General features: G+C 72.4%; 53 protein-coding genes and 1 pseudogene (1 of these 54 only partly in view). 15 read left to right on the forward strand and 39 right to left on the reverse strand.

Annotated elements, in window-relative coordinates:
* Positions 1–448: 448 nt before the first annotated feature.
* Positions 449–718 (reverse strand): annotated as a pseudogene (locus ACGFI9_RS31620) (transposase); the annotation flags it as partial.
* 437 nt (positions 719–1,155) lie between these two features.
* On the opposite strand from ACGFI9_RS31620, the gene ACGFI9_RS31625 reads away from it, so the two are divergent.
* Complete coding sequence (locus ACGFI9_RS31625; RefSeq protein ID WP_393183812.1) at positions 1,156–2,820, forward strand: helicase-associated domain-containing protein; 1,665 nt, start codon at positions 1,156–1,158, stop codon at positions 2,818–2,820.
* Positions 2,821–2,990: 170 nt separating this feature from the next.
* Here ACGFI9_RS31625 and ACGFI9_RS31630 read toward each other — a convergent pair whose 3' ends face one another.
* The 11 genes from ACGFI9_RS31630 to ACGFI9_RS31680 form a co-directional block, all read right to left on the reverse strand.
* Positions 2,991–3,077, reverse strand: a complete 87-nt coding sequence (locus ACGFI9_RS31630) for a hypothetical protein (RefSeq protein WP_393184018.1) — start codon at positions 3,075–3,077, stop codon at positions 2,991–2,993.
* On the reverse strand, positions 3,077–4,048 hold the full coding sequence (locus ACGFI9_RS31635; protein ID WP_393183814.1) for a DUF2293 domain-containing protein: 972 nt from the start codon (positions 4,046–4,048) through the stop codon (positions 3,077–3,079). The genes ACGFI9_RS31630 and ACGFI9_RS31635 overlap by 1 nt, the downstream gene beginning before the upstream one ends.
* 114 nt (positions 4,049–4,162) lie before the next feature.
* The gene (locus tag ACGFI9_RS31640) at positions 4,163–9,796 is read right to left on the reverse strand and encodes an AAA domain-containing protein (protein WP_393183815.1); all 5,634 of its coding nucleotides are present in this window, start codon (positions 9,794–9,796) and stop codon (positions 4,163–4,165) included.
* A 381-nt stretch (positions 9,797–10,177) separates the two neighbouring features.
* Complete coding sequence (locus tag ACGFI9_RS31645) at positions 10,178–12,619, reverse strand: M14 family zinc carboxypeptidase (protein WP_393183817.1); 2,442 nt, start codon at positions 12,617–12,619, stop codon at positions 10,178–10,180.
* Positions 12,620–12,764: 145 nt separating this feature from the next.
* Entirely contained in the window at positions 12,765–14,132 is a 1,368-nt protein-coding gene (locus ACGFI9_RS31650; protein WP_393183818.1) for a hypothetical protein, read from the reverse strand.
* 86 nt (positions 14,133–14,218) lie between these two features.
* Positions 14,219–16,372, reverse strand: a complete 2,154-nt coding sequence (locus ACGFI9_RS31655) for an MMPL family transporter (RefSeq protein ID WP_393183820.1) — start codon at positions 16,370–16,372, stop codon at positions 14,219–14,221.
* A 175-nt stretch (positions 16,373–16,547) separates the two neighbouring features.
* Positions 16,548–17,984: an RNA-guided endonuclease InsQ/TnpB family protein gene (locus ACGFI9_RS31660; protein WP_393183821.1), complete on the reverse strand. Its 1,437-nt coding sequence runs from the start codon at positions 17,982–17,984 to the stop codon at positions 16,548–16,550.
* Positions 17,985–18,038: 54 nt separating this feature from the next.
* Positions 18,039–18,617 (reverse strand): hypothetical protein, encoded by a 579-nt coding sequence (locus ACGFI9_RS31665; protein ID WP_393183823.1) that lies wholly within the window; start codon positions 18,615–18,617, stop codon positions 18,039–18,041.
* A gap of 86 nt (positions 18,618–18,703) precedes the next feature.
* Positions 18,704–19,834 carry an L-histidine N(alpha)-methyltransferase gene (locus tag ACGFI9_RS31670; protein ID WP_393183825.1) on the reverse strand — a complete coding sequence of 377 codons (1,131 nt, stop codon included), beginning with the start codon at positions 19,832–19,834 and terminating at the stop codon, positions 18,704–18,706.
* Between the two features lie 216 nt (positions 19,835–20,050).
* The gene (locus tag ACGFI9_RS31675) at positions 20,051–20,182 is read right to left on the reverse strand and encodes a hypothetical protein (RefSeq protein ID WP_393183827.1); all 132 of its coding nucleotides are present in this window, start codon (positions 20,180–20,182) and stop codon (positions 20,051–20,053) included.
* The gene (locus ACGFI9_RS31680; RefSeq protein ID WP_393183829.1) at positions 20,182–20,979 is read right to left on the reverse strand and encodes a hypothetical protein; all 798 of its coding nucleotides are present in this window, start codon (positions 20,977–20,979) and stop codon (positions 20,182–20,184) included. The genes ACGFI9_RS31675 and ACGFI9_RS31680 overlap by 1 nt, the downstream gene beginning before the upstream one ends.
* Positions 20,980–21,227: 248 nt before the next feature.
* Between ACGFI9_RS31680 and ACGFI9_RS31685 the strand changes: the two genes are divergently transcribed.
* A complete protein-coding gene (locus tag ACGFI9_RS31685; RefSeq protein WP_393183831.1) occupies positions 21,228–21,581 on the forward strand; it encodes a nitroreductase/quinone reductase family protein in 354 nt (117 codons plus the stop codon).
* Between the two features lie 35 nt (positions 21,582–21,616).
* Here the strand turns inward: ACGFI9_RS31685 and ACGFI9_RS31690 are convergent, their stop codons facing one another.
* A complete protein-coding gene (locus ACGFI9_RS31690) occupies positions 21,617–22,513 on the reverse strand; it encodes a hypothetical protein (RefSeq protein WP_393183833.1) in 897 nt (298 codons plus the stop codon).
* 99 nt (positions 22,514–22,612) lie between these two features.
* Positions 22,613–23,437, reverse strand: coding sequence for a PPOX class F420-dependent oxidoreductase (locus tag ACGFI9_RS31695; RefSeq protein ID WP_393183835.1), 825 nt, complete (start codon positions 23,435–23,437; stop codon positions 22,613–22,615).
* A 120-nt stretch (positions 23,438–23,557) separates the two neighbouring features.
* Between ACGFI9_RS31695 and ACGFI9_RS31700 the strand changes: the two genes are divergently transcribed.
* Positions 23,558–24,523 (forward strand): hypothetical protein, encoded by a 966-nt coding sequence (locus tag ACGFI9_RS31700; RefSeq protein WP_393183837.1) that lies wholly within the window; start codon positions 23,558–23,560, stop codon positions 24,521–24,523.
* Positions 24,524–24,583: 60 nt separating this feature from the next.
* Here the strand turns inward: ACGFI9_RS31700 and ACGFI9_RS31705 are convergent, their stop codons facing one another.
* The 3 genes from ACGFI9_RS31705 to ACGFI9_RS31715 all read right to left on the reverse strand — a co-directional run bounded on the left by ACGFI9_RS31705 (position 24,584) and on the right by ACGFI9_RS31715 (position 26,934).
* On the reverse strand, positions 24,584–24,955 hold the full coding sequence (locus ACGFI9_RS31705; protein ID WP_393183839.1) for a YciI family protein: 372 nt from the start codon (positions 24,953–24,955) through the stop codon (positions 24,584–24,586).
* A 1-nt stretch (position 24,956) separates the two neighbouring features.
* Complete coding sequence (locus ACGFI9_RS31710; protein WP_393183841.1) at positions 24,957–25,607, reverse strand: DUF998 domain-containing protein; 651 nt, start codon at positions 25,605–25,607, stop codon at positions 24,957–24,959.
* A 79-nt stretch (positions 25,608–25,686) separates the two neighbouring features.
* The gene (locus ACGFI9_RS31715) at positions 25,687–26,934 is read right to left on the reverse strand and encodes an RNA polymerase sigma factor (RefSeq protein ID WP_393183843.1); all 1,248 of its coding nucleotides are present in this window, start codon (positions 26,932–26,934) and stop codon (positions 25,687–25,689) included.
* A 164-nt stretch (positions 26,935–27,098) separates the two neighbouring features.
* Here ACGFI9_RS31715 and ACGFI9_RS31720 point away from each other — a divergent pair, with 164 nt between their 5' ends.
* Positions 27,099–27,464, forward strand: a complete 366-nt coding sequence (locus ACGFI9_RS31720) for a VOC family protein (protein WP_393183845.1) — start codon at positions 27,099–27,101, stop codon at positions 27,462–27,464.
* Positions 27,465–27,489: 25 nt separating this feature from the next.
* Positions 27,490–28,224 (forward strand): YqjF family protein, encoded by a 735-nt coding sequence (locus ACGFI9_RS31725; protein ID WP_393183847.1) that lies wholly within the window; start codon positions 27,490–27,492, stop codon positions 28,222–28,224.
* On the opposite strand, the gene ACGFI9_RS31730 is transcribed toward ACGFI9_RS31725, so the two are convergent.
* From ACGFI9_RS31730 to ACGFI9_RS31745, 4 genes are all read right to left on the reverse strand, one after another.
* On the reverse strand, positions 28,173–29,498 hold the full coding sequence (locus tag ACGFI9_RS31730) for a hypothetical protein (protein ID WP_393183849.1): 1,326 nt from the start codon (positions 29,496–29,498) through the stop codon (positions 28,173–28,175). The two genes, ACGFI9_RS31725 and ACGFI9_RS31730, sit on opposite strands and share 52 nt — an antisense overlap.
* A gap of 111 nt (positions 29,499–29,609) precedes the next feature.
* Entirely contained in the window at positions 29,610–29,780 is a 171-nt protein-coding gene (locus ACGFI9_RS31735; protein WP_393183851.1) for a hypothetical protein, read from the reverse strand.
* Between the two features lie 125 nt (positions 29,781–29,905).
* Complete coding sequence (yidD, locus tag ACGFI9_RS31740) at positions 29,906–30,280, reverse strand: membrane protein insertion efficiency factor YidD (RefSeq protein ID WP_393183853.1); 375 nt, start codon at positions 30,278–30,280, stop codon at positions 29,906–29,908.
* Positions 30,281–30,328: 48 nt separating this feature from the next.
* On the reverse strand, positions 30,329–30,628 hold the full coding sequence (locus tag ACGFI9_RS31745) for a helix-turn-helix domain-containing protein (protein WP_393183855.1): 300 nt from the start codon (positions 30,626–30,628) through the stop codon (positions 30,329–30,331).
* Positions 30,629–30,952: 324 nt separating this feature from the next.
* Between ACGFI9_RS31745 and ACGFI9_RS31750 the strand changes: the two genes are divergently transcribed.
* Positions 30,953–31,813 carry a helix-turn-helix domain-containing protein gene (locus tag ACGFI9_RS31750; RefSeq protein ID WP_393183857.1) on the forward strand — a complete coding sequence of 287 codons (861 nt, stop codon included), beginning with the start codon at positions 30,953–30,955 and terminating at the stop codon, positions 31,811–31,813.
* A gap of 1 nt (position 31,814) precedes the next feature.
* On the opposite strand, the gene ACGFI9_RS31755 is transcribed toward ACGFI9_RS31750, so the two are convergent.
* From ACGFI9_RS31755 to ACGFI9_RS31765, 3 genes are all read right to left on the reverse strand, one after another.
* A complete protein-coding gene (locus ACGFI9_RS31755) occupies positions 31,815–32,984 on the reverse strand; it encodes a phosphotransferase family protein (RefSeq protein WP_393183859.1) in 1,170 nt (389 codons plus the stop codon).
* Positions 32,985–33,093: 109 nt separating this feature from the next.
* Positions 33,094–34,281 (reverse strand): low temperature requirement protein A, encoded by a 1,188-nt coding sequence (locus tag ACGFI9_RS31760; RefSeq protein WP_393183861.1) that lies wholly within the window; start codon positions 34,279–34,281, stop codon positions 33,094–33,096.
* 11 nt (positions 34,282–34,292) lie between these two features.
* Positions 34,293–34,637, reverse strand: a complete 345-nt coding sequence (locus ACGFI9_RS31765) for a phosphotransferase family protein (protein WP_393184019.1) — start codon at positions 34,635–34,637, stop codon at positions 34,293–34,295.
* 92 nt (positions 34,638–34,729) lie between these two features.
* Between ACGFI9_RS31765 and ACGFI9_RS31770 the strand changes: the two genes are divergently transcribed.
* Complete coding sequence (locus ACGFI9_RS31770; RefSeq protein WP_393183863.1) at positions 34,730–35,305, forward strand: hypothetical protein; 576 nt, start codon at positions 34,730–34,732, stop codon at positions 35,303–35,305.
* On the opposite strand, the gene ACGFI9_RS31775 is transcribed toward ACGFI9_RS31770, so the two are convergent.
* The gene (locus ACGFI9_RS31775) at positions 35,293–36,576 is read right to left on the reverse strand and encodes a hypothetical protein (RefSeq protein WP_393183865.1); all 1,284 of its coding nucleotides are present in this window, start codon (positions 36,574–36,576) and stop codon (positions 35,293–35,295) included. The two genes, ACGFI9_RS31770 and ACGFI9_RS31775, sit on opposite strands and share 13 nt — an antisense overlap.
* Positions 36,577–36,735: 159 nt before the next feature.
* Here ACGFI9_RS31775 and ACGFI9_RS31780 point away from each other — a divergent pair, with 159 nt between their 5' ends.
* Complete coding sequence (locus ACGFI9_RS31780; protein WP_393183867.1) at positions 36,736–37,161, forward strand: VOC family protein; 426 nt, start codon at positions 36,736–36,738, stop codon at positions 37,159–37,161.
* A gap of 3 nt (positions 37,162–37,164) precedes the next feature.
* Here the strand turns inward: ACGFI9_RS31780 and ACGFI9_RS31785 are convergent, their stop codons facing one another.
* Complete coding sequence (locus ACGFI9_RS31785; RefSeq protein WP_393183869.1) at positions 37,165–38,331, reverse strand: hypothetical protein; 1,167 nt, start codon at positions 38,329–38,331, stop codon at positions 37,165–37,167.
* 244 nt (positions 38,332–38,575) lie between these two features.
* Between ACGFI9_RS31785 and ACGFI9_RS31790 the strand changes: the two genes are divergently transcribed.
* Positions 38,576–40,117 (forward strand): gluconokinase, encoded by a 1,542-nt coding sequence (locus ACGFI9_RS31790; RefSeq protein WP_393183870.1) that lies wholly within the window; start codon positions 38,576–38,578, stop codon positions 40,115–40,117.
* 50 nt (positions 40,118–40,167) lie between these two features.
* Complete coding sequence (locus ACGFI9_RS31795) at positions 40,168–41,679, forward strand: SLC13 family permease (protein WP_393183872.1); 1,512 nt, start codon at positions 40,168–40,170, stop codon at positions 41,677–41,679.
* A gap of 84 nt (positions 41,680–41,763) precedes the next feature.
* On the opposite strand, the gene ACGFI9_RS31800 is transcribed toward ACGFI9_RS31795, so the two are convergent.
* The gene (locus ACGFI9_RS31800) at positions 41,764–42,318 is read right to left on the reverse strand and encodes a TetR/AcrR family transcriptional regulator (RefSeq protein ID WP_393183874.1); all 555 of its coding nucleotides are present in this window, start codon (positions 42,316–42,318) and stop codon (positions 41,764–41,766) included.
* A gap of 90 nt (positions 42,319–42,408) precedes the next feature.
* Between ACGFI9_RS31800 and ACGFI9_RS31805 the strand changes: the two genes are divergently transcribed.
* Entirely contained in the window at positions 42,409–43,278 is an 870-nt protein-coding gene (locus ACGFI9_RS31805) for an alpha/beta fold hydrolase (RefSeq protein WP_393183876.1), read from the forward strand.
* 3 nt (positions 43,279–43,281) lie between these two features.
* Complete coding sequence (locus ACGFI9_RS31810; RefSeq protein ID WP_393183878.1) at positions 43,282–43,782, forward strand: HPP family protein; 501 nt, start codon at positions 43,282–43,284, stop codon at positions 43,780–43,782.
* Between the two features lie 81 nt (positions 43,783–43,863).
* On the opposite strand, the gene ACGFI9_RS31815 is transcribed toward ACGFI9_RS31810, so the two are convergent.
* The 8 genes from ACGFI9_RS31815 to ACGFI9_RS31850 form a co-directional block, all read right to left on the reverse strand.
* A complete protein-coding gene (locus ACGFI9_RS31815; protein ID WP_393183880.1) occupies positions 43,864–44,148 on the reverse strand; it encodes a putative quinol monooxygenase in 285 nt (94 codons plus the stop codon).
* Positions 44,149–44,198: 50 nt separating this feature from the next.
* Positions 44,199–44,957, reverse strand: a complete 759-nt coding sequence (locus ACGFI9_RS31820; protein WP_393183881.1) for a MerR family transcriptional regulator — start codon at positions 44,955–44,957, stop codon at positions 44,199–44,201.
* Between the two features lie 159 nt (positions 44,958–45,116).
* Positions 45,117–45,755, reverse strand: coding sequence for a hypothetical protein (locus tag ACGFI9_RS31825; protein ID WP_393183883.1), 639 nt, complete (start codon positions 45,753–45,755; stop codon positions 45,117–45,119).
* 128 nt (positions 45,756–45,883) lie between these two features.
* Entirely contained in the window at positions 45,884–48,178 is a 2,295-nt protein-coding gene (locus ACGFI9_RS31830) for a putative bifunctional diguanylate cyclase/phosphodiesterase (RefSeq protein WP_393183885.1), read from the reverse strand.
* Positions 48,179–48,339: 161 nt separating this feature from the next.
* A complete protein-coding gene (locus ACGFI9_RS31835; protein ID WP_393183887.1) occupies positions 48,340–49,854 on the reverse strand; it encodes a hypothetical protein in 1,515 nt (504 codons plus the stop codon).
* A complete protein-coding gene (locus ACGFI9_RS31840; RefSeq protein WP_393183888.1) occupies positions 49,851–50,930 on the reverse strand; it encodes a hypothetical protein in 1,080 nt (359 codons plus the stop codon). Before ACGFI9_RS31840 ends, ACGFI9_RS31835 begins: the two co-directional genes overlap by 4 nt.
* Before the next feature lie 311 nt (positions 50,931–51,241).
* Positions 51,242–51,418, reverse strand: coding sequence for a hypothetical protein (locus tag ACGFI9_RS31845; RefSeq protein ID WP_393183890.1), 177 nt, complete (start codon positions 51,416–51,418; stop codon positions 51,242–51,244).
* A 2-nt stretch (positions 51,419–51,420) separates the two neighbouring features.
* Positions 51,421–51,693, reverse strand: coding sequence for a zinc-ribbon domain-containing protein (locus tag ACGFI9_RS31850; protein ID WP_393183892.1), 273 nt, complete (start codon positions 51,691–51,693; stop codon positions 51,421–51,423).
* Positions 51,694–51,774: 81 nt separating this feature from the next.
* On the opposite strand from ACGFI9_RS31850, the gene ACGFI9_RS31855 reads away from it, so the two are divergent.
* The gene (locus ACGFI9_RS31855) at positions 51,775–52,101 is read left to right on the forward strand and encodes a YciI family protein (RefSeq protein WP_393183894.1); all 327 of its coding nucleotides are present in this window, start codon (positions 51,775–51,777) and stop codon (positions 52,099–52,101) included.
* A 4-nt stretch (positions 52,102–52,105) separates the two neighbouring features.
* On the forward strand, positions 52,106–52,228 hold the full coding sequence (locus tag ACGFI9_RS31860; protein ID WP_393183896.1) for a hypothetical protein: 123 nt from the start codon (positions 52,106–52,108) through the stop codon (positions 52,226–52,228).
* A gap of 47 nt (positions 52,229–52,275) precedes the next feature.
* On the opposite strand, the gene ACGFI9_RS31865 is transcribed toward ACGFI9_RS31860, so the two are convergent.
* From ACGFI9_RS31865 to ACGFI9_RS31875, 3 genes are read right to left on the reverse strand one after another with little or no spacing between them, the layout of a single operon-like run.
* Positions 52,276–52,467: a hypothetical protein gene (locus ACGFI9_RS31865; RefSeq protein WP_393183898.1), complete on the reverse strand. Its 192-nt coding sequence runs from the start codon at positions 52,465–52,467 to the stop codon at positions 52,276–52,278.
* A 14-nt stretch (positions 52,468–52,481) separates the two neighbouring features.
* Positions 52,482–52,820, reverse strand: a complete 339-nt coding sequence (locus ACGFI9_RS31870; RefSeq protein WP_393183900.1) for a hypothetical protein — start codon at positions 52,818–52,820, stop codon at positions 52,482–52,484.
* A complete protein-coding gene (locus ACGFI9_RS31875; protein WP_393183902.1) occupies positions 52,817–53,356 on the reverse strand; it encodes a hypothetical protein in 540 nt (179 codons plus the stop codon). Before ACGFI9_RS31875 ends, ACGFI9_RS31870 begins: the two co-directional genes overlap by 4 nt.
* Positions 53,357–53,534: 178 nt before the next feature.
* On the opposite strand from ACGFI9_RS31875, the gene ACGFI9_RS31880 reads away from it, so the two are divergent.
* Positions 53,535–53,792, forward strand: a complete 258-nt coding sequence (locus ACGFI9_RS31880) for a hypothetical protein (protein ID WP_393183903.1) — start codon at positions 53,535–53,537, stop codon at positions 53,790–53,792.
* On the opposite strand, the gene ACGFI9_RS31885 is transcribed toward ACGFI9_RS31880, so the two are convergent.
* Positions 53,789–56,157: the 3' portion of a hypothetical protein gene (locus ACGFI9_RS31885; protein ID WP_393183905.1), read on the reverse strand. Its footprint extends 31 nt past the window's final position; 2,369 of the gene's 2,400 nt are visible here — the last part of the coding sequence; the start codon falls outside the window, past its right edge; its stop codon occupies positions 53,789–53,791. The two genes, ACGFI9_RS31880 and ACGFI9_RS31885, sit on opposite strands and share 4 nt — an antisense overlap.

The following is a 56,157-nucleotide window of genomic DNA, read 5'->3' on the forward strand; positions in this document are numbered from 1 at the left end:
CCGTCAACTCATCCAACGAGCCCGCACGCTTTACCGCTGGGACACCCGGCCGACAACCCGCCGACTCAGGTGACGCCTATTGCCGGTCGCTCTAAGTCCCTCCCGAGATGGATAGCACCCCGTCGGCGAGCTGCTCAACCATGCCGGTGGACGAGCCTCGGGACAACCTGTGGACGCCTGGGGACAGGCATGTGCGTAACGTCTGCACGGGGTGTGGATAACTGGTAAGGATCTCTGACCACAACCACTCTGAACTGGGGCTATGCAGTCCATGCCTTGTGGACAGAAGGATTCCGGCTCGACCGGGGTGGACGACCGGTCAGTTTCGCTACCCGGGAAGAGCGACAGCCGGAGAAACTTGTCGGAGGTCCGTGGTAAGGCCCGCCGCGTCAGCGGAATGTCAGCTAAGAGGGCGTCTGATTCAGGTATTTTGCGAGTGATGTGATCTTCAGATGTCTCGCCAGGTTGGGGTGGTTTCGTCGGTCACCCGTTTGGTGAGGTTGTCGATCATCGCGATGCGGATCATGCTGGCGGAGTTGTCGGGTAGGGCTTCGTAGTCACGGGCGAGGCGCCGGTGCTGCATCATCCAGCCCAGGGTGCGTTCGATGACCCATCGGCGTTTGACCACCGAGAATCCTTTGATGTGTGGGTCTTTGGCGACTACCTCGACGTCGATGCCGAGGGTGGCACCGTGTTCGATCACCTTGTTCTTGAAGCCGGCGGGGCGTCGTAGGTTGGCACGGTGCAGTCCCTCGCCGCTCACCTTCGCACCCTGACCCAGGAGCAGCTCACCAGTCTGGTCGCGAATCGTCGCGATGCGACCCTCGAGCCTGCGCCGAAGACCGCCGATCAGCTCGCCGTGCGGCTACTTCACCCGTCGTCGATGGGGGCTGCCTGTGCGTTGCTTACCCTGCCGCAGCTTCAGGTGGGCGAGGCGCCGCGGCGCTGGGCGACGGGTGCACCGCCGCGCGGCTGGCGACGCTGTTGGGCGTACCGGAGGGCGACGCGGACCTGGCCGCGGCGCTGCGCCGTCTCACCGAGCTCGCCCTGATCTGGCCGTACGCTGACGGCTTCGCGGCGGCACATCTGAGCGCGATCTGGCCGCACCCGCTGAATCTCGGACCCGGCGCCGCCGAGCTGCTCGTCACCCGGAACATGAACGAGCTGCGCAGGCTGGCGAAGGTGTACGGCATCCCCGTGACGGGCCGTGGCAAGGACGAGTTGATCGTTGCGCTGGTCGGCTGGCTGGCGCAGCCGGAGAACGTGCGCCGGCTCGTGGCGCAGGCCCCCGCCGACGTTCGCGACCGGCTCGCCGCGCTCGCCTTGCGGCCGGCACAGCCCTTCGATCTGCGAGGGATCATGTTCGGGTCGGCCGGGGTGGCGCTGCCGTGGGCCGCCGAGCGTGGTCTCGTCGTCGGCTCCGCATGGGGCGTCGAGGAGATGCCCCGCGAGGTCGCCCTGGCGCTGCGGGAGGGCTACGTCGCTGCGTTCGACCCGCAGCCGCCGGCCGTGCCTACCAGCCCGGTCGAGCTAGAGGACGCCGAACGGGAGGCCGCAGCCGCCGCCTCGGAGACCCTTGCCGCAATCACGGCGATCGTCGGAACCATGAGCGGCGGCCCGGTGCCCCTGCTCAAGACGGGCGGTCTCGGCGTACGCGAGCTCCGCCGGATCGCCAAGTCGTCCGGCCAGGACGAGGATCGTGCCCGCCTGACCATCGAACTGCTCGCCGCGGGCGGCCTCACCGAGGCCTCGGACATCGGTCTGGCCCCCTCGGTGGCCTATGACGAGTTCGCCGCCGCCGAACCTGCGGACCATCTGCTGGACATCGTCGACACCTGGCTGACGATGCCCGCGTGCCCGCTCGCCCCGGCCGACTCCACCGCGGTCTCCTCCCGTGTCCTCTACTGGGACGAGGGCGAGGAGATGACGTTGACAGCTCTGCGCGCCCTGACCTTGCGCACTCTCGCCGACGTCCTACCCGAAGGTCACGCCACCGACCCCGGCACGCTCGCCGACCGGCTGGCCTGGCAGAGCCCTGTCCTGACCGACCAGGCAGACGAGGATCTGGAACGATACGTCACCGGCATCTGGCGGGAAGCCCACCGGATCGGTCTGCTCGCTCACGGAACAGCGACCAGGCTCTGCCGTAGCCTGCTGACCGATGACGCCGACGCGACTCATCGGCACGCTCAGGCCATGCTGCCCCCGTCCCGCGGCACGGTCCTGTTGCAGAACGACCTCACCGCGGTGGTAACCGGCACCCCGTCGGCCAACCTGCTGGCTCTGTTGGACAGCTCGGCCACGCCAGAGTCCCGCAGCGGCGCCTGGACCTGGCGCTTCTCGCCGGTCAGCATCCGCCGCACACTCGACGCCGGAATTACCGCAGCGGATCTGCTGGCGCGGATCACCGAGGTGGCCGAAGGCGGCCGCGTGCCGCAGACACTCACCTACCTGATCAACGACGTAGCCCGCCGATACGGCCGCGTTCAGGTACGCCCAGCCGGCTGCTGCCTATGCAGCGACGACGAAACCCTGCTCACCGAGATCCTCAACACCCGCTCGCTGCAGGCCCTGCACCTGGTCCGGCTCGCCCCGACCGTGCTCGCCAGCGCAAAATCGCAGGCCGAAACCCTGGCCGCACTGCGCGCCGCCGGCCACGCCCCGGCCTGCCTCCGCCTCGACGGCAGCACAGCGATCGAGGTCCCGCAACGACGCCGCGCCGATCCATCACCCACCGAGTCGGACAGCGGTGACATGTTCCCGCTGCCACGCCTGAGCGATCCGGCCGACGTCGCACGGACTCCCCTCGGCAACCGCTGATTCCCTGCCGCCGGACGGCCTTGAGCAGTCCGAGCCGTTTCCCGACCCTGGGCCTAGCTGTAGCTAGGGCGCCGCCTCCGGTTCACAACGGTGCCTGACCTGCTGTTTCTCAAGTAGGGCGCAGCGCTGTGAGCCGACCAGCGAGGCTCGGGACGGGACGGGTCCGGCGCTCAGGCCGGGCGCCGCCACCGATCGAGGACCCTTTCGATGTCGTCCCAGACCCGTTCCCGGGCCTGCTCCCGTGGCACACCGGCCATCAGCAGCTCGTCGTACGCGGTGTCCTCGTGCCGCACGGAGGCGACCACGGCCCGGTCACGGCGTCCGGGTCAAGCGCCCGACCGGCTGCGCTGCGCCCCACCCGGCCGCTGCCGCGGGTGCCGGTGTGTCGGCTGATCACCGCCGCCCGCATCGGCGGGCAGTTGGGGAACAGCCGGCCGATCTGTTCGGCCAGATCCTGCTGGAACCGCTCGTCCGCGGCCTCTCGCCGGCGTCGGTCCCGCTCGCGGCGGCGGGCACGGGCCTCCTCGTCAGAGAGGCACTGCTGCTCGGCCTGCTCGACCGCGGCCTCCTCGACCAGCAGTCCCTGCCGCTCGTGGCGCTTGCGGGAGCGGTTGAACCGCACCACCACCGCCGAGAGCCGGCTGGCCTGTTTGGCCCGACGGGTCAGCGCCGCGTCGCCGGCTGGCAGGAACACCAGGTGATCGAGGTCCGCGCAGGTGAGGCACGCCGGCCCGGCGTCCTCCATCATCAGCATGTCGGCGTCGATGCGCCCGCAACCGACGCAGGTGAACGCCTTCAGTGGCTGCACCACCACCAGGTCCGGCGGCTTGCTCTGCCGGGCAGTCAGCCGCTCCCGCTGCCGCTCCGGCAGGTCCGCCGGCGTCCAGTGAGTGCGGTACGTCAACTCCAGCGTGAGATCGCCGGCGGCGGTGAAGCGCAGCGGCCGCCGGTCGCGGGTGGCGGCGAGATACTCGACCTGGCTGGGGCGCAGGCCACGACTGGCCACCCAGCGGCGGAACACCTCCAGCGCGTCGGCGAGCCGGTCGGCCGACACCGCCGCGACCGCTTCCAGGTGCGGCGCCCGGCCCTGCCGCCAGTCCGTCACCAGCCCGAGCGGCACCCAGCCCATCCCGGTCAGCACGTCGAGCGGGCTCACGTAACGCTGCCGCCTCAACGCCTGCTCGGCAGCGGTCACCACCCGGCGCTCCAGCTTCGAGGCTGGCTGCATACGCGGCAGCCTACCCGGTGCGACGCTCCGCCGGTCGGCAGCGTCACCCGTGGGCAGTCACTCAGCCGGTCCGCTGCTCATCGTTGCGGACTGAATTGCGGTGCTTCCGTCACCTCAGGACGGGTGTGCGGAGGCCTCCACTACTCGGCTGCTGGCGGTCGCCAACTCCTCGTGGGTGAACAGCGCCCGGAACTTCGGCCAGATGACGACCGCCTCAACGGTCAGATCCACCCGCCCCCGCTCCCACAGCGCCGTAAAGCCTTCGGAGACGCCAGGGTTGTGGAGCAACTGCCGGGCGGTCGCCAACCCACCCTTCTCGGTGAGCATGCGGAGGAACAGCGCGGCGTGATAGTTCGCCTCGTCGCGCGCCCGCTCGTAGCTTCGGACCATGGCCTCGTGGAAGGCCGCTTCCAGCGCCCGCCGGTCGGTCGTCTCGCCGTCCGGCTCGTCCGGCACGTCCTCGGTGCCCCCGTAAGCCCGCCCCATCGCCTGGTTGAGGGTGTCCTCCAGAGCCGCCCGGTCCGTCGTCCGAAGGTTGGCTGAAGGCGGCGAGGTGGGCGCGACTTCCCGGCCCTCACCACTGCCGGAGAGCCGCAGCAGCCGGGTGGCGCTGCGGAACCGAACCGCGGCCGGGCTGGCCGGCGGGAAGTACTGCACCAGCCCGGCGTGACGGCCCCGACTGTCTTCCACCGGCATGTCCCGCTTCATCGAGGCGGCGCTGATGACGGCCTTCGCCTCGTGGGGGCGTACCCAGCAGACCAGTCGCGCTCCGGTCGGGTGGGCTCGCTCGACCCGGACGTTGGCCCGGTACTTGCGAGCCTCGGAGGACGCGCTGTCGTAGTACCGCGCCCAGCCCAGCACCTTGCCTTCGTGCCGGATCGGCACGTCCCGGCAGTGCTGGTAGCAGTCGACCGCGGCCACCGCCTCGTACGGCCGTAGCCATGCGACGTTGCGGTAGCCGACCGGCACGGGCACCACGACGTCGTCCGTCGCAGGCCCGTCGGTCGACTGCGAGACCATCTCCGGCCCAGGCTGCCGCGGGGGTACGGCGACCGCCGGCTCCCGGACGGCCTGCCGAGGCGGCACGACGACCGGCGGTGGCGTCGGCTCCTCGACGGCGGGCCCGGCCGCAGGTGTCGTACCAGGGTCTTGACTAGCCGACACGGCGGCCGGCGGTGGTGCCGGCTCGTCGGCGGCGGGTTCGACAGCGGATGGCGAACCAGAGTCAAACCGGACCGGCGACGGTCGGACGGCCTCGCGGGCGGCGGGCTGCGGCGGCAGAGTTTCGGGCGCCGTCGGCGCAACGGACACCTCACCCGCGGGCTCGGCCGCGACGCGCGCAGTGATCGGAGGCGACGCCTGTTCCCATGGCGGTGTCACGGCCTCGGTCAGCGCGGGCTCGGCAGGCCGGGCCGAGGGGACCTCCGGCGCGACGAACGGCGCAGACGTAGGCACCTCAACGACGGGCGGCGCGACGCTGATGCCCAGCTCGTCGATCCGCTGCCACAGGGGCTCCAGCGCCGCCTCCGGATCCCGGCTGAACACACTCCCCCGGATGCGCACGAAGACGCAGTTGCCGACCCGCTCCAGCACCGCCTGCCGGCGCATGTCGCTCTCCCACTGGTCCGGCCCGTGGTACGCGTCGCCGTCGCACTCGATGGCCAGCCGCCGGCCGTCGGGCGCGGGCAGGACGAAGTCGATCCGGTACCCGCCGATGCGGAACTGCGGCAGCGGCCGGTATCCGCGGCGCAGGATGCGGCGCAGCACCTCGCGTTCGAAGTCGCTGTCGCAGCGCTTCTCAAGGTTGTCGTACGCCTCGTCAACAGCGGTGACGTTCTGGCAGTAGGTGAGCAGCAGCCCGCGGGCGTCGTCCTCGCGCAGGTCGGCGGGCTGCACCGAGTGGAACACCCACAGCTGGTCGCGGGCACGTGAGGCGGCGACGTTGACCCGCCGATGGTGGTCACGCTTGGTGAAGGGGGACACCGGGCGGTGATGCGGCTCGACGACCATCGACACCAGGACGATGTCCCGCTCGTCGCCCTGGAAGGTGTACGAGTCGCCGACACGCAGCCGGCGCCGTCCCATCTCCTCCTCGCCGATTTCCTCGAGGAGACGGGTGAGCAGGTAGAGGGCCTGTCCGCTGGTGCTGAGCAGGCTGACGACCCCGATGCTGCGTCCCTCGTATGCGGGGTCGGCAACGATAGCCGCGACCCGCGCGACGAGGGCTTCGGCTTCGGCAACGTTGACGTTGCCATAGGCGGGCAGGTCCTGGCGGATGCCCTCCCGCACGTGCACGGCGTTGACGGGGTCGCCGATGCCGGCGGGCCGGTCCGTGCGCAGCGGCTCGATCTCCCCGCCGTAGTACGTCTCGCTGGAGAAGCGGATGATCGCCGGCACCGAGCGGAAGTGCTCAGTGAGCAGGATGCGTTCCGGGGAGCGCCGGACGGCGTGGTCGTAGAGGCTGCTCTCCTGATCGAAGTGCTCGGCGGAGGGCACGTCGACCAGGTGCGAGTTGATCAGGCCGCTGATGGTGCCCACGCCCACCAGCTGTGGACCGATCTGCTGGTCGTCGCCGACGACGACGGCGCGTTCAGCCAGGCTGAGGATGGGCAGCGAGAACATGTCGGCCTGGGAGGCCTCGTCGACGATCACGACGTCGAAGTGCGCCCCGCCGGCGAACTGCTCGATGGCCCGGTCGACGGACATGACCCAGACCGGTACGGCGTCGACGGCGGCGCTCATGGCCCGCTGGGCGTGCGCCTGCCATTGGGCGGCGTTCTTGCCCGTTCCCTTTCCGATTTTGCGCAGCGCGGTGGTCCAGTCTGCGAGCGCGGCCCGCCGACGGTCGTCGAGCGCCTTGGAGACCTCCAGCCAGGAGGAGGCGACGACGAGTTCCTGGGTGAGCCGTCGGATGCGGTCCCGGGTTTGCTCGACCCGCCGCCCGAGCGCGAGCGGGTCGATGCTGCCCACGACGGTGTCGAACCAGGTCTGGGTGCGGCGCCACTGCCACCGGTGCAGGCAGTCGCCGCCGGTGCCGGCGATGGCGGTGGCGGTGCCCTCGTCGATCTGGGCGGTCCAGGCGGGGGCCGCCGGGCGGAGCCGTTCGATGAGCTGGGTGAACCGTTGCGCGTCGGGGCGCAGGCCGGCCAGCCGGCGTACCTCGTCGAGGATGCCGTCCCAGCCGGGCAGGTCGGCCTGCTGCCGGCTCTGGTCGAGCAGCCGCCAGAGCTCGCTGGCGTCGCTGGTGGACATCCCGACCTGGAGCACGACACCCAGCTCGCGCTCCTCGGCGGCGAGCCGGTCGTGGGTGAAGACGGCCGCGCACCGGGCGACCAGGTCGGTGAGCGCGGTCAGCCGACGTACGTCGACCGCGTGCTCGGCCCGGGGCACCAGCCGGCGGACGGTCGCGTGCAGGGTGGGCCAGCGCCGGCGGTCCCAGTCCAGGGCGGTCGCCGCGTCGGTGAGCAGTCGGCCGGTCCAGAGTTCGGGCTGGTCGCCGGGTTCCTGCGGCAGGTTGAGCAGGTTCCGCCACTCGGTCCACCGGGTGGCGAGTTCCTGCCGCAGGCGGAGGCGGTTGACGTACGCGACGACGATGTCGACGTCCTCGGTGGTGCGCAGGATCTCGCCGTCGATGTGGCAGTCCGCGGCGAGCTTGGCGAGAGTGCCCTGGAAGAGCTTGCTGACGCCCTTGCCTGTGGCGAAGCGCTGGCGAAGTTCGCCGAGCTGCGCCAGCAGTCGGCGCGGCTCGGCCAGGTGCCCGTCGGGGACGGTCACCCGGTGGCCGGCGACGGCCCGGGTCGCGGTGGCGAGTTCGGCGAGCGCCCGCTGGCAGGCGGCGACGTGGTCCTCCCATATCGCCTGCCAGTTTGGGTCGGCCTGCAGCAGCTTGGCGAGCGCGTCGGTCCACGCACCCTCCCTGGCGGTGAGCAGGGTGAGCGCCTCCCGCAGGTGTCCGGCGAGCTCGTCGAGGGCGGGCCGGCCGAACGCCCGTACCTCCGGCAGCACCACACCGTCGGCGACGAGCCGGTCCAGCTCGGCGCGGGTCGCGGCGAGTTCCCGCCGCGCGGCGAGCACGGCCGAGGCGGTCGGCAGCGCGGCCGCCGTCGGCAGGTGCCGCAGCGCCTGCGTGCGGTCCTGGCGCACGGTACGGCGGGCAATGTCGAGCAGGTCGGTGAACTCCTCGACGGTGAGCGGGGCGTCGAGGTCCGGGGGAATCTCGTCGGGGATGTCGCCGTACCGTTCGGCGCGATCTCGCAGCCAGCCGCCGACGTCGCTTGGCGACAGCCGGATGCCGTCGATCTCGTACTGGGCGGACTCGTTCTCCGCCAGGGTGCGCAGCGCCCCGAGCGCCTGGCCGAGGTCCCGCTCGGCCTCCTCGAGCTGGTGTCGCAGCCGGTCGACCCGCTGCTGCTCGCTCCGCTTGTCGAGGGTGGCGCCGCGGTCGGAGAGTTCCCGGGCGGCGAGCTGGAGCTGGACGAGCTGGTCGGTGGAGCGGCCGAGCACCGCCAGGCACAGCGACTGGATCTCCTGCGGCAGGCCGTCCCGCAGAACACGCAGCGGGTCCTCCTTCTGCGCGACCACGAGGACCCGCTTCCCGTGCGCCATCAGGTGGCAGATCAGGTTGCGGATGGTGTGGGTCTTGCCGGTGCCGGGCGGGCCTTGGACGGCCACGTTGCGGTGCTGGGCGAGCCGCCGGGCGATGGACTCCTGCGCCTCGTTGGTGGGCAGCGGCATGAGCAGCCGCTCCCCCAGCGGCGCCCACCGTGCCGGCTGGTCCTGCGGCATCTCCAAGCGGCTCGGCTCGTGGGCGAGGATGGCGGCCAGAGCCCCGATGCTCGCGGTGTCGCCGCTGAGCAGGCGGGCTCGCAGTTCCTCGAGGAACCGGCGCAGCATCCGCTGCCTGGGCCGGACGAAGAGCACGCCGGTGTCGTGGACGTACGGTCCGGCCGGGGCGGGCGCGTCGGCGGCCCGGACGGTCGGATCGAGTCCGAGGCGGCGCAGGGCCCGTTCGAGGAACTCCAGGCGGGTGAAGTCGTCCCAGACGTCGAGGTCGAGCTGCCCGCCGGAGCCGGCGAGGGCGAGCAGTTGGCTGAGGTATCGCTCGTCGAGACCGGTCAGCGGGTCGGTCTGGAGGCGGCCGGCGCCCTGCGGCACCACCCGGATCATCGACCGGTCGGCGTCGAACTCGATGGCGACCGGGGTCACCACGAGCGGGTACTGCACCCGATTCGCGCCGACGTCCGTGCTCAGGACGCCGTGCCCCCACACCAACTCCTGGCTGGCGGCGTTCATGTCGACGCGGTGCATAAGGTCGAACAGGCTGCGGTGCAGTTTCCGGACCGCTTCGGTACGTCGGGCCTGCTCGGCCCACGGCCGCCAGTCTCGCTCCCGCCACTGCTCGAACCGGGTACGGAGGTGCTCGACCGTCTCCTCATCGCCGGCCAGCCGCGGTTCGCTCTCGTACGACAGCGGCCCGGCGAGATAGGGGCTGAACTCGGCGGGTGCCCGCAGCTGCTTCGGCGCGGGCGGAAGGCCGATCCGCAGCCAGCTGCCGTCGTCAGCAGACACGCCTACCTGGCAGTCCACGTGGACGGGTAGTTGGTGCTGCCAGAACGCGTCGGCCTGCGGCACCGTCCGAGCCGGCTTCTCCATCTGGGCGCGCACGGCCATCAGATAGTCGACCAGGGAGGTGGCACGGTCCAGGATCAGCACCGGCGATTCCGTGGCGGACGGGGAGCGGGAGAGCATGCGGCACCTTTTGGTTCTGGCAGGTGGGACTGGCCCCGGTGACGAGGTCTGGTCCGATGTCAGCACACGTGATGCGGCGCTCCCACCTCCCCACCGGCGGTGTCCAGGACACTACCTGCGGCACGCCAGCCAGGGGGACCCGCGGCGTTCCCCCGATCGGACGGCCCCGTCGGCCCGCTTAACCCTGTCAAGAACCTGCACAGGCATTAGTGCCCGCAGCAACAATTGTCATCGGGAGCGTGTGCCACGCCACCCGGCATCCGACAGCGAGCGGCGCGGCACTCCGGTACGCCCGAGCCACTCAGTACGGGGCCGGCCGTCCACAGGCTGGTGGCCGCCGACCCGTGGTCGGCGGCCACCAGTGTTCAAGCGGTCGATTCGCTAGTGGACGCCTACCACCTGCTTGTTGTAGTTGCTGCCTTCACCGTCCGGCTTGTAGTTGCTCTCCACGTTGCCGGCGATGTCGATCGAGAACCAGTTGACGGTGGTGTCGCTGTTCACCGTGATGCTCTGCACCCCCTCGCGCATCCCCGCCAGCGCCAGCTTCGGCGAGCTGTACGTAGGCCGGCTGCCATCGAGCGTGTAGTACACGTTCGCCGGCTCACTGGTGCTGAATGTGAACGCCGTCGCCCCCGCCTCCTGCTTGACCACCTTCAGCGACGTCTGCGGCTGGATCTTGTCCGTCGCGTACGCCCGGGCCACCTCGAGGATGGCGATGTTGCCGTTGGCGAACTCCATCGCCTCCTCGTGCCCCTCGGCGAACGGTGGCTGGAAGCCGACCGCGCTGAACCGCCCGGTCGTCGGGTTGTAGATGTCGGCGCCGACCTCGAAGTCCCAGCCGATGATGCCCCGGTTGTACCAGTGCTCGTCGGCGCTGTTGCCGGCCGCCGAGTACAGCACGTCGGTCACCGGTCCGGTGCGGCCCGGCCAGATCGCCGTGCCTCGGTATTCCTGCACGCGGGAGAGGATGTAGTCCGAGGAGGTCCAGAAGTACGCCTCGGTGCCCTGGTCCACCCGCGGCAGCACCTCCCGCCCCTCGGCCTTGTACGCCCCGGGCGGCCACATGAAGTACCCGCCGTAGGAGTGGGTGTTCATGGAGAGCTTGATGTTCGGGAAGGTGTCGACCAGCCAGACCTCGTTGCGCGCCTCCGGCTCGGACAGCTCGCTCGGCCCGGCGAACGTGTCGCTGGTGCAGTTGGTCGCCGACGCGCCGACGAAGCCGTCGAAGACGGAGCCAACCGAGAAGTTCCGGTTGACGTCCACGCCCCAGGAGTTGCGGCGGCCCGGGTCCGCGTTGGACGCCGGGCAGTAGTTGGTCATGTTCCGCCGCTGCATGTTGAAGTCGTACATGCTGTAGTGCGCGCCGTCCGGGTTGACGACCGGCAGGATGAAGATGTCCAGGTCGTCGACGATCTTGCGGGTGTTCGGGTCCTGCGCGTAGTTGCGCAGCAGCCGCTCGGCGGACTCCACGCAGACCAGTGGGGTCACCCACTCGCGGGCGTGCTCCTGGCAGTAGAGGAAGACGCCGACCTTCGAGCCGTCGCGGTGCTTGCCGATCCGCAGCACCTTCATCTGGAACGGCTCGCGGGACACGCTCGCCGGCGCCTTCAGGTTGTCGGTCAGCGTGGTCACCGGGGCGGCGGCCACCACGCCGGCGCCGGCGTTGCCCCGGTAGGTGCTGGCCGTGAGCAGCTTGGCCGCGTCGGCGTTGCCGTTGACCGCGGCGACGACCTGCGCCGCCGTGCTGGTGATCGCGCCGGTGCCGTCGGTGGCCAGGCTCACGGTGACGGCCTTGCCGGCCACGCTCACCGTCAGCGGTGCGTTCGCCGCGCCCGGGTTGACCAGCGTCATGGTGACGTCGTTGCCGCCCTCGGAGCCGTACGCCGTGGAGGTGACGTAGACGGTGCTGGCGGCGGCGGTGCCGAACTGGGCCTGCGCCTTGCGCCGGTAGCCGTTCGTCTTGTACGGCAGGTCGATCAGCTCGGTCAGCTTGGGGAACTCCGCGGCCAGCCGGGTGAACCGCGCGGTGACCTCCGTCGGGTCCATGTAGTGGTCGATGAAGTCCGACACGTACGGGTGCTCGCCGGTGACCTTGCGCGGGCTGCCCAGCCACTTCGCGACGTCGACGGTGACCGAGCCGCCCTTGTTGCTGGTGATGGTGGCCCTGGCCGGTGCGGCGTTGATGGCGACCGGGTTGCTGAACCGGTGGTACATGTACTGGCCGGCGTCGGTGAACCGGGACATGGTCGCGGTGCCGCCGGAGCCGATCTCGGTGCCGGTGCCGCTGTCCCAGCTCGCCGTCAGCACCGTCGTCGCGTCGGTGCCGGCGCTGGACTTCACCTCGATGTTGAGGAAGAGCTGGTTGTTGAGGCTGGAGAACCATTCGGCCCGCAGCACGGTCAGGGTGTCGGTGCTGGCCGTCGCCGCGGTCGCGGCGCGGATCGCGGCGGACCGTTCGGCCATGTTGTCCGCGTAGTCGCTCTGGTCGGAGATGGCGTCCTGCACGTCGAAGCCCTGGTCCCGCAGGGCCTGGCTCTCCTCGGGGCTGAGGATCGCGTGTACCTCGATGCCGTTGTCGACCGGCTTGACGTACTCGGCGAGGTCGACGCCGAGTTGGTTGAGGCGGTCGATGCCCGACTTGTCGGCGACGACGATGCGCATCAGGCCGACGCCGTGCTGTTCGCCGGTCGACGACCGGTCAGGGGCGGCTGCGGTGTCCGTGGTCGGGTTGGCGAAGCCGGGGGCGCTGATGGCGAGCGCGAGGGGTAGGGCGAGCAGGGCGAGGAATCGGCGCGGTCGGTTGGATCTTGTTGTACTCCACATGAGAGTCCTTCCGGCGAGGCGATCCAGAAGGCCGCGCAGTCGAGGTGGCTGGTTGGGCAACCTCGGCCGCCGCAGCTACGCAAAGCGTGATCGCCTTCTCACCATCAGTCAAGATCGATGGGGATAGGACGGACGCGGACACGCCCTAGTCAAGGGCTGCGTACACCGGGTCTTTGCGGCCGGCGCGCTCGGGGCACCGGCCGGTGCTGCCGCCGACCATGCCGATCCGGCCGTCATCGCACACGATCAGGTAGCCCTTGCCCGCCCAGAAGCCGTCCACACAGGTGAAGAAGCCGCAGACACCGGTGGCCGGCTCGTGGACGAGGTCGCCGCCGCAGTAGGTGTAGCCGTACGGGTTCTCCGGCGCCCCGCACCGGTCCGCCGGCGTCGGCTGGTCCCCCGGCACGGTCGGCGGGGCGGGGGTCGGGCGGCCCGGGCCGGCGTTGGGTGGTGGCGTGGGCCGCGGGGCGGGGCGGGGAGTCGGCGTCGACCGGCGGGGCGCGCCAGGTCCGGCCGACCGGCGGGTCGGCGCACCGGCCCTGCCGGGAGTGGTCGTGGCGGGTGCCGGCGAAGCGGTGGTGGGGGCGGGTGCCGACGGCGGGGTCGTGGCGGCGCTGCCGGGCCAGGTCCCGGTCGGGAGTTCCGGCAGCGCGGTGGGCAGCGGCGCGTCGGCGACACCGCCGTCGAAGGCGCCGCGCGGTCCGCGCGGGTCCACCATCATGGCGTACGCCGGCACGGCGACGAGCGCGACGGCGGCCGCGACGAGCGCGGGGCGGGCGAGGCGGGCGCTGGCCGGCGCCTGCTCCGCGGTCGCCGCCACCGGCGCGGGCGGCAGCGACCGCCGGTTCGCGGCCACCATCTGGTCGAGCCGGGCGAGGACGATCGGGCGCTGGCCGAGGAAATCCGCGTACGCCATGGTGAGTCTCAGCCGGAAGTGGGCCGCGTCAGCCAGGGGAACCCGGAGGCCGGCCAGCGGCCGACCGTCGGCGGTGTGCACCAGCGTGATGGGTGCCGTCGGGTAGTGCGCGAGGCCGCTCAGCAGCGGGAACGCCCACTCGCGACGGATTTTGCGACCGAGGAGGATGATGCGGCGATCGGTGACCAGGGCCGTGCCGACGCCGGCCACCCGGAGGCCGTGGGGCAAGCGGCGGCCCCGTTTCCTCGGGTGGACCGGGACGACGGCGAGTTCGGGCGTGGGCAGGTCGGCGTGGCGGCCGGCCTGGACCTCCACCAGTTCCGCCTTGGGCTGCACGGCGACGACGACCTCGCCGTCGGCCAGGTCCACCGGCAGGCCGTCCGCAGACTCGGCCGGCGACTGCTCGGCCGCGGCGCGCAGGCGTTGCAGCCGGATCCCGCGCAGGGACCAGGTCTCGACGGCGTCCGCGTAGGCGCGCTGCCGCCGCTTGTTCTCGCGTTTCGCCCACCGGGCTCGCCAGCCCGAGCCGGTCCCGTCCAGCTCCGTCGAACGTGCGGCATGACGTGGCGTGGAACTCCTCAGGCCCGCCCGGGGCATGCCGGCACCTCCTCAGTGGACCGGATCGGCCACTGTTCGCGTACCCGCGGAGGCGGTCCGTCATGCCCCGGTGGCTGCGCCGCCCGCTACGCGTTCGCCACGCTCGCCGGCTCCGGCGGGACGTCCCGCTCGCTGACCCGCCGCTCGTCCCCGTGGCCCGGCCACCACGCGGTGTGCCCGATCAGCGCGGTGAGCGCCGGCACGAAGAACATCGACATGACGAACGCCGACAGCACGATCCCGATCGCCACGGCGAAGCCCATCTGCTGCAGGAACGAGATCGGCGCGAGCATCAGCACCCCGAACGTGCCGGCGAGGATCAGACCCGCCGCCGCGACCGTCGGCCCGGCGTGTTCCACGCCGATGGCGGCGGCCTGGTGCGGCTCGTTGCCTTCCCGCGCCTCCTCCCGTAGTCGGGCGATCATCAGGATGTTGTAGTCGGTGCCGATCGCCACGACGAAGAGGTAGAGGATGATCGGCAGTTGGAAGGTGACGCCGGGCTTGCCTTGCAGCCCTTGGAAGAGGTAGACGGTGGCGCCCAGGGTAGCGGCGAAGTTGAGCAGCACCGCGATCACCAGGTAGATCGGCGCGACCAGGCTGCGCAGCAGCAGCGCGAGGATGAGCGCGATCAGGCCGGCCGCCACCGGCAGGATGACCGACAGGTCGCGGTTGTTGGCCGAGTTGATGTCCGCGAAGATCGCGGTGGGTCCGCCGACCAGTGCCCGGGTGCCGGGTGGGGCCGCTTCGTGCAGGGCGTCGCGCAGGTCCTCGCGGACGAGCGTGATGGCCTCGTTGGAGACCGGGTTCTCGTCGAGCAGCAGGTTGACCCGGGCCACGCTCGGGTCGCTGCCGCGCTCCGGGGGCTGCGCCTGGCCCACGCCCGGGGCCTTCGCCGCGGCGGCCGCGAAGTCGGTGATCTGCTGCTCGGTCAGCGGCGACCCGTTGCCGGTGGTCAGGTAGACCTCGGTGGGGGCGAGCGCCCCGGCGGCGAAGCCGCGCTGCAGGTCCTTGGCGGCCCTCGCCGACTCGGTGTCCTGCGGGAAGCCGGCGCTGAAGTCGTAGTCGGCCTTGTAGCCGAGCACCCCGGCGGCGAGCGCGACCAGCAGGGCGCCGGACGCGGCGGCGACGAGCGCAGGGCGGCGGCCGATGGCGGTGCCGAGCCGGTGCGACATGGTGGCCTTGGGGGCGCGCTGCCACGCCTTGGACGGCCAGAAGACGTACCGGCCGAGCAGCGAGACGACCGCCGGGACGAGGGTGAGCGAGGTGACCAGCATGACCCCGACGGCGATGGCGAGCGCCGGGCCGAGGGAGCCGAAGAAGCCGAGGGAGGCCAGCAGCAGCACGAGGAACGCGACGATGACCGCTCCGGCGGCGGAAGTGATGACCTCGCCGACCCGCTGGACGGAGACGATCATCGCGGTCCGCTTGTCGTCGCCGGCCCGCAGCCGCTCGCGGTAGCGGAAGAGCAGGAACAGGATGTAGTCGGTGCCGATGCCGAACAGCACGATCAGCAGGATCGTCTGCAGGTCCTGACTGACGTTGAGGTCGAACGCCTTGCCCGCGGCGGCGACGAGCCCCGTCGTGATGGTCAGCACGACGCCGACGACCACCACGGGCAGCAGCGCGGCGATGGGGCTGCGGAAGATGATCAGGATCAGTCCGATGATCAGGATGATCGTGGCGACGCCGACCACGGAGAATGCCTTGTTGAAGGTGTCCTCGTTGTCGACGAAGCTTGCCACGTCGCCGGCCACGCCCGCGCTCAGCCCGCTGCCCGCCAGCTCCGGGCCGATGGCCGCCCGCAGATCGCGTACGGCGTCGAGCAGCGCCGGGTCGTCCGGGGTGGGGGCATCGAGCCCGACGTTGACCACCTGCACCGACTTGTCCGGCGCCACCGCCGGCGGCCCGGTCAGATAGCCGGACGTGTGCGCGATGTTCTTCGCCTTGAGCGACTGGGCGAGCTGGCCCACCTTGGCCTCGTCCGCCGGCGTGAGCTTCTGCCCGTCGGCGCGCTTGACCACGACGATCGCCGTTGCGGTGGCCTGCTGCGGGAACGCCTCCTTCGCGAGCTCGGTGGCCTGCACCGACTCGTAGGAGCGGGGCAGGAAGCTCTCCTGGTCGGCGGAGGTGATGTCGCTCAGCGACGGTGTGGTGAAGATGATGGCGGCTGCCGCGACCAGCCAGCCCGCGATCACCCACCAGGCCCTGCGTACGACGAATGTGCCCAGCCGCTCGAACATGGTTTCCCCCGTGTGTTCGGCTCTCCTGACGTGTGGGCCGAAGCATCCGTCGCGCGTCCGCCCGTCACTCCTGCGGCAGCCTTCGCTACCCCGGGTGAATGCTACCGTCCGTCAGCAATCCTTTTCGGACGCCTCGCGGCGCGGAGCGGCGGGCAGGCAGCTAGTGCGGTGTCCACTAACGTTCACTGGGTTTCCGGTGCAGCGTTGTGGATCCTCGCCGTGTGGCGAGCGACTCCCCACCGGTTGGTGGGGCGGGCCTCCGCGGGCCAACTGATCCTCGCGCCGTCTGGGATGGGCGGCGGGGGTCACGTCGGGACTGGCCGGCACCGGGGAGGTGCCGTCCGGCTCGACGGTGCGTGACCACCTCGGGCACCACGACAGGTGTGGGGGTGGTGGGTCCGCCGCCCGGGATACGGGTGGCGATGGTGGCGGCCGCGACCAGGTCACGGTGCCCAGAAAACTGGCAATGCGGGCAGGACATGGTCCTGCCGCGCGGTTTCGGCACCCGCCGCCCGCAGGCGGGGCAGGTGGACGAGGTGCCGCGCTCGTCAACGAGGTGGACGGTGATGCCCGCCAGGACGGCTTTGTCGGTGAGGACCTGCAGGAGCCGGCCGATCTGCCACTGGCGCAGCCGCAGGTTGTGCCGCCGCCCCGCACCACTGTCCAACACCCCGCGCGGGTCACCGACGCATAGGACTCCGACCCGCTGCGCCACCGCCCAGGACACCACCGTGCGGGCGGCTTCGTGCTGGGCCTGGCGGACCCGGCGCCGGTGCCGGCCCTCCACCAGCCGGGCGCGTCGGCGGTGTTTGCGCCACCGCCGCGACCCCCGCTGCCCCGGCTTCGGCGCACACCGTGCCGTCGCCCGGCGGCGGCCCTTCATGTCCTTCAGGTGCATCCGGTGCTCGGCGCGGATCGCCCGCCCCGACACCAACAACCCGCCACCGTCCGGGCCGGCAACCGCGTACGGGTGGATGATCCCCAGATCGACGCCGGCCACCCTCGTCGGGTCCGGCTCCTCACCGGGCGGGTAGGTCGTAACCGGGACCTCGGCGGTCACGTCCAAAAACAGGCGGCCACCCTCGCACAGCATGGTGACCGACCGGACCTGCTCGACCGGATACGGCACCTCCCGCGCCAGGCGCAGCCACAACGGCGGTCTGCCCTTGGCCACCGGGATCCGCACCCGACACCCGTCGAGGGTGAACGTGCCGTGATACCAGCGCACCGGCATCAACCCGCGCCGCCGACGCGGGAACCGGGCCGACACGTCGCCGTCCTTACGGCGTTTCGCCGCCGCGAACCACGCGTCAGAGAACCGCCGCAACACCGACCGGGCACCCACCGAGTCCAACTCGCCGAACGTGCCCGACCCCGAAGCCGCCAACTCCCGACACAACTCCTGATAGCCACTCAGCGGGACGTCGCGGCGGTGGCGGCGCCATGTGTTGATCTCCAACACGCACGCCCACACGTCACCAGCCGAACGCAGCAACCCGAAACACCGCCGCCGCTGCCCCGCCGTCACCCGCAACGCCACCCGCGCCGTGCGATAAACCACCCGAGGCGCAGACGGATCCCGACGACGAACCACAACCCCACCCAACACCACCGGTACGACAAAACCGCACGGCCACCAACCCGGCGAACCTTAGTGGACACCGCTCTAGCTGGCGTTGCGCCGTCTGAGGCCGGCCGTGGCCAGCGGGGGCGTGCTCATCAGGGCGTCGAGTTGTTCCTGCATCCGTTCCAGTGGGCCGTCGGCGCTGTGCAGCCCTTGGTGCAGGTCGCGGAGCACTTCGTCGGACCCGTTGGTGAAGGCGAGGATCTCGGCGAGGGAGAGCTGGTGGTTGAATATCTCCGCTTCGTTGCGCCAATCATGGAGCAAGCCGGCGAGCGTTTCGTCGCGGCGTGGGGACAGCACGGCCGAGGACAGCGCGGCATTCACCGCGGACAGGTTCATCCGCGGGTAGACCTGCCGGCGGGCCGGGCGTGTGGTGCCCACGGCAAAGGGCGGAGAGGTCAGGATCTTCCGGTTGTCCTGCAACTCCTCGCCGATGGCCTGGAGGGCCTCGGCGCGCCGTTCGCGATTCGCCGCCCAGCGCTCGGCGACGATGCCGGTGATGCCGCCGAGCAGGCCCAGGATCTGCACCGCCGGCTCGAAGCGCGACGGTCCGGCTGACCGGCGCCACCAGACGGCGCTGATCACGAACGCCACCGCCAGGCTGCCGGCGGTGACGACCATGATCCAGGTACGGGGTGCCGTCACCCATGACGGCAGGGGTGCGCGGCGCACCGGCGCTCCGGCTGGCGGCCGCACCGGCCCGTTCATCATTTCCCTACGCGGCGGAACACGTCCCGGGCGGCGGTGTCGGAACCGCTGCCGGCCTCGCTGTTCGACAGGAGCATCAGGTCCAGGCCGAACCGGCGGACCCGCTCGTGGCCCTGGAACTGCGTGTATGCCTCGCTCTCCACGAAGAGGCCCGCCTTGGTCAACGCCGCCGCCAGCGCCTTCAGTTGGTATTTCCGGGTGATGAGGAGGCGGATGGTGTCCCCGCTCGGGAAGTGGACCTCGCTGCGGTTCGGCAGCACGATCTTCAGATCCTCGGCCGACTTGTTGCAGTAGATCACCTTGACGACCAGGGACCGGTCCTCCTCGACGACCCCTTCGAACCGGACGTAGTTCATGTTCACCGAGAGGTCGGTGTTCTGGCGCAACGCGCTGATGACGAACTCGCGGAACACCCAGCTGGTCTCGTATTCCCGGGCTGCCTGCTGCGCCATCCGGTCGTCGAGATGGGACGCGGTGGCGACCTCCACCAGCAGCCGGTCCTGGGGGCGCAGCAGTTGCTTGCTCAGCCGTTCGACCAGGTCGACGTCCTCGTCGAAATTGGCCATCGTGTTGCCGAGCAGCGAGAACAGCACCGGCTCGTCGCCCATGAGCCGGTCCCGCAATTCGTTCAGCTCGGCCACGTTCTCCTCGACCGAGAAGTCCAGTTGCACCGGCAGCAGCTGGTTGCGGAACTGCCGGAAGAAGGGCAGCGACTTTATCGGCTTCAGGCCGAGGCGGAGCATTTCCGCGCTCATGTCGACGGGCACGTAGTACATCTCGGGGTTCAACCGCTGGAGGTCCGCCAGGACGACGGCGTCCTTCTCCCCCGTGCCCGGGCCCAGGCTGATGTAGTGGTAGGCCTGCCCGTTGTGCCGGGAATGCAGATTCCGCCAGCGTCGGCTGAACGTCTCGATGCCGTCCCGCATGACCGGGTAGTTGGGATCCGTGCAGGCCCGCTGCCAGTTGACCGCCGGCTCGATCCCCCAGTACGAGTAGCCGGACACGATCCGCTTCTCGTCACCGGTCGCCGAGAAGGGACGTTGGAGTTCGGCGGCCAGTTCGTTGAGCTTGCGGGACTGGTCCTCACCCACCAGGCAGAGTGACCAGGAGAACTCGGTTTCTGAAATCACTTTCTCGAGTCTGCGCAGAAGCTTTATCTGCTCCCTGGCCTGCTGATCCACGATGAGCCATCCCCCGCGCGAGGTCGGACCGGTCCCCATGTTCCGCCCGCCAACCTTAACAGCGGGGAAGTCTTTCGAGGTAGCCGCTGTGACGGCCCACTGTAGCAGGACGTCGGACCCATTTGCCGGCAATTGCGCCTGCCCAGCCGCACCTAAGGGCATCGATCAGGCTTGCTCCACCGGCGGGCGAAACAGTGGACGGTAGAGGGCGACGGTCAGCGCCACGAACACCAGCGCGAAGAGCCCGAACCCGACCGCCAGGCCCGCGGACGCGTCCGGGTCACTGTGGACGGTCATCACCACCGCCATGGCCGCCACGGAGACGCCGAGGCAGGTGTAGCCGGTGAGCAGCGCGTACGCCATCCGGCGCGCCCACGGGGCGCGCGCAGCAGACCGACGCCGGCGGCGACCGCGGCCGGGACGACGATGCCGAGGTCCATCAGCTTGACCATCCAGAACGGGGTGGGGCTGGAGGCGTACTCGGTCAGCCGCGCCGGGTCCTGCCAGGCGAGCAGCATCGGCCGCAGGTGCTGCCCGAAGACGAGGAAGACCGCCACCGCCAGCAGAGCCAGGCTGGCAGCGCGTTCCAGCCGGGCCGACGGCGCCGGCAGGCGCGCGGGAATCGACCGCCAGCCGAGGACGACCAGGGCCTCGGCGAGCAGGAAGATCGTGAGTAGCAGCGGGAAGAACCGTTCGACGTTCCCAGGCAGGCGCAGGTACTCCTGGCCGATGACGACCTGGGCGTACGTGTAGAGGGCGTACCCGCCGATGCCGGTGGCCAGCAGCGGCGCCGCCGGGTGCCGGCGCAGCGCGAGCACGGCGGCGGCCAGGGCCAGCGGCGCGACGGCGAGCAGCGCCGCGGCGTCGCTGCCGAGCAGCTGGTTGAGGGTGGTGGCCGAGGTGCGGTACCGCATCAGGTCGAGCCCGAGCGGGCCGAGCAGCGAGGCGGCGGCGATCGCGCCGGCGGTGGCGGTCAGGGCGGCGGCGAGCAGCCGTGGATGATCGGGTACGGGCCGCACCGGGCGGGGCGGTTCGCCGGGTCCCGGGTGGCGGGCGGCGGCGTGCCGGGGTCGGGTGGCGGGCGGCGCGGTCATGAGACCTCCCCGAGTTTCGGCCGGCGTGCCGCTGTCCGGCGCCGGGCCGGTTCGCTCGCCTCCAGGCTGCGCCCGCCCGGGCCGCCACCGGCAGGGGCGCAGCTCACCGACGGCCGGGACCTTCGGCCTGGCGCATCCGTTGCCGCCGGTCGCACCAACCGGTGGCAGGTGTGGGAAGCCCGGCGAACCGGCGCGAGGGTCCTTAGCCTGGCAGGTGGAAGTACGTCGGGAAGCTGTCGGAGGACATCGTGGCCAACGCGATCTGGGACGCTCTGGATGGCGTCAGGGAGGTCGAGATCACCGTGACCGGCCGGAAGACCGGACGGCAGATCTCCCATCCGGTGTGGTTCGTGCTGGATCAGGACAGCGTGTTCCTGGTCCCGGTCACCGGCTCGGACAGCCAGTGGTACAAGAACGTCCGGCAGGCCCCGATGATCGAGTTGAGCGCGAACGGCACGGCGTTGAGTTCGAGCGCCACCCCGATCACCGACGCCGACCGGGTCAACCACGTCGTGGAGATGTTCCGGCAGAAGTACGGCGCGGATCAGATCGAGGCGCTTTACCCCAAGCACGACGTCGCCGTCCAGGTCCCCCTCGGCTGACCACTGCATCGGAGCCGGCGCAGGGTTCGGGAAGATCAGCGGATCGTGAGCGCCACGGGCAGGCCCTGCTGCACCTCGAGGACCGCCCGCTCCCCCACCTGTCGCGCCAGCTCGACGGTGGCGCTGCGCCATGCCCCGACGTCCCCGCACGACTCGTTGTCGGCGTGCCGGTGCTCGACGACAATCACGACGACAGCCAGGTCCGACTCGACCGCCTCCGCGCTGTAGTCGGCTCCGCACGGCCGGCTGCCCGGGTCGGGCACACCGGTGAAGGTGACGGTGAGCTCGCGGCTGGCGGCCGTCGTGGTCGCCGATTCGATCGACAGGCCACCGTGCGGGTGGTCGTCGTCCCACGGAGGCGGCGTCACCCGGACCACGGACGAGGGGTCCACCGCCGGTCGGACCAGCCGCACCGCCGTCCCTTCGAGGGTGTATTCCCAGGCCGGCACGGTCGCGGGGCCGCGAGTAGTGGAAACCGTCATGATGGTCAGGTGAGCGGCCGTCACCCTCAGCGGCGCGCAGTCAACACATCCGCCGGCGCTGGCCGCCCGCAGCTGCGCCAGCGCCTCGTCCGCCGAGATCAACGGTACGGTCTGCTTCCCGCCGTTGGCCCAGACGAGTTCCCCGGCCGAAGTCGGCGTCGTGGGCAGCGCCCCGACGGCTTCGACGCGGCCGGCCGCCAGGCTCTCCTTGGCGGACCCGTTCGCCGGTTCCCAGTCACCGAGCTGCCGGGTCAGCTCGCCCACCGGCACGAACCGCGCGGTGTCGCCCGCGTCGCGTACCGCCTGGTCATATCGGGCCAGGGCGGCGCGCGCCTGCTCGCGTAGCCCGCCCAGGTCGTCGCCGGCCGGGCTGCCTCCTGCCGATCCGCAACCGCCGAGCAGAGCTGCGGCGGCGATCCAGGGCAGCAGACCCGCCCTCGTTGTCTCCACGCCTTCGACATTCGTCCCCGCCGGTCACGGTTGCACCTCGGCCGCCTACCGAATCCGGCTCGATGCGCACTGTGCACGGACGCCTGGAATGGCGATTGATCAGACGTGGGTCGCCATCGGGCGATCAACCTCTGGCGCCTCCCCTCGGCGCCGCGCCGGGGTCAGCTCGAAATGCACGGTACGGCCGGTCCTGGCCCGCCCGAGCCGGTGCGTCAGCGGCACGAGCACCCCGTGCAGCACCGGATGCTTCCGGATGAGTGCCCGGCTCGCCGCCCGGTACTCCGCGCCGGTCAACCGCCGGGCCACCGCCTCCACGGCCGCTCCGGTCGGCTTTCCCAGCGCGGTCGACGGGGCCACGGTCACCCGCGGGTTGTTGCCGATCCGCCGGGTCTTCCAGGCTTTCTCGAAGCTGCGCACGTACGCCCGCTCCCCCGCCACCGCGACGCTCACGGCCGTCGGCACGGCCGTCCCGTCCCGCTTGTACGTGGTCAGCACCACGGTCTTCTGCCGCACCAGCAGCGCCCATGCGGGAGCCGGCGCGGGGTCGACGTAGCCGACCACCCAGCCGAGCTGGCGCAGCCGGGCCACCAGCGCGGCCAGGGCGAGGACCGCCGACAGCCCGACCGCCCAGGTCTGCGCCGCGCTGCCGCCCAGGTCGGCGTCGATCACGTGCGACACCGTGTGCGCCGCTGCGCCGACGAGGTATCCGGCCAGGGCGACCGCCAGGGCGTCGGCCCAGATCAGCGCCAGCAGCAGGGTCGCCCCGATGCCGAGCTGGAACGCGCCGACGTCGTGCACGAAGTGCTCGTGCGGTGGGAAGTTCACCGCCTCGCTGAAGGAGTGCGGCCGCGTCAGCGCCCACACCCCGACCACCACCGACGCCGCGCCGAGCAGCGCCGCCACGACCCGCACCATGCTTCTCATGTGGGGGTGACGGCCCAGCGGTCCGGCGTGTGACGGCAGGAGCTCCAGGTCACGCTCGGTCAACCGGTAAACACTCTTCGGCTATCGTGATCCCTCCCGTAGCCGACCGAGGGACAGCCCGTGATCTTCGCGTTGACTCCTGCCCCCGACAGCCTGACCGAGAAGGTCGCCCTGACCGTGATGGGCGCGATCATCGGCCTGCTCGGCGCGTACGTGCTCGACCGGCTCAAGGCGCGGCGCGAACCGCTGCGGCGGCTCTCCTTCGAGGTCGAGGTGGCGCGGGCGCTGATCGAGGTGCAGCCGGACATCCGGTCGCGGGTGAAGATCCTCTACAGCGGACGGGAGGTCGGTGACCTGGCGCACGTCCGGTGCCGGATCACCAACACCGGCAACCGGGTGGTGAAGAACCACCACCTGCGTTTCACGTTTCCCGAGGGCGCGACCCTGCTGGAGGCGTACCTGGCCCCGGAACCCGAGCCGGAGCTCGGCGTCACCCTGGTCGGCGAGTCGCACCAGCCGCGAGCCGAACGCCGGTACCGCATCGCCCACCTGGAGCACGGCGAGTCGGTGACGTACAACTTCGTCACCGCCGGCGGAGACTTCCACGGCTGGCGGCCCCGGTCGCACAACGACGAGGGGGACGTGACGTTCCAACGCCGGGGCGTCGAGGTGGCCAAGGCGGACGCGGAACACGTCACCCGGTTCCTGCTGATCCTGGTGATCTACTACCTGGTCACCGCCGTTCTCGGCGCGGTGTCGTTCGGGTACCTCACGGACCTGTTGCTGCTCACCGTGCACGTGGCGGCGATCGTGGCCATCGCCCCGCACGTACTCCCGATGGTGCGGGTCGTGCAGCGGCTCCTCACCTCGCGGGCGGCCGGCGCGCACGGCCCGGTCACGAACGTCGTCGCGGGCGACGAGGGAAGCGTGGTGGTGCTCCACGGCTCCACCGTCACCGGCCTGCGGATCAAGACGCCGAAGAGCGGCGCGCAGCAGCGGAACGTCCAGCTGATCATCCCGGTGCAGCAGACGGTGATCGATCCACCGCCGGAGCACTGGGGGCCGGAACTGCCCCGGACGCCCTAGCGGTCGGGGCCAGGATGCCGACGCGCCCGCACGGCGCGCCGGCATCCTCGCCCGTCGGCGTCAACCCTCGTGCGGCCCTTCGCTGACCCGCCGCACGTCGACCTCGACGTCGATGCCGCTCTCGGTGAAGACGTCGACGAAGCGCTTGCCCCACTCGACCGCCTCCTCCTTGGACCGCACCTCGATCAGCCCGAACCCGGCGATGAGTTCCTTGGTCTCGGTGAACGGCCCGTCGGTGATGGTGGTCTTGCCCTTGCTGGCGGTGATCCGGGCCGACTCCTCGCTGCTCTTGCAGAGCCCCTCGGCGGCGAGCAGGATGCCGGCCTTGGCGACCTCCTCGAAGTAGGCGCCCATCCGCTTCATGAACTCCGGGCTCGGCTCGAAGTTGCCGGGAACGGCCTCGTCCAGCTTGTGCATCAGCATGTACCGCATCTCAGTGGGTCCTCTCGGTGATGGTGTGCAGGGAAACGGCGGTGAGCCAGGCGAAGACGACGAACGAACCGACGGCCATCCGGACGCTGATGCTGTCCTGGTCCGGCCAGGCCATGACGACCACCGTCGCCAGTGCGGCGGCCACCGACGACAGCGCCCCCACCCGGCCGAACCGGCGGGCGAAGACCAGGCAGGCGACGGTGAGCGCCCCGAAGGACAGCATCGCCCCGACCCCGTGGCCGACCGAGTGCCAGCTCATCGTCTCGGGTGCCCCTTCCGGGGCGCCAGCGGGCCAGCCCATGCTGGGGTCCGCCCGGAGCACCCCGGCGACGATCAGGCCGACGCCGAGGACCGCCACCAGCGCCGGCCCCCACGTCCCGGCCGGCCCGCCGCGCAGCGCCCGCCGGAACCCGGCGGCGCCGGCGAGGGCGAGCAGCCCGGAGAGTACGAAGTTGCCGATCTGGATCCAGCCGTGGTCGCCGAGGGCGAGCAGGCTGAGCGGTTGCCGGCTCAGGTCGAAGCCGTCGCGGGTGAGCACCTGGGCGAACGACAGTCCCAGGAACACCGGACCGACGGCGGCGCCCGCGGTGAGCAGGGTGGCGGTCGGGACACCCCGTGTCGTCCCGGCCTGGGTGAGCGTCGTACTGGTCATCTCGATCTCCTCGTCATCGTTGTTCTCGCTGACGCGTCGATCGGGTCGACCCGGATCCGACATGACCTTTCAAGATTTTTTAGGCGCCGCATTCGGCGGCCCGGTTCAGCAGCAGCGCGCGTTCCCGGGCGTTGCCGGTGAGGGACGCCGCCCGCTCGAACTCGGCGCGGGCCTCCTCGTGCCGGCCGAGCTTGAACAGCAGGTCACCGAGCACGCTGGGCAGCAGGTGGTAGTGCTCCAGCGCCGGTTCGTACTCCAGTTCGCGGGCGAGTTCCAGGCCGGCGGCGGGGCCGTGGGCCTGGGCGACGGCGACGGCCCGGTTCAGCTCGATCACCGGTGAGGGAACCAGCCGCACCAGGTCCGCGTAGAGGGCGGCGATCCGCGCCCAGTCGGTCTCCTCGGGGGTACGCGCCCGCGCGTGACAGGCGGCGATCTCGGCTTGGAGGGCGTACGGGCCGGGGTGGTCGGTGCGGGCCCGGTCGAGGGCGGCGAGGCCGCGCCGGATGAGCAGCTGGTCCCAGCGGCTGCGGTCCTGGTCGTTGAGGAGGATGGGTTCGCCGTCGGGGCCGGTGCGGGCGCGGGTGCGGGACGCCTGGATCTCCAGCAGGGCGGCCAGGCCGTGCACCTCGGGTTCGTCGGGCATCAGCCCCTGTAGCAGCCGGGCCAGGCGCAGCGCCTCCTGGGCGAGGGCGGGGCGCATCCAGTCGTCGCCGGCGGTGGCGGAGTAGCCCTCATTGAAGATCAGGTAGACGACCTCCAGCACCGAATCGAGGCGTTCGGCGCGCTCGGCCGGACCGGGCACCTCGAAGGGGATCTTCGCGGTGGCGAGGGTCTGCTTGGCGCGGGTGATCCGCTGCCCGACCGTGGGTTCGGCGGTGAGGAAGGCGCGGGCGATCTCGCCGGTCGTGAGGCCGCCGAGCAGCCGCAGGGTGAGCGCGGCCCGGGCGATCGGGGACAGGATCGGGTGGCAGGCGGTGAAGATCAGCCGCAGCAGGTCGTCCTCGATGTGGTCCTCGACGGCGGCGTCGAAGTCGGGGGTGACCTGCTCGTCGAGGTCCCGGCCGAGTTCGGCGAGCGTACGCTGCTGGGTCTGCCGGCGGCGGAGCGCGTCGACGGCGCGGCGCTTGCCGACGGTGACCAGCCACGCCCCGGGGTTGGCCGGTACGCCGTCGCGGGGCCATTGTTCGAGGGCGGCGACGAGGGCGTCCTGGGCGAGTTCCTCGGCCTGGCCGACGTCGCGGACGATGCCCGCGATGCCGGCGACGACGCGTCCGGCCTCCATCCGCCACACCGTTTCGACGGTGCGCCGCACCTCGGTCTCTCCCATGGCCTCATGACAGCAGGCGAGTCCGACGTTCGCCAGGATCCGGTTGCTGCCGCGTTGCTCTCAACGGTGACGGTGCTCGACAGGTGAGGTCGAGCGCACGGCCGAGGAAGTGTCGTAGGCGGCTCATAACCTGGCCCGGTCATCGACGACCACAGGGAGACCACGTGCTCGACCACTTCTCCGTCATGGTGCGGGACCTGCCGGCCAGCGCCGCCTTCTACGACGCCGTGCTGGCCCCACTGGGCGGCCGCCGGATCATGGAACCCGGCCCGATCGGCTACGGCGTGGACCGTCCCGACTTCTGGCTGGTGCCCGGCCCGGCCGACAGCGCGCCCCTGGAGGCGCACATCGCCTTCACCGCCCCCGACCGGGCCGCGGTACAGGCGTTCCGCGACGCCGCGGTCGCCGCCGGCGCGGAGGTGCTGCACGAGCCGCGGGTCTGGCCGGAATACCACCCGACCTACTACGGCGCGTTCGTCCGGGACCCGGACGGCAACAACGTCGAAGCGGTCTGCCACCGCCCGGAGTGACCGCCACACCGGGCACCATGGACGCGTGGACATCGAGCCGGTCGACCCGGCACCCGCGCAGCCGTTCTCCCGGGCGTCGCTGCGGCAACGCTGGCAGGACCTGACCTTCCTGCACTGGGCGGTCGCGCCGGACCTCGTGGCGCCGCTGCTGCCCGCCGCCACCCGCCCGGACACCCTCGACGGCGTCACCTACGTCGGCCTGATCGGATTCCGGCTGGTCGGGCTTGGCCTCGGGCGGGGACCGGCAGTGCCGTACTTCGGCACCTTCTGGGAGACCAACGTCCGGCTCTACTCGGTCGACGACTCCGGCCGATGCGCGGTGGTGTTCCGCTCGATGGACGCGTCCCGGCTGGCGCTGGTGCTGGCGGCGCGGCTGAGCCTGCGGCTGCCGTACAAGTGGTCGGCGATGCGGCTGGACCGGGACGGCGACCGCCTCACCTACCGCTGCCGGCGCCGCTGGCCCGGCCCGAAGGGCGCGACGAGCCGGATGGTGGTCCGGGTCGGCGAGCCGATCGCCGACCCGACCCCCCTCGATCACTTCCTCACCGCCCGCTGGGGCCTGCACACCCGGGCGTACGGGCGCACCCTGCACCTGCCGAACTGGCATCCGCGCTGGCCGCTGCACCAGGCCGAACTGCTGCACCTGGACGACGAACTGGTTGCCGCCGCCGGGCTGCCGGCGGTCACCGGGCCGCCGGTGAGCGTGCTCTACTCCCCCGGCGTCCCGGTCGTGTTCGGCACCCCGGTCCCACTGCGGTGATCGGGCGTTGCGCGCCCTCCCGCTCCGTCCCCGCACCGCATCAGGTAGCCGCGTCCCACCCAGAAACCGTCCACGCAGGTGAACCAGTGGCACACCTCGGCGACCGGCTCATGGACCAACGCGCCCCCGCAGTAGGTGTAGCCGAGCGGATTCTCCGGGGCCCCGCAGCGGTCCACCGATTTCGAGGTCGGGACCGGCCGGACCGGGGCGGAGGGGGACGGGCGGGGCGTGCGGCTCGGCGCGGCCGGGCTCCGGCTGGGGGCCGGCCGGGACGGCGAGCCGGCCTGAGGCCGCCGGCTGGGATGCTCGTGCACCGGATGCTGCACCCGCCGCCGGGCCGGCTGCGTCCGGCCGCCGCCGATCCCGCCGGAAGCGTCCAGGATCGGCGCGGAGCCGCCCGGCAGCACGGGCCCGCCCGTCGGGGTGCCGGTGACCGCCGATCCGATCCCGGCGCCGTCGGTCGGCACGACCCTGATGCCACCGCCGGAGGGCAGGCCGGCCGGTGAGCGGCGGGCCGCGTCGGGTCCGGCCGTCGCGGCGAGCGCAGCCACGGCGACGAAAGCCGCGGCCGCGGCGGCGGCCAGCGCGGAGCGGCTGAGGCGGGCGTACCCGGGCGCGTGGCCGGCGCTGACCAGCACCGGCGCCGGCGGCGGTGTCCGCCGATTGGCCGCCACGGCCTGGTCGAGCCGGTCGAGGACCACCGGCCGCTGCCTGGTGGCGTCGGCGTACGCCAAGGTCAGTCGCAGCCGAAAGTGCGCCGCCGCGCCGCGGGGCACGCGGAGACCCGCCACCAGCGCCCCGGTGGGCCCGTGCAGCAGGGTCACCGGCACCGCCGGGTGGTGGGTGAGGCCGGCTAGCTCCGCGTACGTCCACTGGCAGGTTCGCTTCCGTCCGATGAGGACAACGCGGCGGTCGGTGACCACGGCGGTGCCGGCCTCGGTCACCCGCGTGCCGTACGGCGGCGGGGGCGCGGATTCCGGGGACATGGCCGGGATCGCGGAGAGCTCCGGCGGAGGCAGATCGGCGTGTCTGGGTACGGTGACCAGCCCGGTCGACGGCTGGACGGCGATCACCGTCTCGCCGCGCGCGAGTTCCACGGGCACCACCGCGTGGATCGCGGGCGACTCCTCGGCGCCCGCCCGCAGGCGCCGCAGGCGTACGCCGCGCAGACACCAGGCCTCGACGGCGTCCTCGTGGGCGCGGCGCCGCCGCTCGTTCTCCCGCCTGGCCCAGCGCGCCCGCCAACCGCTACCGCTCCTGTCCACATGGGTCACCGGGGCCCGCCTTTCACGAGGATCATTCGCTGGTACCCGGTACAACCGGTGAAGCGGCCTCGGGACACGGCGGCCGGGCCACGAGCGGGCGGCCGGTGGGCGGCGCTGTGGTCAGCGGCGGGCGGGCCGGCGGCGGGCGAGCGGGCCGGGGCGACGCCGCAGTTCCCGGATGGCCTGCCGCAGCTCGAACTCGATCCGCGCGGCCTCGTACCGCCCGTCCGCGTCCGGCTCCGCCGTCCGGTGCTCGCGCCGCGGGTCCCCCCACCCGGTGTGCTCTGCCATGGCACTCGCCTCCCCCGTCGCGTCGGGCCGTCCATCGCCCGATCGCTCACCGGCCCAAACGAGGCGCCGCAGGCGCGGTTGCTGTGGCGGTCGTCACATGCCGGCCAGCCGGGCGTGACGGCGGTTCAGCGCAGCGGGTCGTGGGTGCCGCGCGGGACGTGCGGCCTGCAGCGGCGTACCCGGTCGGCGGCCATCCGCCCGCCCACCGCGAGGCCGTACTTCTCCACCGCCGCGAGGCCGTAGGCGCTGCAGGTGGGGGTGTAGCGGCACCGGCCGGGCCAGCGGTGCGACAGCCAGCGCCGGTAGCCGAGGATGGCGGCCCGGCCGGCCCGGTCCATGCCCGGGGCGCGTACCGCACCCGCCGCTACCGAACCGAAGGTGAGCAGGAACGAGAAGAGACCGAGGTCGCAGCAGTCCGGGCCGTCGCAGTCACAGCCGTCGCAGTCGCACCAGTCCTTGTGCTTCTTTTTGTGGTGCCGCTTCCGCTTCAGGTTGATCACGCCGCCATGGTGCGACACCCACGCCAGCCGTCCGATAGTCCCTTGACGTCAGGCCGCGTCGGCGGCCGGCGAGAACCGGACGTCGAGCCGCATGTCCAGCGCACGGGCCAGCCGTTCGAGAACGACGAGCGTGGGCACGGTGCCCCCCGCCTCGAAACGGGCCACGGCGGATTGCGTCATTCCCGCCGCCCGTGCCAGCTGCGTCTGGCTCCAGCCATTGTGTTTTCGCAGTTCACGAACCGTCTGACCAAGCTCGAACGCAATCCGCGCCGCGGCGTACGCCTCGTCCGCCCCGGGCTCGGCCATCCGGCGCTGGCGCAGGTCGCTCCAGTCAACGCGTTCGGTCATCACTCAGGCCCCCCTCGACTACCTTGTGCCGCTCCGCCACACATCGCTCCAGAGCCCGGCGCGCCCGCTCGGAGGCGGTCCGGTTACGTGACCGGTCGCCTATCGCTCAAGTCAGAAGCGCAGTTTCCTCAGGTCGTCGTCGATATAAGCATTGTCCGTCCGCTGCACCTAATACCTATATGGCGTGGTGGCGGTGCGCTCTTTTGGTACGGCACCAAACGGCAGCTGGAGCGGTCGGAACCGACCGGACCGGGTCCGGCGGGGTCGGGTCTCGGCAGGCGCGGACGCCTAGCGTCGAGGGCGGGAAACAGGAAGGAGCATCGGGTGCTGGAGCGGCTCAACCAGGCCATGGACCACCTCGAACGCCACCTCGACCAGCCCCTGGACGTCGCCGAGCTGGCGCGGATCGCGTGCGTGTCGGAGCACCACTTCCGGCGGCTCTTCTCGGCGCTGGCCGGGATGCCGCTGTCGGAGTACGTACGCCGTCGCCGGCTCACCGTGGCCGGCGCGGAGGTGCTGTCCGGGGACGCGTCGCTGCTGGCGGTCGCGGTCCGCTGGGGGTACGGGTCGAACGAGGCGTTCGCCCGGGCGTTCCGGGCCGTGCACGGCGTCGGCCCACAGGAGGCCCGGCGTACGGGAGCGATCCTGCGTGCCCAGCCCCGGATGTCCTTCCGACTCGTCGTCGAAGGGAGCGCCAGCATGGAGTACCGGATCGTGGCGAAGGAGGCGTTCCGCCTGGCCGGGCGGAAGGCGCGGGTGCCGCTGGTCCACGAGGGGATGAACCCGCACATCGTGGCGTTCATCAAGGGCCTCGACCCGGGGACCGTACGCCGGATCGAGGCGCTGTCGGACCAGGAGCCGCGCGGCCTGGTCAACGTCAGTGACGACCTGGCCGGCTCGCGGGCGGAGGGCACCGAGCTGGACTACTGGCACGGGGTGGTGACCGGCGCGGACGTGCCGGCGGGCCTGGACAGCCTGCCGGTGGCGGCGGGCGACTGGGCGGTCTTCCGCAGCTCGGGGGCCTTCCCGCAGGCGCTGCAGTACCTGTGGCGCGACGTGTTCACCCAGTGGTTCCCGTCCCACCCGTACGAGAGCCGGCCCGGGCCGGAGATGTCGCGGGTGCGGGTGGCGGCCGACGGGCGGACGGCCGACGCGGAGCTGTGGATCCCGGTGCGGAAGGTGTGAGTCAGGCCAGGGCGGCGGCCCGCTTGAGGCAGGCGGGCACGTCACCCAGGTGGTACGGGTGCTCGCTGGGCTCGATGCCGGCGAGGAACATCGCGTACACGGCGGCCATCCGCAGCGGCGCGACCGGGCGGAGCAGGTCGACGGCCCGGCGGGGGTCGCTGCCGGGCGCGTCGGCCCGCCAGCGGGCGGCCCAGGCGTCGAGCAGCGGCCCGGCGGTGGCCGCGTCGAGGGTCTCGGTGAGACGCAGGATGTCGAACGCGGGATGCCCGACGAACGCGTCGCCCCAGTCGATGAACGTCGCCCGCCGGCCGTCGCCGCGAACGTTGCCGGGGTGCAGGTCGCCGTGGACGAGGGTGTCGGGCAGCCCGCAGTCGCGTACCTGGTCGAGCCGGTCGTCGAGGCCGCCGAGCAGGTCGGCCACAACGGCGGTGTCGTGCGGGGCGAGCTGGTCGCGGATCCACCGGGCGAGGGCCGGTCCCCGCCAGTCCGGCACGCCCGCCGCGACCAGGGCCGCGACGTCGTCGGCGGCGCGGCGCTGGAGGGTGTGGTGGGCGGCGGCGATGGCGGCCCGTTCGGCGGGGTCGGCGACGTAGCGGTCGTCGCCGGGGATGTGGTCGAGCAGGACCCGGCCGGTGTCGTCGGCGGCGAGCAGGGTCGGCGTGGTGTCGGGTGCGGCGGTGGCGAGCCAGCGCAGCACGGCGGCCTCGTGCCGGAAGAAGGCGGGCACCTGCTTGAGCCAGGCGCTGCCGTCCGGGCCGTCGAGCCGCCAGATCGCGGACAGGTTCCAGGTGCGGTGCTGGGCGACGGCGGTCACCAGGCGGCCGAGCCGGTCCAGCTCGCCGGTGGCCCAGGCGAGGCTGCGGGCCGGGCCGCCGGGTTCGGCCCAGGGGGCGCGCAGCGGGTGCGGCGCGAGGTCCATGGTGGCCGGTGCCAGGGGTACGGCCGGGGGTGCGGCCACCTCGGCCAGGTAGGTGAGGTGCCCGCCGGGCGGTTCGGGGCGGTCGGCGGTGAGCAGCCGCAGCACGGCCACGTCGACGCCGTGGCGGTGGCGGGCGCCGTCGACGATCGAGCCGGCCTGCTGCCACCAGGGTTCCGGCACGTCGTACGGGGGCAGGGCGCCGAGCGGCCGGCCGGCGGGATCGACCAGGACGAGGGTCACGGTGCGGGACACGGCGGGACCGTATCGTGGCTGCCGCCGTGGAGCGAGCGGATATGACCGTCCACGCCTCTGCGCCGCCATCGTCGACCGACTCACCTTCGGCGGAACCGCATCGCTCTACTCAGGCGCGGTGGCCCCGGCGCTGCGCAAGCCACACATACGCCGCCTGCCAGCCCACCACCATCACCAGCAGCCAGACCATCAGCACACCGGGCAGCCAACCCCCGATCGCGGCGAGCACCAGCGGCGCCGCCGTGCCCGGTAGACCCCAGCCCAGCAGCCAGTGCAGCGGCTGCCGGACGATGACTGCGCCAAGCGCCGCGTCCAGGAAATACACCGCGACGCCGCCACAGAGCAGCCAGCGCACGGCCGAGGGCGCATGTCCGTGCGGGTGCTCCATGATCGTGCCCAAACCAGCGGCGATCACGGTGATGCTCGTGACGGTCAGGAAATGCAGCGGCATCCCTGCCCGTACCGGCATCCTGCCGGACTCCGTCGCCAGCAACCCGTAACGGAAGGTGGGCCACCACAGGCCGATCAGCAGCACAAAACCGGCCACGGCAACAGCCACCACACCCGAGGTCCACGCGACGCCGGCAGCGGTGGTCACCAACTGCATCACGCCCTCGCCGAGCACGATGATGACGAACAGGCCCAGCCGCTCGGCGAGGTGCGCCAGATCCAGGCGCGCCTCTCGGAACTCCACCCGTCCGAGGCCGCGCTTGGCAGCGCCGGTAGCCGCGCGCTGGGCCTCACGCTCCATCAAGCGCTGCGCCCACGGCGGGATCTGACCGGCCTGGGAGGCGAGCAGGATCGGCAGCAGGAGGTCGATGGCCAGCCCAACGACCCACAGCACGTACCGGGCCGGCGAGCCGACCATGAGGGAGACGATCCACGGCGCCAACCCGAGCCCGACCTGAGCCGTGGGCCAGGCGAGCAGGGTCTGCCGGGTACCAGCCCAGGACAGCTGCCCGAGGATACGCACGACCACGTAGGCTCCGGCGAACACCCTCGCCCGCTCGCCGGTCGCCTCCGGCACTGCGGCAGCCATCACGGCGATGCCAAACATACCCAGCAGCATCGCCCGACGCCGGGCGTCCTCCCCGGCCACGTTGCCGTACAGGGTGAACGACGTCCATGCGATCCAGACCGCCAGGTACAGCACCAGGAACACGCCGACCGACCGGAGCGTGGGGGTACCGTGCAACCGGTGCGCCAGCTCGAAGATCGCCGCCACGACGACCAGGTCGAAGAACAGTTCCAACCAGCTCGCGTGCCGCCCGGGTTGGGCTGAATCGATCTTCGCCACGGACGGTGATACTACGGCGGCCGGCGTGGAACGCGCGCGCCGTCACACGGCCGCCGCTGTAGCGGAGCACTGTGACTGGAAGCTCTGCCGGATCGAGCGTCCATGGTTTCGGTGAAGCGCAGGATGTCGAAGGCGGGATGTCCGACGAACGCGTCGCCCCAGTCGATGAACGTCGCCCGCCGGCCGTCGCCGCGGACGTTGCCGGGGTGCAGGTCGCCGTGGACGAGGGTGTCGGGCAGCCCGCAGTCGCGTACCCGGTCGAGCCGGTCGTCGAGGCCGGCGAGCAGGTCGGCCACCACGGCGGTGTCGTGCGGGGCGAGCTGGCCACGGATCCACCGCGCGAGGCGGCGAGCGATTAACCCCCAGCCGGATCAGGGTTGGAGGGTCCGGGGACGGTGCGGGTCCGCCCCGGATGTCCGCGCCGGGGTGTGGCGGCGAGGCTGAAGCAATGACGATCATCGACACCCCGAGGCGTACCGGCCAGCCCTGGTTGCGGCCGGTGGCCCTGACCGCCGCGCTGCTGCTGTTCGGCTACGGCATCCTGCGCCTGATCGACCGCCTGGACGGGCACAGCGACAAGGGCGCCTGGGCGTGGAACACCGGGCACACCCTGTTCCTGCTCGGCATCGTCGGGTTCGGGGCGATGATCGTCGGGTTGCGTCGGGTGCTACGTACCCGATCGCCCCGGCTGCGGGTGGTGGACGACGTCGCGGCGGTGGCCGGGCTGATCGGCGCGGTCGCCTTCGTCTGGGTGATCCTCGGCGACCTGTTCCCGCGCTTCGCCGACGCGGTGCCGCCGCCGGACGCGGTGCTGCTGGGCGGGCCGGCGCTGTTCGAGCTGGGCCTGCTGGTGCTGCTGGTCCGGACCGCCGCGCTGCGGCTGCTGCCGGCGTGGGGACCGGTGCTGGTGCTGGTCGGGTTCCTGGCGATCGCGGTGAACCTGAACCTGCTGCCGGTCGGCGCCGCTCTGGTCCTCGCCGGGCTGCTCCCGCTCCGCACCGGTGATGCCGGTCAGGCGGCGTAGACCGGGCGGCGGGTGCCGCCATGGTCCGCGCACCCCCCGCGCGGCATGCCGGTCCTGCTGACCAGGTCGTCCTCGCACTGGACCAGGTAGCCGTTGCCGTCCCAGAGGTTCGAGACGCAGGAGAAGTAGTCGCACACGTCCGCGGCGGGTTCGTAGACGTAGGTCCCGCCGCAGTAGTTGTAGCCGTAGGGGTTGGCTGGCGCGCCGCAGAGGTCCGTCGCCGTCGGGCTCGGCGAGCCGGACGGTGTCCGCGACGGACGGCCGCCGGGCGGCGACGGCGGCTGGCTCGTGGGCCCGCCGGCGGTCGGGGTCGGTGCCCCGGCGCTGGCGGGCGCGATGGTGGTGGGTTGCCCGTCCGGCGGCTGGCTGGACGTGCTGCCGGTGGCGTGGGGAGCGGTGGAGCTGACCGGTGCGCCGAGGCCGGTGGACGGGGACGGGAGCGCCGGGTCGACCGGCCCGGCACTCCGGTTTACCTCCATCCCGACCACGGGCCGGTCGGGCACGGAGCCGTGGAACACGCTGGCGACCGCCGCCAGGGCCAGGGCGACCGCGACGGCGGCGATCAGCGCCGGCCGGACGAGCCGGGCGGTCACCGGGGCGTCGGCCGGGGTGGCCGGCGTCGGGATCGGTGGCCGCTCGTGCCAGTGCGCGACGATCGTGTCGTCGAGCCGCTCCAGCAGCGCCGCGTGCGCTGCGGTGGCCCGGGCGTACGCCACGGTGAGGCGGAGCCGGAAGACGGACGCCTCGTCCCGGGGCACCCGGACGCCCCGGATCGGGCCCGGGCCGGACGGGTGGAGCAGGGTGAACGGCTCGGTGGGGTGGTGGGCGATCCCGTCGACCTCCGGGTACGGCCACTCCTGCTGCTCGTTGGCTCCGACGAGGATCAGCCGCCGGTCGGTCACCACGGCGGTGCCGGCGTCGACCACGCGGACGCCTCGCGGCGGCCGGCGCGACCGCCCGGCTTCGTCGACGGGCACGACGGTCAGCGCCACGGCGGGCAGGTCCGCGGTGTGCCGGGCGGTCACCTCGACGAGTTCCGCCGCGGGCTGCACGGCCAGTACCAGTTCGTCGTCGTCGAGGTCCACCGGCAGCCCCGCCGCCGACTCCGCCAGCTGGTCGGGCTCCTCGGCCTCGGTGTAGAGCTGCCGCAGCTCCTCGTCGCGGCGGCGCCACGCCTCCAGCGCGGCGTCGTACGCCGCGCGCCGCCGCTCGTTCTCCCGTCCGACCCACCGGGCCCGCCAGCCGCGGGCCTCGCCTTCTGTCGCCGTCACCGGGCCGCCTCGCATCATGAAGGGCTTCCGCGTCCACCGGATACAACCCGGCGTGTCCGGGAAGGACACGCCCGAGCATCGACGGGTTTCGGCTCGTTCCGGGTGGCCGATCGGTGGAGGCGGAGTCGAACGAGGGGCTGGCGGGTACGGTCGCAGGGCATGGAGCAGCGGATCAGCCTGATCACCCTCGGCGTGGCCGACCTGGCCCGGGCCCGCACCTTCTACGAGCGCCTCGGCTGGCGCGGCCAGGAGGTGGAGGAGACCGTCTTCTTCCAGGCCGGCGGGCTGGCGCTGGTGCTGTGGGGGCGGGACAAGCTCGCCGACGACGCCGGCCTCGACCGGGGCGGCGACGGCTTCGGCGGGGTGAGCCTGGCGCAGAACGTGGGCAGCCGCGCGGAGGTCGACGAGATCATGGGCCGGGCGGCCGAGGCCGGGGCGACGGTCACCCGGCCGGCCCGGGACACCTTCTACGGCGGGTACGCGGGCTGCTTCACCGACCCCGACGGGCACCTGTGGGAGATCGCCTGGAACCCGGGCTTCCCGCTGGCCGAGGACGGTTCGCTGACCGTGCCGGAGTTCGGCTGAGCGTCAGGTCCACACCGTACGGCGGAAGCCCTCGTTGTCGGCGCAGGCGTCGCGCTGCCCGCCGGTCAGGCTGACCGTGCCGTCGCGGCACTGCACCAGCCATCCTCGCCCCGACCAGAACCCGGGTACGCAGTCGAACCAGTCGCAGACCCCCTTGGCCGGCCGGCGGATCCGGGAGCCGCCGCAGAAGTCGTACCCGTAGGGGTTGACCGGGGCGCCGCAGCGCCGCTCGGCCCCCGGTTGCGGCGTGCTGTCGTGGGACGGCGAGGCCGTCGGGATGGTCCGGCTGCGGCGAGGTTTGGGGCTGGTGGTCTGGTCGACGCGGACGGCCGGGGCGAGCGACGGGACCGCGGAGGGGGTGGTCGCCGGGGTGGCGGCGGAGGCGACCTCCGAGCCGGGACGCACCGGCGGGTCGGATTCGAAGAGCATCGCCGGCACGATCAGCGCGAGGGCCGCCCCGGCGGCGACGGTCCGCCGGCCGCCCGGGAGCAGCGCGGACAGCTGGGCCTGGGCCGGGGTGACGATGGCCGGGCGGATCGGGCGGACGTCGCTGTGCTCCTCGATCAGTTCGTCGAGCTGGGCGATGACCGCCGCCCGCTGTTCGATCGCGTCGGCGAAGGCCAGGGTCAGCTTGAACCGGAAGTCGGCGACCGCGTTGGTGGGCAGCAGCAGGCCGGAGGTGCGCCGCCGGTCGAGGACCTGGATCAGCGTCACCGGCGCGCCCGGGTCGTGGCACAGCCCGGTCATCCTGCCGTACGCCCAGTCGCGGCGGCCGCGTCCGCCGAGCAGGACGAGCCGGCGGTTGGTGAGCACGGCCAGCCCGGCGTCGGTCACCTTGACCCCGTCGGGGCGGCGCGGGCGCACCGCCGGCGGGTCCGGGTCGACGAGCAGTTCGGGGGCGGGCAGCACGCCGGTGTGCCGTACCTCGACCAGTTGGGCGGCGGGCAGCGTCCAGAAGACCACCTCGCCGGGGGACAGCTCGATCGGTAGGCCAGCGCCCGCCTCGGCCGAGCCGTGGAAGGACCCGGCGAGGGTACGCAGCCGGCGCAGCTCCTCGTCACGTCGTCGCCACGCCTCGTCGGCCGCGCGGAAGGACCGCTGCCGCCGCTCGTTCTGCCGGTGCGCCCACCGGTAGCGCCATGTGGAACCCGTCGAATCAGTCTTCGCCACGCCGACTCCTCCGCCGCGCGAGCCCACCAACCGGGGTGTCATTCATGTCAACTGGTCAGCCGGGGCGGCAAGACACGCGAAAGTCACCAATCTGACCGATCGGGTGATTGACCGGCACGTTTAGGCGGAATCCGCCACGTCGATTCCCGCGATCTCGGCGGCTGCGCTTCGCCATGCGAGGGTGCCCCACCCTCGGTAACGTCACCCTCACGGGGCACCGCGGCCCTCACGAGGAGGTGAACCGGTGGGCGGGACGGCCGTCGTGGTGGGCGTGGACATCGGCACCACCAGCACCAAGGCGGTCGCGTACGACACCGGCGGCCGGCAGCTCGCCGCGCACTCGATCGGCTACCCCCTCGACGAGCCCCACCCCGGGTACGCCGAGCAGAACCCCCAACTGATCTTCGACGCGGTGGTGGGCTCGGTCCGGGCGGTGGTGGAGCAGCTCCACGAACCGGTCGCCGGGCTGTCGTTCAGCACCGCCATGCACAGCCTGATCGGGCTGGACCCCGACGGCATCCCCCTGACCCCCTCGGTGACCTGGGCCGACTCCCGGGCCAGCGCGCAGGCCGAACGGCTGCGGGCCGCGCCGTCCGGGCTGGCCCTGCACCGGCGCACCGGCACCCCGGTGCACCCGATGGCGCCGCTGCCCAAGCTGCTCTGGTACGCCGAGCAGGAACCCAAGCTGCACGAACAGGTCGCGCACTGGGTGGGCATCAAGGACTACGTGCTGCTGCGGCTGGCCGAAGCCCTGGTCACCGACCACTCGGTCGCCTCGGCCACCGGGCTGATGGACATCCACCACCTCGCCTGGGACGCCGAAGCCCTGGCCATCGCCGGCATCACCGAGGAGCAGCTGCCCCAGCTCGTACCGACCACCCACGTGCTGCCGGGGCTGGCCGCCGAGGCGGCCCGGGCCACCGGCCTGCCCGCCGACACCCCGCTCGTCGTCGGCGCCGGCGACGGGCCCCTGGCCAACCTCGGGCTCGGCGCGGTGCACCCCGGCGAGGTGGCCTGCTCCATCGGCACCAGCGGCGCGATGCGGGTGATGGTGGAACGGCCCAGCGTCGACCCGCTCGGCGGCGTCTTCTGCTACGCCCTCACCGAGCAGCGCTGGGTGGTCGGCGGCGCGATCAACAACGGCGGCATCGTCCTGCAGTGGGCCGGCGAGGCGCTCGCCCCCGAACTCGGCGAACACGCCGAGGAGGAACTGCTCAACCTGGCCGCCCAGGCACCCGTCGGCTCCGGCGGGCTGATCATGCTGCCGTACCTGCTCAGCGAGCGGGCGCCGCACTGGAGCGCCCTGCCGCGCGGCGCGTACGTGGGCATCACCCACGGCCACCGGCGGGAGCACCTCGTGCGGGCCGCGCTGGAGGGCGTCTGCCAGCAGCTCGCCCTGGTCCTCGCCTCGGTCCGAGCGGCCGGCAACGAGGTACGCGAGGTCCGGGCCAGCGGTGGCTTCGCCCGCAGCCCGCTGTGGCGGCAGATCCTCGCCGACGCGCTCGGCATGCCGGTCCGCTTCCCCGCCGGCCACGAGGGCTCCAGCTTCGGCGCCGCGCTGCTGGGTATGCAGGCGCTCGGCCTGATCGAGTCGATCGACGTCGCCGCCGACCTGGTGAAGATCGACGAGACGGTACGCCCCGACCCCGCCGCCGCCGCCACGTACGCGACCCTGCTGCCGCTCTTCTCCGAGCTGTACGACGCGCTCGTGCCCACGTTCGCGTCACTGCGACGGCTGGCGCCCAGCCTGCCGCCGGAACCACCGCCCACCGCACCTCACCAGTGATCGCCCGTCCCGGGTAACGGACGACTGAGGAACCGAAGGTCGTGATAGCCGTGGTCACACTGCTCGCCGCACCGGCGGCACCACTCACCAACGCCGGGAACACCCAACTGGTGGTCGCCGCCGTGCTCGGCATCGCCGCGGTGGTGCTGCTCATCGCCTGGGGCAAGGTGCACCCGTTCCTGGCCCTGATCCTCGGCGCGGCGGTGCTCGGCGTGGTCGCCGGCGTCGCCGCCGACAAGATCGTCACCTCGTTCAGCGCCGGGGTCGGTTCCACCGTCGGCGGCGTCGGCCTGCTCATCGCCCTCGGCGCGATGATCGGCGGGTTGCTCGCCGAGTCCGGCGGCGCGGACAGCATCGTGGAACGGGTGGTCGCCCGGGTCTCCGGCGGCGCCCTGCCCTGGGCGATGGCCGGGGTCGCCGCCCTGATCGGGCTGCCGCTCTTCTTCGAGGTCGGCGTGGTGCTGCTGGTGCCGATCGTGCTGCTGGTGTCCCGCCGGGTCGACGTACCGCTGATGAAGATCGGCATCCCGGCGCTGGCCGGCCTCTCCGTGCTGCACGGCCTGGTGCCCCCGCACCCCGGCCCGCTGGTCGCGATCGACGCCCTCGGCGCCAACCTCGGCCAGACCCTCGCCCTGGGCCTGCTGGTCGCCATCCCCACGGTGATCGTCGCCGGCCCGGTGTTCGGCAACTTCATCGCCCGCTACGTGCCGGCCACCGCACCGGAGGCGCTGCTGCCCACCCGCCGGCCGCTCGCCGTCGCCGACGCCAAGCGGCCCACCACCCCGGCCGGCGGCCGCCTCGACGCCGACGGCGACCTGGTCACCGAGGACGACCTGATCAACCCGGGCGCCGGCCGCCCCGGTGCGCCGATCGACGAGGGACAGCGCCCGCGCCGGGCACCGGCGCTCTGGGCCGCCGTGGTCACCGTGCTGCTGCCCGTGGTGCTGATGCTGCTGCGCGCCATCGGCGAGTTGACCCTGGACAAGGGCACCGGTGGCCGCAAGACGCTCGACATCATCGGCACCCCGATCGTCGCCCTGCTGGCCGGCGTCATCTTCGCGATGATCTTCCTGGGCTACCGGACCGGGTTCAGCCGTGCCCAGGTCTCCGGCTTCCTCGGCGGGTCGCTACCGGCCATCGCCGGCATCCTGCTCATCGTGGCGGCCGGCGGCGGCTTCAAGCAGGTCCTGGTCGACGCCGGCGTGGGCAACCTGGTCGCGGACGCCGCCAAGGGCGCGAACATCTCACCGCTGCTGCTCGGCTGGCTGGTCGCGGTCGGTATCCGGATCGCCACCGGCTCGGCCACCGTCGCCACCATCACCGCCGCCGGCATCGTCGCCCCGCTCGCGGCCACCCTGAACCAGCCGGAGGTGGCGCTGCTGGCCCTGGCGATCGGCTGCGGATCGCTGTTCTTCTCGCACGTCAACGACGCCGGCTTCTGGCTGGTCAAGGAGTACTTCGGGCTGACCGTCGGGCAGACCATCAAGAGCTGGTCGGTGATGGAGACGATCATCTCGGTGGTCGGCTTCGCCGGCGTCCTCCTGCTCGACCTCGTGTTGTAGCGGGCCGGGCGGTTCCGCCAGCGTGAGGTCGCCGACCGCGTCACCACCGCACCCGTGCCGCCCTGCTGAGCCGGGCCGGATGCCTCAGCACTGGGTGTCGAGGAGCATTCGGGCGACCTCGCGGGCCTGCCGGGCGGGTTCGGCGGAGCCGCTGATGGCCGCGGTCACCATCGCGCCGTTGGCGAGGATGGCCAACTGCGCGGCGAGCGCCGGTGGCCGGCCGGCGGCCGCGACGAGTTCGGCGAGGTGGTCGGCGAAGGCCTGCTTGTGGGTACGGACGACGTCGGCCACGGTGTCGGATGAAGCGCCGAGTTCGGCGTAGGAGTTGATGAAGGCGCAACCCCGGTAGTCCGGCTGGCTGAACCAGTCGTGGAGGTAGTCGAAGACGGCCAGGATGCGGTCGGTTGGCGCGCCGGGGGCGGAGGTGTACGCCGCGACGCCACCCCGGACCGCGCGATCCCGCCGCCGCAGCACGGCCTCGACCAGGTGCTCCTTCGACGGGAAGAGCTGATACGCGCGCTTGAGCGAGACGCCGGAGGCCGCCCGGATGGCGTCCATGCCCACCGCCTGGACGCCCCGCTCGTAGAAGAGCGTGTCGGCCGCGTCCAGCAGCCGCTGCTCGGCTGTCGCCTGGTCCACCGGTGGAACCCCCTTGCGCAGAGAACGTTCGTTCTCCTAGATTAGCAGGCAGCTGGAGAACGCTCGTTCTCCCGACTGCGAGGAGTCACCATGTCCGCGTTCGCCACCCGTCACCGCACGCTCGAGGTGCAGGGACAGCAGGTCTTCTACCGGGAGGCCGGCGACCCGACCCGACCCACCCTCGTCCTGCTGCACGGCTTCCCCACCAGCTCGCACATGTTCCGCAACCTGATCGCCGCGCTGGCCGACGAGTATCACCTGGTGGCCCCCGACCACGTCGGGTTCGGACAGTCCTCCGCCCCGCCCGTGGACCGGTTCGACTACAGCTTCGAGAAGCTCACCGAGATCACTCTCGCCTTCCTCGACCGCTTGGGGCTGGACCGCTTCGCCTTGTACCTCCACGACTACGGCGCACCGATCGGCCTGCGCATCGCCAGCCGCAACCCGGAGCGGGTCACCGCCCTGATCACCCAGAGCGGCAACGCGTACGTGGACGGGTTCACCCCGTTCTGGGAGGTGCTGTTCGCCCACGCCAAGGACCGGCAGACCCACGAACCGGCAGTACGCCAGCTGCTCGACCTGGAAGCCACCCGGTGGCAGTACACGCACGGCGTACCGGCCGACCGGCTCGACCTCGTCGCGCCGGAGACCTGGCTGCTCGACCAGGCCGGACTCGACCGGCCCGGCAACCGGGAGATCCAGCTCCAGCTCTTCTGGGACTACCAGTTCAACCTCGGCGCGTACCCCGCCTTCCAGGAGTACTTCCGGCAGCACCAGCCGCCGGCGCTGATCACCTGGGGGCGCCACGACGAGATCTTCGGCGCCGCCGGGGCGGAGGCGTACCGCCGCGACCTCCCCGAGGCCGAGCTGCACCTGCTCGACACCGGTCACTTCGCGCTGGAGACCCACGGCGCGGAGATCGCCGCCCTGATCCGCGACTTCCTGCCCAGGGCCCGGTAGGCCGTGGCCGCGACCACGCTCGACCCGCCGGCTCTCGACCGGCGGCCGGCCTGGCCCGGGGCGCTCGCCGCCGGCGCGCTGCTGCTCGCCGCGATGGCCCTGCTCGCCGGCGCCGAACGGACGACCGGACGGGACGTCTTCGCCCTGCCCTTCGTCGCCTCGGCGGCGGTGCTCGCGATGGCGCCCCGGGCACCCCTGGCCCGGCCGGCGGCGGTGCTCCGCAGCTACCCGGTCTGCGCCGCCGTCGCGGTGGCGGTCACCGCCGTCACCGGCCCGTCCGCCTGGGCCGCGACAGCGTCGGCCGTGCTGTCGGTCGTACTCATGCTGCTGCTGCGCGCCCCGCACGCGCCGGCCGCCGTCGGCGCGGCGCTGATCGGGCTGACCGCCCCCGGCCCGGGCTACCTGCTGGACACGGTGCTGCCGGCCGTGGCGGTCGTGCTCGGCGCCGCCCTGATCGGTGGCCGGCTGCTGCCGGCCTACGACTACCCGCCGACCTGGCGCTGACCACCGCCGGCCGGGCCCGCGTGCGGCCCGGCCGGCGGCCCCGAGGACCGGCACGGCACCGAACCGACCGGACGGCCCGGGTCAGGGCGCCTCGACGCCGGAGACGCGGAACTTGTACACCTCCGCGCCGCGGATCGCCGCCACCTGCTCCTGGTTCGGGCCGGACCCGCGGAAGGCCAGCAACTGCTCGTCTGACTCCCACCGCTCGTACACGTTGATCCGGCCCGGCTCGACCAGGTCCGCGCTGACCGCGAAGTCGACGCAGCCCGGCGCCGAGCGGGCCGCCCGGACGGCCTCCACACAGGAGGCCAGGTAGGCGTCCCGCTCGGCGGGGTCGACGTAGAGCGTGCCGGCGACGATGAACACCTGACCTCCCTGGACTGAGCCGTCCGGCCCATCCTGCCAGCGTGCCCTCGTCAGGCCCGGCTGATCGCGTTGGCGTGGATCGCCTCGTTCAGGTACGCGGCCAGCCCCGGCCGGATCTTCTCGAAGTACGCGGTGAACCGCGGGTCGGTCACGTACATGTCGGCCAGCCCGGTGTGGATCTCGTACGAGCAGTCGTAGAACCAACGGGTGATGAGCTGCCGGTGCTCCTCGGCCAGCGCCATCGCCTCCGGGCCGTCGGCCGGCGCCCCCGAGTCCATGAGCGCGGTGATCCGCCGCCCCCAGTCCTCGTTCTCGGCCTTGTTGCGCAGCCAGTCCTCCTTCGAGTACCGGCCGACCCGCTCGGTCGACTGCCGGTACGCCTCGGTGCCGCCCCAGCGCCGCTCCGCCTCCTCGGCGTGCTCGTCGGGGTCGAAGTCCCCGAACACCTCGAACCGTTCCTCCGGGGTGAGCTGAATGTCCAACTTTCTCGCCTCCATCGCGAGTTCGATCGCCGCGACCATGTCCTGCAGCTTCCCGATCCGCGCGTTGAGCAGCTCGTGCTGCCGGCGCAGGTGCGGCAGCGGGTCCCCGCCCGGGTCGTCGAGGATCTCGGCGATCTCCTCCAACGGGAACCCCAGCTCCCGGTAGGCGCGGATGAGCTGCAACCGCTCCAGGTCGGCGTCGTCGTAGCGGCGGTAGCCGGCGGGGCTGCGCCCGCTCGGCGACAGCAGCCCGATCTCGTCGTAGTGGTGCAGCGTCCGTACGGTCACCCGGGCCGCGCGGGCCACCTGACCCACCGTGTACGCCATGGTTCCCTCCCTTCCGCGACCAAGGCTCCCGCCTCCCGTTGCGTGAGGGTCAAGCCCGATTGTGCCGCCGGGTCGCCGGGGAGGGACCGGAACAGGGATCGCCCCCGGCCTCCCGAGGGGGTGGGAGGAGGCCGGGGGCGATCGGGTCGTCAGGCCGGGTCAGGCGGTGGTGCGCTCCCTGGGCCGCTCCGGGGCGGCGAACGCCTCGCTGGCCGGGGTGCGGACGGCGTGCCACAGGCCGGCGACCGACAGCAGCAGGAGCAGCGCCGCGCCGAGGTACATGGCCAGGGCGCCCTGCTCGGCCTTGCGGCCGAACTCGCTGAAGCCGTACGAGGTGAGCAGCATGCCGCGCAGCGTCTCGCCCTTGAACACCGTCTCCCGCTGGGCGGTCACCCCGGCGAGCTGCTTCTGCAGGTCGGGCAGGTTGGCGGCCTTGGTCTGCTCGGCCTGGGCCACCTGCTCCTTCAGCGCGGTCTGCGGCTCGCCGAGGTCGGCGTACGTCTTGCCGCCGCCGATCGCCTTCAGGTGCAGGCCGATGAACTCGTTGGCGTAGCACTCGGCCTGCTTGCCGGTGGTGAGCTGCTGGCCGGCGTACTCGCGCAGGCAGTCCGACTTCTTCTCCTCGTCGGTCAGCGCGTTCGCCGGCTTGAAGCTGATGTGCTGCTGGGCGAGCTGGTCGTGCACGTAGGTGTTGGCGAAGTTGGCGTTCGTCGTGAGGACGATGCCGACGACGAGCAGCAGGACCGCGAGGCCCAGCCCGCCGATGCTGAACAGCAGATCCAGCGTCCGTCGCTTCATGGGGGTCTCCTGTGTGGATGGTCTCGGTTATTCGATGACCGTCTCATCGTGGCGGTGCGGCGGCCATCGACGGCAGGGCCGAACCCCCTGTACCGGTCGGGACCTTAGGCCCCCCTGACCGGGGCCGGTCAGCGGGCCGCGTCGACCGGGCCGAGCGTGGCCAGCAGGTCGGGCAGGGCGGCGGGCCGGCCGTACCGCCAGCCCTGGCCGTGTACGCAGCCGATCGCGGCGACGGCCGCGTGCTGGGCGCCGGTCTCCACGCCCTCGGCCACCACCATCAGGTCGAACGCGCCGGCGAGCCGGTTGACCATCTCCACGGTGGCGTACGCCCGGCCGTCCTCGGCGCCCAGCCGGGCCACAAAGGACCGGTCGATCTTCAGTTCGGTGGCGGGGATGCGGTGCAGGTAGCTCAGCGAGGAGTAGCCGGTGCCGAAGTCGTCGATCGCGATCCGCACGCCGAGTTCGCGGAGCTGGGCCAGCCGGTCCAGCACGGCCTCGCTCCCCTCGATCAGCGCGGACTCGGTGAGTTCGAGGGTGAGCGCGCGGGGCGGCAGGCCGGCCGCGCCGACCGCCCCGGTGACGGTGGCGATCAGGTCCGGTCGGCGCAGGTGGGCGGCGGCGATGTTGACCGCCACGGTGACGTCGGGGGCGTGCTCCCGCCAGGTGGCCGCGGCCCGGCACGCCTGCCGGATCACCCACCGGTCGATGGCCAGGATCAGCCCGGTCTCCTCGGCCAGGGGTAGGAACTTCGCCGGGGTGAGCACGCCGAGCCGGGGGTGCCGCCAGCGGACCAGGGCCTCGGCGCTGCGGACCGCGCCGGTGGCCAGGTCGACGATGGGCTGGAACTCCATGAGCAGTTGGCCCTCGTCGACCGCACGGCGCAGGTCGGCGATCAGCTCGGCGCGGCTCACCGCCGACTCCCGCAGCTCCCGCGTGCAGGTGCGGTAGGCGGACTTGCCCGCCGCCTTGGCCGCGTACATGGCGATGTCGGCGTCGCGGAGCAGGTCGGTGTGGGAGGCGTGCTGCGGGCCGTACTCGGCGATGCCGATGCTGGCGGAGGGGTGGACGCCGAGGTCCTCCTCGCCGGGCAGCGGTTCGAGGGTGGCGAGCAGCCGCTCGGCGAGCCGTTCGGGCGGGACGGGCCGGCCACCGGCGACCAGCACCGCGAACTCGTCGCCGCCGAGCCGGGAGATCATCCCGTCGGCGCCGACGGCGTCGTGCATGCGGTCCGCGATGGTGGCCAGCAGCCGGTCCCCGGCGGCGTGCCCGAAGCGGTCGTTGACCTGCTTGAAGCCGTCCAGGTCGAGCAGCAGCACGGCGACCGGGCCGCCGTCGCGCAGGGCCCGGCGCAGCCGCCGGTTGAAGGTCAGCCGGTTGGGCAGGCCGGTGAGCTGGTCGGAGTACGCCAGCCGGCGCAACCGGACGACCAGCCGCAGGTTCTCGTTGGCGGCCAGGCCCTGCCGCAGGGCGAGGACCCCGAGCAGCGCCATCATCCCGATGAAGATCAGGTGCGGGGTCTGCCCGGTGGGCCGCCGGGAGAGCACCACCGCGACGATGGCCCCGCCGACCGGCAGGTACGGCAGGGCCACCCGCCACCACGGCGGCAGCGGTGACCCGCTGGTCTCCTCCTCGTCGTCCCAGCCGGCCGGCGGCGGGTGGGTGGTGGCGGCGCCCATCAGCAGGTAGCTCAACGGCCAGCAGACGTCGATCGGGTGGCCGGGGGTGTAGCTGCCGTGCGCGACCAGCGAGACGTAGACCGTGTCGGCCACGGCCCGGGTGGCGAGGCTGGCGCCGATCAGGGTGAGCGCCCGCCACATCGGACGGGCCGGCCCGGAAACCGCCACCAGGATGGTGAGCTGCATCAGGTCGAACATCGGGTAGAGCAGCCCGAAGGTGCGCAGCGGGTCGGCCAGATCGGCGGCGGCGATGTCGCGGAACACCACCACCCAGCCGATCGGGATGAGCGCCAGCGCGACGATCACCCCGTCAAGCACCGTGCGGGCCTGCCCGACCGCGCTGCGCGGCGCGGCCAGCGAGCAGAGCAACGCGGCGGTGCCGGTGACGATGCCGGCGGTGAAGAGCCCGCCGACCAGCGGGGTGTGCGGCAGCGCGTGGCCGCCCAACCGTTCGACCGTCCACACCGTACGGCCCAGCGCGGCGAGCGCCATGGTGACGGCCAGCAGCGCCCAGAACCGGCGCATCGGCACCGGGTGCCGGCGCGCTGCCCGGGTGCAGGCGAGCGCCGCCCAGCCCGACACGGTCACCGCGCCGAGGTCGCTGACCAGGGCGGCGTGGGGCAGGCCCGCGAGCAGCCAGCCGGCTTCGCCGAGTACGACGAATGCGGCCGCGACGAGCCCGACGCGGCCGGCGAGCGGGGAGCGGACCCGCACCGTCACGGCCGGGTCCGCGTCCTGCTGGGGCACAACTATTCGCTCCGGCTCTCTCTGACGCGCACCCTCGACGATGAGGACCGGTTGCGGACGGCGAACGGCGCAAGCCTAGTCACCCCGGGTTACCGCCGCCAGAGGTGATCGGCGTGCGTCACTCGCCCCCGCCGCGGGGTACGCGGCCGGCACGTACCGCGTCAGGACCAGTCCTCCGCCGGGTCGCCGTCGCCGGACGGAGCCGCGTCGGGCGTGCCGGCCGGCGGGCCGCCGTGGGTCCACGGGGTTTCCTCGGGGGCGGGGAAGTTCCCGGCCGGCAGGAACGCGTCGGACAGGGTGGTGAGGCAGAGCCGCTCCCCCACCTCGGGCACGCTGCCCGGCGACGCGGTCAACCCGCGCCCCATCCCGCCGGAGAGTTCCAACACCACCTCGGTCTTGCCGTCCGCGCCGGGGGTCACGAAGACCACCTTCGCCTTCTGGCCGGGCCGGGCCGGGGAGTAGAGCGTCGCCCCCACCGGCACCAGCACCGGCTCGGTGGTGACCACCTGGATGCGGGGGCGCAGCACGGGCCGCTTGCCGGTGTCGTCCACCCGCTTCGGGTCGGCCAGGGTCACGTCGCCGACGAACGCCTCCCCGGTCAGCCGGTACTCGGCCATCACCAAGGGGTCGTCGTAGGCGCGCTGGACCGCGTACGAGGTGAGGGCCCGCTCCAGCCGGTGCAGGCGTACCGCCGCGGCCACCGCCCCGTCCCGGCGCGGCTGCGGCCCGCCCCCGGCGTCGACGTGCTCGGCGTAACCGGTGAAGGCGTCCCGGTCGCCGGCCCAGCGGCCGGCCACCCGGGCCCCGGGCGGCAGCCCGCGCAGCAGCCCCACGCCGCGCCACATCAGCTCCCAGGTGGGCGCGAGCTGGTCGCGCAGCAGCCGCTCCAGCTCCGCGTATGCCCCGGCGCGGGCCGCCGGGTCGTCCTCGGCCCCGGCGTACGCGGCCATCGCCGGGGCGAGCCGGCGGTTGTCGAAGTCCGGGTCGGTGGCCGGGCCGGCGGGCGGGCAGATCGCCGGGTCCTCGGCCTGGGCGGCCGCCTCCGCGCCGGTGGACCCGGGCGGCGGGTCGATCCAGCCGAGCAGGGCCGGCAGGTGCAGGTCCTCCACCGCGCTCTGCCCGGTCGCCCAGTGCAGGGTCAGCGCCTCGGTCAGCGCGACGAGAGCCGCCGAGCCCGGGTGCTCGGCGCGCTCGGCGAAGAAGGTCAGCCAGCGGCCGAGCAGCGGCACGGACGGGTGCACCGGGTATTCGCCGTCCGGCCTGCGGAACCGGGTGGAGCGGCCGAGCAGCCGCAGGAAGGTGATCCCGGCCGGGTTCGGCACCAGCAGCTGCGGGGCGTCCACGTACCGGTACCGCACGTCCTTGCCGCGGTCGACCGGCACCGCCTCGCTCACCCCGCGGAACTCGTCCAGGTACGGCAGCACGATGCCGGCCAGCTCGGCGGCGAACGTGAGCCGCTGATCGCGGTTGCGCGGCTGCGGCACGACCAGCAGCCGCGCCTCGTCCGGCGCGGCCCCGACCAGGGCGGCGAGCGGCGCGTTCGCCTCGCCGGCCAGCTGGAGCGGCACCAGCACCAGCGGGCGGTCGGACAGGTGCAGGTGCCGGACGGTGGCCACCGGCTGGGCCACCCCGGCGGCGATCGCCTGCGCCTTGGCGAGGGCGCGCAGCGTACTCATCCGGGGTTTCCGGCGAGGGCGTCGGCGCGCAGGCGGGCGGCGGCGCGCAGCAGCGCGGCGGCCTCCGCCTGCTCCGGGTCCGGGGCGCGTTCGCCCTCGGCGAGGGCCAGCACCGTACCGACGTCGGCGATGCCGCCCAGCGCCTCCCGCACCGGCCGGCCCAGGGCGGCGGTGTGGCCGCGCGCCTCGTACCGGCAGAAGTAGGCCAGCTCGCAGGCGGCCAGGCAGTCGGGCGCGTACCGGGCCTCCACCATGGACAGCACGGAGCGCAGGGTCGCCGGTTCGGCGGTCGGGTCGGCGGTGAAGCCGGCCGGCACGGCGGCGAGCAGGTCGTCGATCCGGGCCATCCGGTCGAGCTGGCGGCGCAGCACCAGCAGCTGCCGGCGGACGTCGAGCAGGCTGGCGACCGGCTGGTTGGTGAAGTCGCGCGGGCACACCAGCACCACCTCGTGCGACACCAGGTCCGGGTCGCGTCCCTCGGCGGCCAGCAGCTCGCGCAGCGCCAGCACGTAGACGGCGGACTGGATGGCGGCGGCGGAGACCTTGGCCGGGTCGGCCTGGCCGTCGATCACCGGGAACGACTTGATCTCCACGACGTGGAACCGGCCACCGAGCCGGGCGGCCACCAGGTCGGGTTCCAGGTGCACCCGCCCGCCGGCGACGTCGAGGCCGAGCAGCGGGTGGTCGAAGAGTGCCGGCTGGTCGCCGGGCGCGGTGAGCGCCGCCCGGGAGCGTTCCGGCCGGTCCTCGTCGCCACCCAGATCCGTCCAGCTCGCCTCGGCCGGCACCGGTACGCCCAGCCGCTCCGCGACCAGCCGCAGCAGTTCCACCCCGCCGTCGGCCTTGACCTGGGCCTCGAACGCATTGCCCCGGGTGATGGCGAAGCGGGACTGACCGAATCGCGCCGGGAAGCCGATCCGCTCGGCCAGCTTCGGCTTGTCCACGCCGGCGCTGTCCAGCACGGCCCGGCGGGTGCAGCCCGGGTTGCCGGTCAGCGCGGCGATGGTCCGGGCGTTGTGCCGCCGGGGCGGTACGCCACCCCGGATCTCGGCCAGGCGCTGCGCGGTGTCCGTCACGACAGGCCACGATAGCCGCCGCCCACCGGCGCTCAGAGTTCCCGCAGCCGGCGCCACCACCAGCCCCGGCCGCGTTCCCAGTCGCGGGCGCCGAGTGGTGCCGCGTGTCGCGTGGGGAGACGCCTGCCCTCAAGATTGATATGTCTCTGGGACATATTTATGTCTCAGAGACATACCGCTCTCAGGACTTGTCCCGGCCGTCCGTCGGGTGCTCGATGACCAAGACACCCGACGCCCTGACACCCACTACAGGGACGGTCAGCCGGTCCGGCGCCAGTGCCGTGGGGCGATTCCGGGCGGGGACGGCGCGGTCAGCGGCCGGCGGAGCGGTTCCAGGGCGAGCGGGGCGAGAGCGCGCCCGCCGACGGCCGGCGGCGGCGCCGGTGCCGGCGGCCGGGCGTGCAGGGCGGGCGGGCGACCGTGTGCACCGGGGCGGGCGGCGGGGTGACCGGCGGGCGGCCGATCAGCCAGCAGAGGAAGCGGGCCACGGTCAGCCGATCGGGAGGCGCTCGGCCTCGGCCCGGGAGAGGTCGAACTGGGCGCCGCAGAAGGTGCACTGCTTCGTCCAGCGGGTGCGCACCGGGATCAGCGGGATGAAGAAGAGGGTGAACTTCGTGGCCCGCCGGGTGATGACCTGGGCCGCCTGGTTGCCGCAGTTGCGGCAGACCTCGGTGACGACGCCGGACCGGACGACCTTGGTCCGGAGCCCGAAGATGAAGAACATCGCCCGGCAGTACCCCGGGCGGGGCCGGAACACACCCACGAATTTCCTCGCCGCCGGCTGTCCGGATGCGCGACCCCCGTTCGTCAGGCTGGATGGAAGCACAACCGGAGGAGAGACACCATGAAGTACATGATGCTCGTCTGCACCGACACCGAGCCGGACAGGAACCCCGACGCCGCGCCCGACATCGAGAAGTGGGTGGCCGAACGGGACGCCAGCGGCCAGCGCGTGACCGGCAGCCGGTTCGCGCCCCCGTCGGCGGCCACCACCGTCCGGGTACGCGACGGCGAGCTGCTGCTCAGCGACGGTCCGTTCGCCGAGACCAAGGAGGTGATCGTGGGCTTCGACCTGCTCGAGTGCGCCGACCTCGACGAGGCGATCGAGGTGGCCCGGGCCCACCCGATGGCGTACGGAGGGCGGATCGAGCTGCGCCCCCTGGTGGACTGAGCCGGTGACCGACGCGGCCGGGGTGGTCGCCGAAGCGGGTGCCGAGGCGTACCCGCGGATCGTGGCCACCCTGATCCGCATCACCGGCGACTGGACCCTCGCCGAGGATTTACAACCACTAAAGTGAGACGTGGCCTACCTCCGGGGGGAAGGTAGGCCACGTCTCGGTGGGATCTAGCTCAGGGTGAAGTCGCCTTCATACGGGTCGACGCCGAGCGAGCGGAGCAGAGCCACCGCAGCGGCGTCCACCGCCTGCGAGTCGTCCGGCGTGTCGATCTCGATGCCGGCCCGGTAGAGCACCACGATCACCTCCGTCACGAGCTGCGCGGGCGGGTATGTCGGACGACGGTAGAAGAACCTGCTCACGGTCCAACCCTCTCTCAGCGCGGCCGGCGGATCACGCGGGGACGGCTCACCGACGCCACGTCACGGGGCCGCTGTTGCTGCTGTCGTGGCACCGTTGGGGCCGGCGTGCGTCCGATCACCTCGATCATCTGCGTCAGCTCCGCCCACCCGTCAGTGACCAGCACGAGATCGGCGGTGCCGCCGAGCACCAGGAACAGGGCCTCGCGCAGCGGCGCCACGGCGACGATCTGGTAGCCGCGGGCCTGGGCGTGCTGCGCGGCGGTGAGCAGCCAGTCTCCGGTGTTGTCGGTGGGCATGGCGATGACGACGCGCAGCGGCTGCCGGGCGGCGGGCCGCTGCCGGTTGGCGGTCACGACCGCCGGGTCTTGCTGAGGTCGAGCAGCCGGCGCACCTGGTAGGTGAGTACGCGGCCCTGCCCGAGGGACAGCCAGGTGTGGTGTGGTTGCCCGTCGTCCTCGATCACCTCGACGACCAGCATCGGTTCGCCGTTGGCGGGGTGGTGGGTCTGCTGCAGCCACACGCACACGTCGTTGGTGGCGGTGTCGGTGGCGACGGGCAGGGGCCGGGAGTGGTGTACGCCCCGCTGGGTGCATAGCGGCCCGCGTGCGCACCAGTAGGGGTGTGGCAGCTCGGCGGGGTCGGCGAGGGTGCCGGTGGGGAAGATGTGCACGTGCCCGCACGGGCGGTCGATGTCCGGGGCCAGCGGCACCCGGAAGGCGTTCAGGTCGGCGGCCCGGTATGCGGCCACGGCCTGGTCGACGTGGATGCCGCAAACGTACGCCGAGGCGTCGAGACTGCTGCTGCTGCCGTCCGGGGCGGGGGTGTAGACCTCGATCCGATAGGCGGCGCGCTCTCCACAGGTTGGCAGCGCGGTGGGTAGGGTGCGCATGGGTCGACCTCCCTGGGGTCGATCAAGGCCCTCGGTGAGCGTCGTGAGCGCTGGCCGGGGGCCGCCTTACGTGATGCCACAGACACTACGCGCCACGTGGCCGACTCGGGTAGGTGTCGATGTGGCCGCATGTGGGCGAGCCGCGTGAGGCATGGCGACGACGTGACAGCATGGCCGCGTGCCTGACGACCTTGAGGCCGCCACGCGCGACTACCGCGAGGCACAGGCCGCCATCGACACCGCGCAAGCCGAAGCCAAGCGCATCGTGGCCGACGCCCGCACCAATGCCACCCGCGCGCGGGAACGTCTCGCAGCGGCCATTGTGGCCGCTGCGCGGGCCGGTCGCCGACAGCGGGACATCGTGGCGGTGACGGGCTACAACCGGGAGAGCGTGCGGCGGATCTGCCGGGCGGCTGGCCTTGAGCCCGACGACTAGCGCGGCCACGCCCCGGTGCGGCCTCGGATCGCGAGTGTCTGCCCGACTCCGTTGATCGCTCGGCCGACGGCGGGCGCGACCCCGCCGACCGCGTCCACGACTGCCTCAAGCGCATCGACCACGTCACGGCGCGTCGCCTGCATCTCGGCGGTCAGCGCGTCCATCGACCGGGCGGTGGTGACCGGCTCCGGCCGGCCGGTGCCGTTCCAGATCGGCGGGTTCCAACCGGGCATCAGGTGGCCGCCGGAGTCCATGACCCGCGGTCGGGAGGTTGCCACGGCGGCCGGCGCCATCGTGGTGGTGCCGGGCCGCCAGCCGGTGGGCCACGACATGATCTGCCGGCGCAGCGCCAGCACTGCCCGCTGCCCGCCGAGCCGGTCCACCTCGTCCGCGGCGAACACGTGCTCGCCCTTGGCCAGCGCGTACAGCTGGGAGTCGACACCCTTGGGGCCGGGTGCGTCGTCCACGGGGCCGCCGCCGGCCGCGCCCTTTATCTGCGTTCCGCCTGGCAGTTTCAGGTTGCCGTGGATGTCGTAGTACACCCCGACGTGCAGATCCTTGATCTTGCCGAGGGACTGTTGCACCGCGTGGATCGCGTCCAGAGCCTGCTTGTTGCGGATCGTCACGGTGCGGTCGACGTCGGGGATCTGGAACAGACTGTTCGCCAGCTCCCGGGCCTTCGTGGCACTCATGCCCATTGCCGTCGCGGCCTGGATGAACGCGGTCTTGCCCTGCTCGGTGACGGCGTTGGCCTTCTCCTGGTCCTGGGTCATCTCGAACGTCGCTTGGGCCTTGCGCTGCGTGGTGCGCACCAGCTCGTCCAAGGCCTGCTGATTGGCGCGGCCCTTCGCGGTGCCGATGTCGAGACCGACGCCGTTGCGCTTCACCGCCTCGGTGGCGGCGTCGATGGCGGCCTCGTAGTCCCGGCTGGCCTGCCGGGCGTCGAGGGCCTGGCCGGTGAAGTCGTCGATGATCTGTTTCAGCGACCGCACCTGCGCGCCCATGCTGGCCGCCCCGGTGCCGGCCTGGGTGAATCCGTTCAGCAGGTCTTGCAGCCCTTGCGAGAGGTCACCGCCGGACGCCTTCGCGTTGGCCTCCTCCGCCGCCAGCCGGCCGAGCAGTTCCGTGTTGCCGGTCACCGCCGCGGACAGCTTCAGGAACCAGCCGTACGCGGTCGACAGCGTCTCGATCGTGCCGAAGATGCTGCGGGTGCCGAACTCAAACATCTGCCACAGCAGCGCCAGGGCGCGAGCCGCCTCCGGGGCGTGCTCGGACGCGCCGGTGAGCATGTCACCGATGAGGCGGCCCGACCGTTCCGCGATGCTGCCGAGCACGTCCACGACCGGGCCGGCCCGCTCCACCGCGTCAGCGAACCCGTCAACGCCTTCCCTCGCTCCGGCGAGGAAGTCACTGGTCAACGGTCCGACGAACCGTGACGCGGCGGACAGCGCCCGGGTCAGGTCGTGCTCGATCTCGGGGATCTCCCCCCGCACCTGGGCGAGGGCGTCCAGCGTGGCCGGCACGAACGACACGCCGGCCCGTTCCAGCGCCTGCGAGAACAGGTCGCCCGTGTAGGTGGCGGACGCCTTCACCGCCGGGTGGCGGCTGGCGATGGTGACCCCACCGATGATGCCGCCCGCCCCGGCGCCACCGAGGATCGCCGCGGAGATCGTGGCGGCGAGGCCCGGCGCGGCGGCGGCCCCGGCGACAGCGAGGGCGGCGGCCAGTTGCGGTGACAGGGGCAGCCGCGCCAGCAGGGGGCCGAGCTTCGCGCTGAGCTGCGCGGCGAAGCTGAACGCGGCGTCGACCCCCGCGTCACCGCCCGCGTCGCCGAGCTGCTTGCGGAACCGGGCGAGGCTGGCGCGGGCGTGCTCGGCGTCGACGCGGACGTGGACGGTGGCGGCCTCCCCGGACAGCCGGCGAAGCTCGGCGTCCACGCGCTTGATCGCCACGAGGGCGGCGGTGGGGTCGGCGTCCAGGTCCACCGGGTCGAGCCCGAGGGCGGTGATCTGGCGGCGTAGCTGCTCGATCTGGCGTTGCGCTGGCGACGGGTCGGCCTGCACGGTCACGGGGTCGTCGTCGACGCCGCCGAGCTGCTTGCGGAACCGCTCGACCTGGGTGAGCGCCCGCTCGGTGCGGATGCGCATCTCAACGCTGTCCGCATCGTTCGACAGCTGCCGCAGCCGGTCGCGGGTGACGGCGATGGACGCCAGCGCCGATTTGGGGTCGGCCTTCACGTCCACCGGGTCGAGGCTCAGCGCCTTCAACGCGCGGTTGAGCTGCCCGCCGAACTCCTTGCCCACCCGCTGCGCCTTGACCTTGACGTCCGGCGTCAGCTTGGAGTCGTCGGCGCGCAGCTCCAGGT

It is taken from the genome of Micromonospora sp. NPDC048930, from assembly GCF_043197935.1.
Lineage (GTDB): Bacteria > Actinomycetota > Actinomycetes > Mycobacteriales > Micromonosporaceae > Micromonospora.

Bases quoted from the DNA above. Each gene is read 5' to 3' on its own strand.
- ACGFI9_RS31635 (WP_393183814.1), bottom strand. From the start codon at position 4,048: ATGCAGCCAGCCTCGAAGCTGGAGCGCCGGGTGGTGACCGCTGCCGAG.
- ACGFI9_RS31780 (WP_393183867.1), top strand. From the start codon at position 36,736: ATGGAGCAGCGGATCAGCCTGATCACCCTCGGCGTGGCCGACCTGGCC.
- ACGFI9_RS31745 (WP_393183855.1), bottom strand. From the start codon at position 30,628: ATGACCGAACGCGTTGACTGGAGCGACCTGCGCCAGCGCCGGATGGCC.
- ACGFI9_RS31630 (WP_393184018.1), bottom strand. From the start codon at position 3,077: ATGGCCGGTGTGCCACGGGAGCAGGCCCGGGAACGGGTCTGGGACGAC.
- ACGFI9_RS31695 (WP_393183835.1), bottom strand. From the start codon at position 23,437: ATGAGAAGCATGGTGCGGGTCGTGGCGGCGCTGCTCGGCGCGGCGTCG.
- ACGFI9_RS31640 (WP_393183815.1), bottom strand. From the start codon at position 9,796: ATGCTCTCCCGCTCCCCGTCCGCCACGGAATCGCCGGTGCTGATCCTG.
- ACGFI9_RS31625 (WP_393183812.1), top strand. From the start codon at position 1,156: ATGAACGAGCTGCGCAGGCTGGCGAAGGTGTACGGCATCCCCGTGACG.
- ACGFI9_RS31705 (WP_393183839.1), bottom strand. From the start codon at position 24,955: ATGCGGTACATGCTGATGCACAAGCTGGACGAGGCCGTTCCCGGCAAC.
- ACGFI9_RS31650 (WP_393183818.1), bottom strand. From the start codon at position 14,132: ATGCCCCGGGCGGGCCTGAGGAGTTCCACGCCACGTCATGCCGCACGT.
- ACGFI9_RS31805 (WP_393183876.1), top strand. From the start codon at position 42,409: ATGTCCGCGTTCGCCACCCGTCACCGCACGCTCGAGGTGCAGGGACAG.
- ACGFI9_RS31645 (WP_393183817.1), bottom strand. From the start codon at position 12,619: ATGTGGAGTACAACAAGATCCAACCGACCGCGCCGATTCCTCGCCCTG.
- ACGFI9_RS31735 (WP_393183851.1), bottom strand. From the start codon at position 29,780: ATGGCAGAGCACACCGGGTGGGGGGACCCGCGGCGCGAGCACCGGACG.
- ACGFI9_RS31710 (WP_393183841.1), bottom strand. From the start codon at position 25,607: ATGACCAGTACGACGCTCACCCAGGCCGGGACGACACGGGGTGTCCCG.
- ACGFI9_RS31820 (WP_393183881.1), bottom strand. From the start codon at position 44,957: ATGGCGTACACGGTGGGTCAGGTGGCCCGCGCGGCCCGGGTGACCGTA.
- ACGFI9_RS31875 (WP_393183902.1), bottom strand. From the start codon at position 53,356: ATGCGCACCCTACCCACCGCGCTGCCAACCTGTGGAGAGCGCGCCGCC.
- ACGFI9_RS31680 (WP_393183829.1), bottom strand. From the start codon at position 20,979: ATGACCGCGCCGCCCGCCACCCGACCCCGGCACGCCGCCGCCCGCCAC.
- ACGFI9_RS31655 (WP_393183820.1), bottom strand. From the start codon at position 16,372: ATGTTCGAGCGGCTGGGCACATTCGTCGTACGCAGGGCCTGGTGGGTG.
- ACGFI9_RS31715 (WP_393183843.1), bottom strand. From the start codon at position 26,934: ATGGGAGAGACCGAGGTGCGGCGCACCGTCGAAACGGTGTGGCGGATG.
- ACGFI9_RS31770 (WP_393183863.1), top strand. From the start codon at position 34,730: ATGACGATCATCGACACCCCGAGGCGTACCGGCCAGCCCTGGTTGCGG.
- ACGFI9_RS31835 (WP_393183887.1), bottom strand. From the start codon at position 49,854: ATGAGTACGCTGCGCGCCCTCGCCAAGGCGCAGGCGATCGCCGCCGGG.
- ACGFI9_RS31855 (WP_393183894.1), top strand. From the start codon at position 51,775: ATGAAGTACATGATGCTCGTCTGCACCGACACCGAGCCGGACAGGAAC.
- ACGFI9_RS31665 (WP_393183823.1), bottom strand. From the start codon at position 18,617: ATGGTCGTCACCGCCGGCAGCCTGGCGGTGGCGTTCGTGATCAGCGCC.
- ACGFI9_RS31825 (WP_393183883.1), bottom strand. From the start codon at position 45,755: ATGAAGCGACGGACGCTGGATCTGCTGTTCAGCATCGGCGGGCTGGGC.
- ACGFI9_RS31675 (WP_393183827.1), bottom strand. From the start codon at position 20,182: ATGACCGTCCACAGTGACCCGGACGCGTCCGCGGGCCTGGCGGTCGGG.